53 protein-coding genes and 1 other RNA gene (1 of these 54 running past the window's edge) are annotated in these 57005 nt (G+C 63.7%); 21 read left to right on the top strand and 33 right to left on the bottom strand.

All coding sequences use genetic code 11. From position 1 onward, the window contains the following. Positions 1 to 87: 87 nt before the first annotated feature. From XB14_RS05040 to XB14_RS05020, 5 genes are all read right to left on the bottom strand, one after another. Positions 88 to 351, bottom strand: coding sequence for a hypothetical protein (locus tag XB14_RS05040; protein WP_234803962.1), 264 nt, complete (start codon positions 349 to 351; stop codon positions 88 to 90). A gap of 126 nt (positions 352 to 477) precedes the next feature. Beyond that, entirely contained in the window at positions 478 to 867 is a 390-nt protein-coding gene (locus tag XB14_RS05035; RefSeq protein ID WP_143348231.1) for a nitrile hydratase accessory protein, read from the bottom strand. Then, positions 836 to 1495, bottom strand: a complete 660-nt coding sequence (gene nthB, locus XB14_RS05030) for a nitrile hydratase subunit beta (RefSeq protein ID WP_077960572.1) — start codon at positions 1493 to 1495, stop codon at positions 836 to 838. Before nthB ends, XB14_RS05035 begins: the two co-directional genes overlap by 32 nt. Then, complete coding sequence (nthA, locus tag XB14_RS05025; protein WP_077960571.1) at positions 1492 to 2145, bottom strand: nitrile hydratase subunit alpha; 654 nt, start codon at positions 2143 to 2145, stop codon at positions 1492 to 1494. The genes nthB and nthA overlap by 4 nt, the downstream gene beginning before the upstream one ends. Positions 2146 to 2233: 88 nt before the next feature. Continuing rightward, on the bottom strand, positions 2234 to 2827 hold the full coding sequence (locus XB14_RS05020; RefSeq protein ID WP_077960570.1) for a LysE family translocator: 594 nt from the start codon (positions 2825 to 2827) through the stop codon (positions 2234 to 2236). 210 nt (positions 2828 to 3037) lie between these two features. On the opposite strand from XB14_RS05020, the gene XB14_RS05015 reads away from it, so the two are divergent. Beyond that, positions 3038 to 3883: an aldo/keto reductase gene (locus XB14_RS05015; RefSeq protein ID WP_077960569.1), complete on the top strand. Its 846-nt coding sequence runs from the start codon at positions 3038 to 3040 to the stop codon at positions 3881 to 3883. Positions 3884 to 4279: 396 nt separating this feature from the next. On the opposite strand, the gene XB14_RS05005 is transcribed toward XB14_RS05015, so the two are convergent. From XB14_RS05005 to XB14_RS04990, 3 genes are all read right to left on the bottom strand, one after another. Further along, positions 4280 to 5299, bottom strand: a complete 1020-nt coding sequence (locus tag XB14_RS05005; RefSeq protein ID WP_234803961.1) for an NADP-dependent oxidoreductase — start codon at positions 5297 to 5299, stop codon at positions 4280 to 4282. Between the two features lie 681 nt (positions 5300 to 5980). Beyond that, the gene (gene ilvN / locus XB14_RS04995) at positions 5981 to 6553 is read right to left on the bottom strand and encodes an acetolactate synthase small subunit (RefSeq protein WP_077960566.1); all 573 of its coding nucleotides are present in this window, start codon (positions 6551 to 6553) and stop codon (positions 5981 to 5983) included. Between the two features lie 23 nt (positions 6554 to 6576). Further along, complete coding sequence (locus XB14_RS04990; protein WP_077960565.1) at positions 6577 to 8355, bottom strand: acetolactate synthase 3 large subunit; 1779 nt, start codon at positions 8353 to 8355, stop codon at positions 6577 to 6579. Between the two features lie 545 nt (positions 8356 to 8900). Between XB14_RS04990 and XB14_RS04985 the strand changes: the two genes are divergently transcribed. Then, positions 8901 to 10274 (top strand): MATE family efflux transporter, encoded by a 1374-nt coding sequence (locus XB14_RS04985; protein ID WP_077960564.1) that lies wholly within the window; start codon positions 8901 to 8903, stop codon positions 10272 to 10274. 85 nt (positions 10275 to 10359) lie between these two features. Here the strand turns inward: XB14_RS04985 and XB14_RS04980 are convergent, their stop codons facing one another. After that, complete coding sequence (locus tag XB14_RS04980; protein WP_077960563.1) at positions 10360 to 11427, bottom strand: alkene reductase; 1068 nt, start codon at positions 11425 to 11427, stop codon at positions 10360 to 10362. 108 nt (positions 11428 to 11535) lie between these two features. Between XB14_RS04980 and XB14_RS04975 the strand changes: the two genes are divergently transcribed. Next, the gene (locus tag XB14_RS04975; RefSeq protein WP_143348230.1) at positions 11536 to 12408 is read left to right on the top strand and encodes a LysR family transcriptional regulator; all 873 of its coding nucleotides are present in this window, start codon (positions 11536 to 11538) and stop codon (positions 12406 to 12408) included. Between the two features lie 49 nt (positions 12409 to 12457). Here XB14_RS04975 and XB14_RS04970 read toward each other — a convergent pair whose 3' ends face one another. From XB14_RS04970 to XB14_RS04960, 3 genes are all read right to left on the bottom strand, one after another. Further along, positions 12458 to 12826 (bottom strand): hypothetical protein, encoded by a 369-nt coding sequence (locus XB14_RS04970; protein ID WP_077960562.1) that lies wholly within the window; start codon positions 12824 to 12826, stop codon positions 12458 to 12460. Positions 12827 to 13262: 436 nt separating this feature from the next. Beyond that, the gene (gene cax / locus XB14_RS04965) at positions 13263 to 14363 is read right to left on the bottom strand and encodes a calcium/proton exchanger (protein WP_077960561.1); all 1101 of its coding nucleotides are present in this window, start codon (positions 14361 to 14363) and stop codon (positions 13263 to 13265) included. Positions 14364 to 14527: 164 nt separating this feature from the next. Continuing rightward, on the bottom strand, positions 14528 to 14995 hold the full coding sequence (locus XB14_RS04960; protein ID WP_077960560.1) for an Lrp/AsnC family transcriptional regulator: 468 nt from the start codon (positions 14993 to 14995) through the stop codon (positions 14528 to 14530). Positions 14996 to 15103: 108 nt separating this feature from the next. Between XB14_RS04960 and XB14_RS04955 the strand changes: the two genes are divergently transcribed. The 3 genes from XB14_RS04955 to XB14_RS04945 all read left to right on the top strand — a co-directional run bounded on the left by XB14_RS04955 (position 15104) and on the right by XB14_RS04945 (position 18629). Further along, positions 15104 to 15670 carry an RBBP9/YdeN family alpha/beta hydrolase gene (locus tag XB14_RS04955; protein WP_077960559.1) on the top strand — a complete coding sequence of 189 codons (567 nt, stop codon included), beginning with the start codon at positions 15104 to 15106 and terminating at the stop codon, positions 15668 to 15670. A gap of 122 nt (positions 15671 to 15792) precedes the next feature. Then, complete coding sequence (locus XB14_RS04950) at positions 15793 to 17817, top strand: ATP-binding protein (protein ID WP_077960558.1); 2025 nt, start codon at positions 15793 to 15795, stop codon at positions 17815 to 17817. Positions 17818 to 17933: 116 nt separating this feature from the next. Beyond that, complete coding sequence (locus tag XB14_RS04945) at positions 17934 to 18629, top strand: class I SAM-dependent methyltransferase (protein WP_077960557.1); 696 nt, start codon at positions 17934 to 17936, stop codon at positions 18627 to 18629. 50 nt (positions 18630 to 18679) lie between these two features. Here XB14_RS04945 and XB14_RS04940 read toward each other — a convergent pair whose 3' ends face one another. Then, a complete protein-coding gene (locus XB14_RS04940) occupies positions 18680 to 19093 on the bottom strand; it encodes a winged helix-turn-helix transcriptional regulator (protein ID WP_234803959.1) in 414 nt (137 codons plus the stop codon). 159 nt (positions 19094 to 19252) lie between these two features. On the opposite strand from XB14_RS04940, the gene XB14_RS33075 reads away from it, so the two are divergent. Further along, positions 19253 to 19645, top strand: coding sequence for an MAPEG family protein (locus XB14_RS33075; RefSeq protein WP_179119529.1), 393 nt, complete (start codon positions 19253 to 19255; stop codon positions 19643 to 19645). 121 nt (positions 19646 to 19766) lie between these two features. Further along, complete coding sequence (locus XB14_RS04930; RefSeq protein WP_077960556.1) at positions 19767 to 20168, top strand: VOC family protein; 402 nt, start codon at positions 19767 to 19769, stop codon at positions 20166 to 20168. A 25-nt stretch (positions 20169 to 20193) separates the two neighbouring features. Here the strand turns inward: XB14_RS04930 and miaA are convergent, their stop codons facing one another. Continuing rightward, a complete protein-coding gene (miaA, locus tag XB14_RS04925; protein WP_077960555.1) occupies positions 20194 to 21105 on the bottom strand; it encodes a tRNA (adenosine(37)-N6)-dimethylallyltransferase MiaA in 912 nt (303 codons plus the stop codon). On the opposite strand from miaA, the gene serB reads away from it, so the two are divergent. After that, positions 21104 to 21991, top strand: a complete 888-nt coding sequence (serB, locus tag XB14_RS04920; protein ID WP_077960554.1) for a phosphoserine phosphatase SerB — start codon at positions 21104 to 21106, stop codon at positions 21989 to 21991. The two genes, miaA and serB, sit on opposite strands and share 2 nt — an antisense overlap. Then, on the top strand, positions 21988 to 22554 hold the full coding sequence (locus tag XB14_RS04915) for a GNAT family N-acetyltransferase (RefSeq protein ID WP_077960553.1): 567 nt from the start codon (positions 21988 to 21990) through the stop codon (positions 22552 to 22554). Before serB ends, XB14_RS04915 begins: the two co-directional genes overlap by 4 nt. A 30-nt stretch (positions 22555 to 22584) precedes the next feature. Here XB14_RS04915 and XB14_RS04910 read toward each other — a convergent pair whose 3' ends face one another. The 11 genes from XB14_RS04910 to XB14_RS04860 form a co-directional block, all read right to left on the bottom strand. Then, positions 22585 to 23481, bottom strand: a complete 897-nt coding sequence (locus XB14_RS04910; RefSeq protein WP_077960552.1) for a LysR substrate-binding domain-containing protein — start codon at positions 23479 to 23481, stop codon at positions 22585 to 22587. A 606-nt stretch (positions 23482 to 24087) separates the two neighbouring features. Beyond that, positions 24088 to 25605 carry a DegQ family serine endoprotease gene (locus tag XB14_RS04905; protein ID WP_179119528.1) on the bottom strand — a complete coding sequence of 506 codons (1518 nt, stop codon included), beginning with the start codon at positions 25603 to 25605 and terminating at the stop codon, positions 24088 to 24090. A gap of 295 nt (positions 25606 to 25900) precedes the next feature. Continuing rightward, positions 25901 to 26287 carry an ACT domain-containing protein gene (locus XB14_RS04900; RefSeq protein WP_077960551.1) on the bottom strand — a complete coding sequence of 129 codons (387 nt, stop codon included), beginning with the start codon at positions 26285 to 26287 and terminating at the stop codon, positions 25901 to 25903. Positions 26288 to 26293: 6 nt separating this feature from the next. After that, the gene (locus XB14_RS04895) at positions 26294 to 26479 is read right to left on the bottom strand and encodes a DUF2065 domain-containing protein (RefSeq protein ID WP_077960550.1); all 186 of its coding nucleotides are present in this window, start codon (positions 26477 to 26479) and stop codon (positions 26294 to 26296) included. An 8-nt stretch (positions 26480 to 26487) separates the two neighbouring features. Then, positions 26488 to 27408 (bottom strand): protease modulator HflC, encoded by a 921-nt coding sequence (hflC, locus tag XB14_RS04890; protein WP_077960549.1) that lies wholly within the window; start codon positions 27406 to 27408, stop codon positions 26488 to 26490. Then, a complete protein-coding gene (gene hflK, locus XB14_RS04885; protein ID WP_077960548.1) occupies positions 27405 to 28520 on the bottom strand; it encodes an FtsH protease activity modulator HflK in 1116 nt (371 codons plus the stop codon). The genes hflC and hflK overlap by 4 nt, the downstream gene beginning before the upstream one ends. A 156-nt stretch (positions 28521 to 28676) precedes the next feature. Beyond that, positions 28677 to 29213: a dihydrofolate reductase gene (locus tag XB14_RS04880; RefSeq protein WP_077960547.1), complete on the bottom strand. Its 537-nt coding sequence runs from the start codon at positions 29211 to 29213 to the stop codon at positions 28677 to 28679. An 11-nt stretch (positions 29214 to 29224) separates the two neighbouring features. Beyond that, the gene (locus XB14_RS04875) at positions 29225 to 29830 is read right to left on the bottom strand and encodes a glutathione S-transferase family protein (protein WP_077960546.1); all 606 of its coding nucleotides are present in this window, start codon (positions 29828 to 29830) and stop codon (positions 29225 to 29227) included. Positions 29831 to 30166: 336 nt separating this feature from the next. Next, complete coding sequence (locus XB14_RS04870) at positions 30167 to 31492, bottom strand: HlyD family type I secretion periplasmic adaptor subunit (protein WP_077960545.1); 1326 nt, start codon at positions 31490 to 31492, stop codon at positions 30167 to 30169. Continuing rightward, positions 31489 to 33093 carry a peptidase domain-containing ABC transporter gene (locus XB14_RS04865; RefSeq protein WP_234804025.1) on the bottom strand — a complete coding sequence of 535 codons (1605 nt, stop codon included), beginning with the start codon at positions 33091 to 33093 and terminating at the stop codon, positions 31489 to 31491. Before XB14_RS04865 ends, XB14_RS04870 begins: the two co-directional genes overlap by 4 nt. A gap of 114 nt (positions 33094 to 33207) precedes the next feature. Beyond that, positions 33208 to 33675: a hypothetical protein gene (locus XB14_RS04860; RefSeq protein WP_143348229.1), complete on the bottom strand. Its 468-nt coding sequence runs from the start codon at positions 33673 to 33675 to the stop codon at positions 33208 to 33210. A 558-nt stretch (positions 33676 to 34233) separates the two neighbouring features. Between XB14_RS04860 and XB14_RS04850 the strand changes: the two genes are divergently transcribed. Next, positions 34234 to 34683 (top strand): toxin-activating lysine-acyltransferase, encoded by a 450-nt coding sequence (locus XB14_RS04850; protein WP_234803957.1) that lies wholly within the window; start codon positions 34234 to 34236, stop codon positions 34681 to 34683. Between the two features lie 121 nt (positions 34684 to 34804). Here XB14_RS04850 and XB14_RS04845 read toward each other — a convergent pair whose 3' ends face one another. Further along, the gene (locus XB14_RS04845; RefSeq protein ID WP_077960541.1) at positions 34805 to 35599 is read right to left on the bottom strand and encodes a thymidylate synthase; all 795 of its coding nucleotides are present in this window, start codon (positions 35597 to 35599) and stop codon (positions 34805 to 34807) included. 99 nt (positions 35600 to 35698) lie between these two features. Then, on the bottom strand, positions 35699 to 36007 hold the full coding sequence (locus tag XB14_RS04840) for a DUF2853 family protein (RefSeq protein WP_077960540.1): 309 nt from the start codon (positions 36005 to 36007) through the stop codon (positions 35699 to 35701). 146 nt (positions 36008 to 36153) lie between these two features. On the opposite strand from XB14_RS04840, the gene ssrA reads away from it, so the two are divergent. The 5 genes from ssrA (at position 36154) to XB14_RS04815 (ending at position 38768) form a co-directional block, all read left to right on the top strand. After that, positions 36154 to 36512, top strand: a transfer-messenger RNA (tmRNA) gene (gene ssrA / locus XB14_RS04835). Positions 36513 to 36649: 137 nt separating this feature from the next. Further along, positions 36650 to 37162 (top strand): SspB family protein, encoded by a 513-nt coding sequence (locus XB14_RS04830; protein WP_077960539.1) that lies wholly within the window; start codon positions 36650 to 36652, stop codon positions 37160 to 37162. A gap of 18 nt (positions 37163 to 37180) precedes the next feature. Continuing rightward, positions 37181 to 37393, top strand: coding sequence for a DUF4169 family protein (locus XB14_RS04825; protein ID WP_077960538.1), 213 nt, complete (start codon positions 37181 to 37183; stop codon positions 37391 to 37393). 89 nt (positions 37394 to 37482) lie between these two features. After that, positions 37483 to 37719, top strand: a complete 237-nt coding sequence (locus tag XB14_RS04820; RefSeq protein ID WP_077960537.1) for a ribbon-helix-helix domain-containing protein — start codon at positions 37483 to 37485, stop codon at positions 37717 to 37719. A 347-nt stretch (positions 37720 to 38066) separates the two neighbouring features. Further along, entirely contained in the window at positions 38067 to 38768 is a 702-nt protein-coding gene (locus XB14_RS04815) for a hypothetical protein (RefSeq protein WP_234804024.1), read from the top strand. Between the two features lie 70 nt (positions 38769 to 38838). Here the strand turns inward: XB14_RS04815 and XB14_RS04810 are convergent, their stop codons facing one another. From XB14_RS04810 to tet, 4 genes are all read right to left on the bottom strand, one after another. Next, positions 38839 to 40173: a TadE/TadG family type IV pilus assembly protein gene (locus XB14_RS04810; RefSeq protein WP_077960536.1), complete on the bottom strand. Its 1335-nt coding sequence runs from the start codon at positions 40171 to 40173 to the stop codon at positions 38839 to 38841. Positions 40174 to 40609: 436 nt separating this feature from the next. Continuing rightward, complete coding sequence (locus XB14_RS04805; RefSeq protein WP_419178577.1) at positions 40610 to 44296, bottom strand: AsmA family protein; 3687 nt, start codon at positions 44294 to 44296, stop codon at positions 40610 to 40612. Between the two features lie 253 nt (positions 44297 to 44549). Next, positions 44550 to 45956, bottom strand: coding sequence for an FAD-binding oxidoreductase (locus XB14_RS04800; protein ID WP_077960534.1), 1407 nt, complete (start codon positions 45954 to 45956; stop codon positions 44550 to 44552). Positions 45957 to 46158: 202 nt separating this feature from the next. After that, on the bottom strand, positions 46159 to 47283 hold the full coding sequence (tet, locus tag XB14_RS04795; protein WP_419178576.1) for a Tet(A)/Tet(B)/Tet(C) family tetracycline efflux MFS transporter: 1125 nt from the start codon (positions 47281 to 47283) through the stop codon (positions 46159 to 46161). Positions 47284 to 47534: 251 nt separating this feature from the next. Here tet and tetR point away from each other — a divergent pair, with 251 nt between their 5' ends. Beyond that, entirely contained in the window at positions 47535 to 48149 is a 615-nt protein-coding gene (tetR, locus tag XB14_RS04790) for a tetracycline resistance transcriptional repressor TetR (RefSeq protein ID WP_077960532.1), read from the top strand. Positions 48150 to 48431: 282 nt separating this feature from the next. After that, positions 48432 to 48866 carry a DUF1772 domain-containing protein gene (locus XB14_RS04785; protein WP_077960531.1) on the top strand — a complete coding sequence of 145 codons (435 nt, stop codon included), beginning with the start codon at positions 48432 to 48434 and terminating at the stop codon, positions 48864 to 48866. A 21-nt stretch (positions 48867 to 48887) separates the two neighbouring features. Here XB14_RS04785 and XB14_RS04780 read toward each other — a convergent pair whose 3' ends face one another. Beyond that, complete coding sequence (locus tag XB14_RS04780) at positions 48888 to 51998, bottom strand: efflux RND transporter permease subunit (RefSeq protein WP_077960530.1); 3111 nt, start codon at positions 51996 to 51998, stop codon at positions 48888 to 48890. 59 nt (positions 51999 to 52057) lie between these two features. Then, positions 52058 to 53242, bottom strand: coding sequence for an efflux RND transporter periplasmic adaptor subunit (locus XB14_RS04775; protein ID WP_077960529.1), 1185 nt, complete (start codon positions 53240 to 53242; stop codon positions 52058 to 52060). 315 nt (positions 53243 to 53557) lie between these two features. On the opposite strand from XB14_RS04775, the gene XB14_RS04770 reads away from it, so the two are divergent. From XB14_RS04770 to XB14_RS04760, 3 genes are all read left to right on the top strand, one after another. Beyond that, entirely contained in the window at positions 53558 to 54379 is an 822-nt protein-coding gene (locus XB14_RS04770) for a cyclase family protein (RefSeq protein ID WP_077960528.1), read from the top strand. Between the two features lie 84 nt (positions 54380 to 54463). After that, the gene (locus tag XB14_RS04765; RefSeq protein WP_077960527.1) at positions 54464 to 54871 is read left to right on the top strand and encodes a carboxymuconolactone decarboxylase family protein; all 408 of its coding nucleotides are present in this window, start codon (positions 54464 to 54466) and stop codon (positions 54869 to 54871) included. A 186-nt stretch (positions 54872 to 55057) separates the two neighbouring features. Further along, a protein-coding gene (locus XB14_RS04760; protein ID WP_143348339.1) for an ATP-dependent helicase crosses the window boundary here: on the top strand, positions 55058 to 57005 show its 5' portion. The gene runs 518 nt beyond the window's last position; 1948 of the gene's 2466 nt are visible here — the first part of the coding sequence; it begins with the start codon at positions 55058 to 55060; its stop codon lies beyond the right edge, outside the window.

Here is a 57005-nt window from a genome sequence, read left to right as displayed (position 1 = left end):
TGACAGTAAGCCGGTTCACGAGCCAGACAGAAGAAACAGGCCGCAGAGGCCTCGCTTTGCGCGGTCTGCCGTCGGAGGCCTCTGCGATCAATCATCGTCATCATCATCGTCGTCGTCGTCACGACGGCCGGGCCACGCGTCGGTGTCGCGACGCCGCCAATCATCGCGGTACACCCGGTGGCGGACATAGCGCTCGCAATAGCCATCTTCACAATAGGTCTCAACGATCCGCTCGCGGACCACACCATTGTTCGACGAACTGTTCGAACTGCTGTTTGACGATTGGCTGCCGGCCTGAGCCTCACTGGCCGTCATCGCCGCAACAGCAAACAGGACGAGCTTCATGCGCATCGTTCTCTCCTTCCGTTGCCTACCGTCCGCCATCCAGCCTGAACTGTCTATGAACGAGGCGGCAACCGGAAGTCCGCTGTCAGCGAGGTGACTTCGTTTCGCGACGCCGCTCGAGGCTCACGCCGGCTACCTCAACGGATCGTTTTCGATCACGATCGGTTGCCCATGCGGCGTCGCCTCCGCCGCGCGCTGCCAGCTCCGTGTCAGATCTTCGAGCTCGCCGCCGGAGGCGATCGAAAGTTCGGTGACGAGGCGCGAGAGCGCGGCCACCCAGCAGTCGTAATAGTCGCTGGCATCAGCCTTGCGGCCGGGCTTGTAGAGTTCGGCCGAAAGTGCCTCGGCCCATTCGGGCCAGGAGAACACGCCCCTTTCGTGCAGCCGCACGGTCATGGCGAAGGCGTTCGCCTGCCAGGGCTCGGCAAAAACCGGATCGCCCTCCGGCGACTTCGGCAGCTCCGCCGAAGCAATCAGCGGTGACGTCACCTTACACGTATTCAAGATAGCTCTCCCAGGCATCGATCGAGACTGTCAGCGTCGGATCGGCGCCTTCGCCCCAGATCTCGGGCCCGTCGAAGACGACGGTATAGAGCCATTGCGGATTCTCGCCGCGGCCATGGGCGTTGTCGTCAGGAAAGACGAAGGAGCCCTGCACCGCTTCCACCCGCCCGAGCTTGGCGCGGGCATAGCGCGGCAGGCGCGTATGGGTCTCGGGATTGAAGTTCTTCGTCTTCACTCGGTCGCCTGCGGCAAAGCGTGGGGCTGCCTCCACCGGTCGGTCGCAGGGGCCGCCCTTGGCAAGCACGCCCGCCACCATGTCGGCCTTCAGCACCCGCTTCGGCGCCGCACCCTGCTCCAGCCTATGGCCGCCATCGAGTTCGGCCTGGGTCACGAAGCCGTGGCGCTTCAGGAGTGTTTCCAGCGCCCGCGTCCAGATCTCGTAATAGCTGGCCGAGAGATAGGTCGCCGGCGGCAGGCTTTCGCGCGCGTGCCGACTTTCGTCGATCGTCCAGGCGCCGAAGGCGCCGCAGGAGAGCGTGACGCCGAGCGCCCGCTTTTCCCATTCCGCATGGAAATAGGGCTCGTCCTTTTCCGGCGCCACCGGGCCGAGGCCATGGGCACCGCCGAGATCGTGCGGACCGTTCATCGAAGCGCCTCCGCGGAGAGTGCAATCCCGGTGCCGATCATGGAGTCGCGCGTCACCAGTTCGGCAAGCTCTTCCTCGCTGAACCCTTCCGTCGCGGCCGGGCGCTCGGGGATCACCAGGTAGCGCAGTTCCGCGGTCGAATCCCAGACCCGGATGCGCGTCGTCTCCGGCAAGGTCAGGCCGAACTCCTTGAGCACGCCGCGCGGATCGATGACGGCGCGCGAGCGATAGGGCGGCGCCTTGTACCAGACCGGCGGCAACCCGAGCACCGACCAAGGATAGCAGGAACAGAGCGTGCAGACGACGAGGTTATGGGTGTCGGGCGTGTTGAACACGGCGCGCATATGCTCGCCCTGCCGTCCGGTATAGCCCAGCGAGGCGATCGCCTCCGTCGCATCGCGCTTCAGCCATTCGGCGAATTCGGGGTCCGCCCAGGCCTTTGCCACCACGCGCGCGCCGTTGCGCGGACCGATCTTCGTCTCATAGGTCTCGACGATGGCATCGATCGCCGCCGGATCGATCAGCCCCTTCTCCGTCAGCACCGTCTCCAGCGCCTTCACCCGCGCTTCCATGTCGGTGAAATGGTTGTCGTGGTGATGGTCGTGATCGTGATGATCGTGATGGTGGTGATCGTGATGGTGTTCGGACATTGCCTGGCTCCTCCGCCGGGAAATCGATGTCATTTCTACTGCAGATTCGCTCTGGCAGGAACGGGGCCGTCGCCGCGCTTCGGCTTCGCTATTTTAGCATCGGCCAGAGGCTCACGACGAGCAGAACCGCCATCGTGATGTTGAACCATTTGAGCCGCGACGGTTCCGACAGCCATTGCCTGAGCGCCGAGCCGAAACCCGCCCAGGTGGAAACGCTCGGCACATTGACGAGCGCGAAGACGAGGCCGACGACGAAAACGCTCATCAGGTAGCTGTCGCTGCTGGTATAGGTCGCCATGGCCGAAACCGCCATGACCCACGCCTTGGGATTGACCCATTGGAAGGCGGCAGCCCCGATGAAGGTCATCGGCTGTGCGCTGGCCTTGCCTTCGGACAGCGAACGCGAGGTGCCGATCTTCCAGGCGATCCAGATGAGATAGGCACCGCCTGCGAACTTCAGCGCCGTGTAGACGACCGGCACGGAATGCAGCAGCGCACCGAGGCCGAAACCGACGGCGATGAGCAGCAGGAAGAAGCCGGCGCCGATGCCCAGCATATGCGGAATGGTGCGCACGAAACCGAAGTTCACGCCCGACGCGAACAGCATCATGTTGTTCGGCCCCGGCGTGATCGAGGTGGTGAATGCGAACAAAAACAGCGCCAGCAGCGTATCGGCCTGCATGGTTTCCTCCCGGTCAATTGGGTCAGCATAATTGACCTATTCGCGAGTTCCAGCCGCGAAGTTGTCATGGTGACAACTTCCTGTAGCGCTCTCAAGAAATAGCATTCCAATTGCTGAGACAGTTTGCGCTGACATGGCTGTCGAAAGTGCCGGTGCATGCACTAGATTGGCATGGAGCAAAGCGAGAAATCCTAGGGCACGAGGAATGCCATGCATGATCCGATACCGACGACCACCCTGCCTGACGGCCGCTTGATCCCCGTTCTCGGCCAGGGCACCTGGCGCATGGGCGACAGTGGAACCCAGAAGGCCGATGAAGTGAAGAGCCTGCAGCTCGGCCTCGATCTCGGCATGACCCTGATCGACACCGCCGAGATGTACGGCAACGGCGCGTCGGAGCGGGTGGTCGGCGATGCGGTGCGCGGGCGGCGGGACGAGGCCTTCATCGTCAGCAAGGTGCTGCCCTCGAACGCCAGCCGGCTCGGCACCGAGGCCGCCTGCGAACGCAGCCTGAAACATCTCGGCGTCGATCATATCGATCTCTACCTTCTGCACTGGCGCGGCGGCTATCCGCTGGCGGAAACAGTCGCCGCCTTCGAGGCGCTGAAGAAATCAGGCAAGATCGGCGCCTGGGGCGTGTCCAACTTCGACGTCGACGACATGGAGGAACTGCTTGGCGTGCCGGACGGAAAGAACGTTGCCGTCAATCAGGTGCTCTACAACCTCTCGCGCCGCGGCATCGAGTTCGACCTTTTGCCCTGGTGCCAGAGCCAAGGCATCGCCATCATGGCCTATTCGCCGCTCGACGAGGGCCGGCTGCTGCGCCACCCGGATCTCATCCACATCGCCAAGGCGCACCAGGCAACGCCATCGCAGATCGCTCTCGCCTTTCTCAAAACTCAGCCCGGCGTCATCTCGATCCCGAAGACCGGCTCGGCAGACCGCCTGCGCGAAAACCGCGACGCGATGGATATCCACCTGACGGCGGCAGATGTCGCCGATCTCGACCGCGCCTTCCCGCCACCGAACCGCAAGCGCTCGCTGGAGATGATTTGAGGGTTCGCGCTTCTCTCCAAACCGGCCCCTCATCCGCCCGGTGAGGGAGGCCCCTCATCCGCCCCGTGACGGAAGCCCCTCATCCGGTCGGTAGGGAAGCCCCTCATCCGGCCTGCCGGCCACCTTCTCCCCGCTCGCGGGGAGAAGGAAATCTGTCGCGCCCACCCGCTCCAACATACGCCGTTGACGGCCGGCTACCTGAAGGCCGGCTACTGCTGGAACTATGGAGGCGATATCAGCGGCAACCTCGTCCCCTCTCCCCGCCTGCGGGGAGAGGGTTAGGGTGAGGGGCAGGTAAACACGATTCGTGAGGGGGCACGCCCGGTCCGCGGGAACCAACACGCGGGACCACAAGCGCTTTCGCGCTCGTCACGGTGGAAACGGAGCAAGCTTCGATCAGCCGGAGGCGCCCGCAATCTCCACCACCACCTTGCCCTTGGCACGGCCGGATTCCAGATAGGCGAAGGCTTCGGCGACATCCTTGAGCGGAAAAACCCGGTCGATCACCGGCCGGATCGTCCCGGCATCGATGAGGCCGGCAAGTTCGGCAAGCTCGGCACCATCAGGATGCATGAAGAGGTAGCGGTATTTGACGCCGTGCTTCCGGGCGACGGCGCGGATCCGGTAGGATGCCAGCCAGAAAAGCGTTATCAGGAACAGGCCACGGCCGAGATCCTTGCGCGCGGTTTCGGGCTCCGGCATGCCGGCGATCGAAACCACCTTGCCGCCGCGCTTGACGACACCGAAGGACTTCAGAAGCGTTTCGCCGCCGAGCAGATCGAAGGCGCCGTCCATGTTGCGCAGATGCTCTTCGAACCGCTCATTCGTGTAGTCGATGATCACGTCCGCTCCGAGCGCCTCGACAAGCGCGCGGCCGCGGGGCGATGCCGTGGTCGTGACCTCGGCGCCCAGCCATTTCGCGATCTGGATGGCGAAGGTGCCGACGCCGCCGGCACCGCCGGGTATGAAGACCCTGCTGCCTTGGCTCACATGGAGCTCGTCGCGCAGCGCCTGCAAGGCGGTGAGGCCGGCGAGCGGCACGCCGGCTGCGGTGTTGAAGTCGATCGATACGGGCATCTTCGCCAGGAATTGTTCGGGCACGACGGCATATTCAGCAAGACCGCCCATGGCACCCTTGGGCATGCGGGCGAACACCCGGTCTCCCGGCTTGAAGGAGGTGACGCCGTCGCCGAGCGCCTCGACGACGCCGGCCACTTCGTTGCCCATGACGGCCGGCAGCGGATAGCGCTGGACGACCTTCAGCATGCCTTCGCGTGTCTTGTAGTCGACGGGGTTGAGACCGGCGGCATGCACCCGGACGAGAACCTCGCCACGCGCCGGTCGCGGACGTGGCATGTCGCGCAGTTCGGCAGCGTCGGGGCCGCCGTATCGTGTCAGAACGAATGCCTGCATCATCGTCGCGCTCATTCGGCACCTGGTATCTTCGGAAATTCTGCCGCGATTAGTCGGCGAGAAATGCCGACCGAGTCAACCGAGTGCGTGGCGCCGGGTCGATTTCAATGGCGCTTCGCCCGCCCCTCATCCGGAGCGCCTGAAAGGTTTCTGTGGCGCGCCCAGGCTGCCCCTCATCCGGCCTGCCGGCCACCTTCTCCCCGCCTGCGGGGAGAAGGAAACACGCGGCGACCGCCGGGCACAGATCACCAGGGTGCCCTGCAGCACGTGTTCTTGGAGCCGAGAAGGGTGCGGCACCCGCGACACTGTCCCCTCTCCCCGCCTGCGGGGAGAGGGCCAGGGTGAGGGGCAGCTTCCCCGCGAGGTACAAGTGACAACTGCGCCTGCCCCTCATCCGGCCTGCCGGCCACCTTCTCCCCGCAGGCGGGGAGAAGGAAACACGTGGCGACCGCCGGGCACAAATCACCGGAGTGCCCCTGCAGCACGTGTTCTTGAAGTCGAGAAAGGTGCAGCACCCGCGACACTGTCCCCTCTCCCCGCCTGCGGGGAGAGGGTTAGGGTGAGGGGCATTCCCAGCCTGTGGTGTGAAGGGCAATCACGGTGAATCGCAGCCCCTCGCGACGTAAGCGCGAAAGCCGGCACAAAGCGTGAGGGGCGGCCCTGTGGGCCGCCCCTCTTGAAAATTCACATGCCCTGCGGGCCGCGGTTCATGGCCGCGATGCCGGTGCGGCAGACCTCGATGAGGCCGAGCGGCTTCATGATGGCGATGAACTGCTCGATCTTCGACGGCTTTCCGGTAATCTCGAAGACGAAGTGGTCGATGTTGGCGTCGATGACCGAGGCGCGGAAGGCATCGGCAAGGCGCAGCGCCTCGACCCGGTGGTCGCCCGAGCCGTGCACCTTGACGAGCGCCAGTTCGCGCTCGATCGGCCGGTCGTGGCCGAGCGTGCCGGCGCGCACCGTCAGGTCGACGACGCGGTGGACCGGAACCAGCCGCTCGAGCTGGTTCTTGATCTGGTCGAGCACGTGCGGCGTGCCGCGCGTGACGATGGTGATGCGCGACAGGTGCGCCTCGTGTTCCGTTTCCGAAACCGTGAGGCTTTCGATGTTGTAGCCGCGGCCGGAGAACAGGCCGATGACGCGGGCAAGGACGCCCGGCTCGTTGTCGACGAGGACCGAAAGCGTGTGGGTTTCGGCGAGCTCGGTCTCCTTGGCGATGAAGTAGGCGGAGCCGGTCGGTTGAAGGTGTGCGTTCATGTCGATTGGTTCCTCTACCTGTCTCAGACGAGCTGACGGCCCTTGGCGTCGATCGCATTGGCGACCGCTTCGTCCGTGGCTTCGTCGGGCAACAGCATCTCGTTGTGGGCCTTGCCCGACGGGATCATCGGGAAGCAATTGGCAAGGTTGGCAACGCGGCAGTCGAAGATGACAGGCGCCGGCGTGTCGATCATCTTGCGGATCGCGGCGTCGAGCTCGCTCGGCTTGTCGCAGCGGATACCGACACCGCCATAGGCTTCGGCCAGCTTGACGAAGTCAGGCATGGCTTCCGTGTAGGAGTGCGACAGGCGGTTGCCGTGGAGCAGCTGCTGCCATTGCCGCACCATGCCCATGTACTGGTTGTTGAGGATGAAGATCTTGACCGGCAGGCCGTACTGGACCGCGCAGGACATTTCCTGGATGCACATCTGGATCGAGGCGTCACCGGCGATGTCGATGACGAGGCTGTCCGGATGCGCGACCTGCGCGCCGATCGCCGCCGGGAAGCCGTAGCCCATCGTGCCGAGGCCGCCCGAGGTCATCCAGCGGTTCGGCTGCTCGAAGCCGAAGAACTGGGCTGCCCACATCTGGTGCTGGCCGACTTCTGTCGTGATGTAGGTGTCGCGGTCCTTGCTGAGCTCATAGAGCCGCTGGATCGCATATTGCGGCATGATGACGTCGTCGTTCGGCGTATAGGCGAGCGAATTGCGGGCGCGCCACTTGGTGATCATCTCCCACCAGTCGGCAAGCCGCGCCTTGTCGGCCGACTTCGAAGCCGCGCGCCACAGGCGGACCATGTCTTCGAGAACCGTGCCGACATCGCCGAGGATCGGCACGTCGACGCGAACGTTCTTGTTGATCGACGACGGGTCGATGTCGATGTGGATCTTCTTGGAATTCGGCGAAAACGCGTTGAGGCGGCCGGTGATGCGGTCGTCGAAGCGCGCGCCGATGCAGACCATGACGTCGCAGTCATGCATCGCCATGTTGGCCTCGTAGGTGCCGTGCATGCCGAGCATGCCGAGCCAGGCCTTGCCGGAGGCCGGATAGGCGCCGAGGCCCATCAGCGTCGAGGTGATCGGGAAACCCGTCAGTTCGACCAGCTCGCGCAGGAGGTGCGAGGCTTCCGGGCCGGAATTGATGACGCCGCCGCCGGAATAGATGATCGGCTGGCGCGCGTTGCGCATCAGTTCGACCGCTTCCTCGATCTTCTTCAGATCGCCCTGCTTCTTCGGCTGGTAGCTCTTCTGGGTCGGGACGGCCGAGGGCGGCGTGTAGGTGCCGGTCGCAAACTGGACGTCCTTCGGGATATCGACGACAACCGGGCCCGGGCGGCCGGACTGGGCGACGCGGAAGGCCTCATGGATGATGCGGGCGAGGTCGTTGACGTCCTTGACCAGCCAGTTGTGCTTGGTGCACGGCCGGGTGATGCCGACGGTGTCGCATTCCTGGAAGGCGTCGGAGCCGATCAGCGAGGTCGGAACCTGGCCGGAGATGCAGACGAGCGGGATGGAATCCATCAGCGCGTCCTGCAGCGGCGTCACCGCGTTGGTGGCGCCGGGGCCTGACGTGACCAGCATGACGCCGACCTTGCCGGTGGAGCGGGCATAACCTTCGGCCATGTGGCCGGCGCCCTGCTCATGGCGAACGAGGATGTGCTGGATGTCGTCCTGCTGGTGGATTTCGTCATAGATCGGAAGCACGGCGCCGCCCGGATAGCCGAAGATATGCTCGACGCCGTTGTCTCTCAGTGCCTGGAGAACGATCTCCGCGCCCGTCATCTGGTTTTCTGTACCGCTCATTGACCTGCTTCCGTCCCTTTTCCCAGTTGGGTGCTTAGCTTGTTTGAAGGCATAAAAAAAGGCCCCGTCAGGAGCCTCGTTCAGCGCATGGGTGGCTACCGCCGGATGGTTACACCATCCTGCCCATGCGCCGTCCCACCACAAGAATAACCGCAAAATTTTTCATGGGCCGAGTTGATAACCACAAATGTTCCAGGCGTCAACGGCTTTTAGTTACACGATCGGGCTTCCGCGCGGAACATTGTTGCGCAATCCGACGCACTCGCTCCTCTGACCGGCCGAGAAAGCCGCGCAACGATGACCGCGCGGCGCGGCGCGTCTACGGACGCGCAAAGGCCGTCGAAGCCTCGGGAGGCCCTGGCTTGACGGCGATGCGGCTTGGCGCTACGTCGATTGCGGGCTTCAGATCCCAGCCGCTCGCAGACGTTTTCGTCCCGGTGAAATCTGACTTCTGACGACACCCTCTCGCCCCGATCGCATTTCGTGTGGCAGGCAATGCGAGCCCCTCCTCTTCCCAATCGAAATGCGAAGACCAGGAGCGTTGGATGTCCAGGGACACTTCCAGGCAGAATAGCTTTTTGACCGCGCCGCTTGGCGCAGTCTTCGCCGGCACGGCGCTGCCGATCATCTTCGTGATGAGCATGAACGGGCTGCTGACAGTGGTCGACGCGGTCATGCTCGGCCTCTATGTCGGTGCCGATGCGGTCGGCGCCGTGACCACGGTGTTCCCGTTCTTCATCCTCACGGTGGCGCTTTCGACCCTCGTCGTCAGCGGCATGGCGAGCGTGCTTGCCCGCCATCTCGGCGCCGGCCGTTTTGCCGAAGCTCGCGGCGTCTTCGCCGGCGCCCATATGCTGGCGCTCATGATCGCCGCGGCGCTGATCGTCCTGTTCATGGCATTCGGCGAGCGACTGGTGCTGACGCTTGCCAACGGTCCGGGGCCGCTGGCCGGCATGGCCCATGGCTACATCGCGATCATCGTCTTCTGCGCGCCCATCCAGTTCCTGCTCGCCGTGCAATCGGATGCGCTTCGCTGCGAAGGGCGCGCCGGGCTGATGGCCGGCCTCAGCCTGCTGGTCTCGATCGCGAACCTCGCCCTCAACTATGTGCTGATCGCGCTCCTGGGCATGGGCGTTGCGGGCTCCGCCACGGCCACGGTCCTCGCCCAGGTTCTGGCGCTTGGCCTCATCGCCCTCTTCCGCCTGTTCGGACGCACGGAGCTCCGGCTTTCCGCCCTCCTCCGGCACAACCCGCTGACCGGATGGAGCCGCATGGTCGCGCTCGGCAGCCCGCAAAGCCTCGGCTTCATCGGCATGGCGCTGGTTTCGGTGACGATCATGGCAGCACTGCAGCAGACGGCCGCCGAAGGCTACGACACCACCGTCGCAGCCTATGGCATCGTCACCCGCATCATGACCTTCGCCCTGCTGCCCCTGCTCGGCTTGAGCCAGGCGATGCAGGCGATCGTCGGCAACAGCGTCGGCGCCGGCCTCACGGACCGGGCAGAAAGGATGCTGCGGCTCGGCGTCCTCGTCGCACTCCTCTATTGCCTCGTGGTCGAAGTGCTGCTCGTCGGATTTGCCCGGCCGATCGGCGCAGCCTTCGTCGACAGCCACGCGGTCATCGCTACCGTTGCGCGCATCATGCCGGTGATGGTCGCGCTGTATGTCTTCTCAGGACCGCTGATCATGCTCGGCAGCTACTTTCAGGCGATCGGCGATGGCGGCCGGGCGGCGATCCTGGGGCTTTCCAAGCCCTATCTCTTCACCATGCCGCTGGTCGCACTTTACGCGTCGACCTTCGGCGAACCGGGGATCTGGTTCGCCACGCCGACCGCCGAAGCGCTGCTGCTCGTCGTCGCGATGCTGGTACTGTGGCAGGCATCGCGGCAGCGGGCCATTTCCGGCAGGGTGCCTTGAAGAAAACAGGGATCGGCCCATAGCGGGGCCGATCGCCTCTGCCGTGTCTTTCCGCTTCAAGCTTTCTCCTTGAAGCGGAACCACTCTAGGCCGACACGGCAAGCGCCGGATAGTCGATATAGCCCTTCCCGGTGCCGCCGAAATAGGTCATGCGGTCGGCTTCGTTCATCGGCGCATCGGACTTCAGCCGATCGATAAAGTCCGGGTTGGCAAGCACCATCTGGCCATAGGCTTCCAGATCGGCGAGCCCCGATGCGAGATCGGAACCGATCTCGTCTCGACCGCGGCCGGGCCTGTTCAGGACCAGGGGCTGCGTCCAGAGCTTGCGGAGCGAGGCGAGCAAGGGCTCGCCGCCCGCATGCATGATGTGCAGATAGGCAAGGCCCAGTTTGTCGAGTTCGCCGACCAGATAACGATAGAGATCCGGCCCTTCGGCGCCCTCATCGATGCCCCACATCGCAAGGCCCGGAGAAAGGCGGACCGCCGTGCGGTCGGCGCCGATCTCCTCGGCGATGGCCGCCGCCACCTCGATCGCGAAACGCGCGCGGTTCTCGATCGAGCCGCCATATTCGTCGGTCCGGGTGTTGGCGCTCGGCGCCAGAAACTGGTGGACCAGATAGGCGTTCGCGCCATGGATCTCGACGCCATCGGCACCGGCCTCGATCGCGCGGCGGGCCGCATGGCGGAAGTCGGCGACGGTCCGGCGCACTTCGTCTGTCGTTAGCGCCCGCGGCGCCGGGATGTCCTGCATGCCCGTGGCCGTGAACATGCCGCCCCCCGGCGCGATCGCCGACGGCGCGACGCCCTGGCGATGGTGCGGCGTGTTGTCGGGATGCGACATGCGTCCGGCATGCATGAGCTGGATGAAGATGCGCCCGCCCCGCTCGTGCACGGCCGTGGTGATCTTCTTCCAGCCGGCGACATGCGCATCGGTGTAGATGCCGGGCGTGGTGAGATAGCCCTGGCCGTCATCCGAAGGCTGGGTGCCTTCGGTCACGATCAGGCCGACGCTGGCGCGCTGGGCATAATATTCGGCGGCGAGCGCGCCGGGTGTGCCATCGGGTTCCGCACGGCTGCGGGTCATGGGCGCCATGACCAGCCGGTTGGCAAGCGTATGGCGGCCAATCCGTACGGGGGTGAACTGCAGGCTCATCAGGCTCTCCTTTGAGGCTTGTCCTTCGTTTGAGCCCTTGTCCACTATTCCGTCTTCGGGATAAATATAGCCTCGTTGAATTTACTATTCCATTGATGGAGCAATGCAATGCATCTGAACGACATGGCGCTGTTCGTCGAAGTGGCAAAAGCCAAAAGCTTTCGCAAAGCCGCTGACATCGTCGGCATGCCCAACTCCACGCTTTCGCGGCGCATCAGCGAATTGGAGAAGGCGATCGGGCTGAGGCTGCTTCACCGCACCACGCGCAGGATCGAGCTGACCGAAGCGGGCCAACTCTATTTCGAGCGCAGCAAACGCATCGTCGACGAAGCACGCCTGGCGCACGAGCAGCTTGGCGCGATGCTGGAGCAGCCGAGCGGCCTTCTGCGCGTGTCGATGCCGGTCGATTTCGCGACCCTCTATTTGACGCCGCTGATCGCTGAATTCGCCCGGCTCTATCCGGGTATCACCTTCGATTTCGACCTGACGCCGCGCCGCGTCGACCTGGTGACGGAGCCCTTCGACGTCGTGATCCGCGCCGGGGAGCTACAGGATTCGCGCCTGATAGCGCGGCTGCTCGGGCGCCATGCGCGCTATCTCTACGCTTCCCCGGCGTACCTGGAAGCCTTCGGCGAGCCGCAAGACCCGGCCGATCTGGCGGCTCGTGATTGCATCTGCATGCCAAGGGCCACGGACTGGACGCTCGACAACGGCCAGGAGAAGATCGAGGTCTCCGTCGGCGGTCGCTTCACGGTCAACAATGTCGGGATGATGGGCGCGCTTGCCGTAAACGGTCAGGGCATCGCCCTGCTTGCCGAACGCATCGTCGCAAACGACGTCGCCGAGGGCCGGTTGAGACGCGTGCTGCCCGGCTGGCAGGGTCCGTCCGTCTCGGTTCACGCGATCACTGAAACCCGGCTGCTGCCAGCCAAGACCCAGCGCTTCATCGAGTTTCTGCAGGCGCATCTGGGGCGAACATAGCCGGCCGAGATCGACGCGTCGGACCTCCGGCGCGTCGACCGGTCTTTCATTAGAACCGCGAGAACCCGGTGAGCGGCGGCATGATGAAGCCGCGTCCATCCGCGATGAAAGGCGCGACGCCCGCAGCCACCGCCACGCTTGGCGCGCCGTAGACCTCCAGCCGTTCCACCGTGCAATGGGCCGAGACGTCGTTGATGTGCGCATCCGACATCTGCCAGTGACGGAGCACGTCCTCCGAGTTGCGATAGAGCTGGATGCTCACCGCCCGCATGTCCTTCTCGTCGATGAAAGTCTGCACCATCAGTTGCGGTGCATGCGCTTCGACGAAGGCAATCGCGCGCTTCACAGCCTCCCGGAATTCGTCGAGGTGGCCGGGAGTGATCTTCATCAGGTTTCGAAACAGCAATTGCTCGGTCATGTGTCCTCCATGTCGCTGGCTCCCGGGGTGGATTCGAGCCTCGGGCAATGAGACCCTGGCAGGTCATCATGGAGGGGTTTGTAGGACCTCAACTAATATTGAGGTCAAGTGGCATCGAAGCCAGAAGGATTTTAGAGGTCGACGACCTCTCGTGCACCGCGCATTAACACTTGCCGTGGAAGATTAGCATGGCTGCATGAAGCAGCTCCAAGAACAAAGGCAATGATATGCTTGACCTTCCGATGCTCACCCCCCTCCTCCTCAGTTTCGGCGCGATCTACCTGTTCTTCCGCTGGGTCGTGTTCGATATGAACGCCCCGAAATAGACCCGCCCTTCAGCTCCGCGACGAGACGGATGAGAGACATCAGCAAGGCCGCGCCCGAAGCCTGATCGCGGCCGGCGGCGCTGACATCGCCGGTCAGCTTCGGCCGTGCCTCAGGGCTGCACCTGCGGCGGCAGCAGAAACAGCGTCATGGCGAAGATCACATAGACGGTCAGCGCCAGAACGCCCATGTACCAGGCGGAGCGGCCGCCGTTGGAAAGCAGCGTCGCGGCCATGGTCGCGACCAGCATCATCACGATCGCCCCCGGCCAGAACTGCAGGTCCATCGGCTGCGGCCCGAGCACGTAGCTCAAAAGCACCAGGAGCGGCGCGACGAAAAGCGCGATCTGCACGGCGCTGCCGAGCGCAATGCCGACGCTCAGGTCCAGCCGATCCTTGCGTGCGGCGGAAAAGGCTGTCGCCATCTCGGCGGCAGCGCCCACGAGCGCGACGACGACGAAGCCGACGAAGGCCGGCGTCATGCCCAGCTCTTCGGCCGCCACCTGCACCGAGCCGACGAAAACTTCGCTGACGAGCGCCACCAGAACGGTCACCACCAGCAGCACGACGATGCCCGTCGCCAGCGGCCAGTGCGGTTCATCGCCGCCATGCTCGGACGTTGCCGAGACGAACAGCTCGCGATGGGTCTTCAGCGAAAACAGCATCCAGAGCCCATAGGTGATGATGAGAAGGACGGAGAGGCCGGCGCTCAATTGTTGGGTGAAAGCCGTCTGCGGCTGGCCGTCGGCAGCACCGATCAGCGAAGGCACGAGCACGGCGATCGTCGCCATGAACAGGAGGCTCGCCAGAAAGCGCGCATTCACCCGGTTGAACTCCTGCAGGTGAAACTTGAGCCCCCCGAGCAGAAACGAACCCCCGAGCATGAACAGCGTGTTGGTGACGATCGCGCCGGCGATCGATGCCTTGACCAGCAGATATTGGCCGGCGGCGAGCGCCATCAGGGCGATAACCAACTCGGTCAGGTTGCCAAGCGTCGCGTTGAGCAGCGCGCCCACCGTATCGCCGGTGCGCGCCGCAACCGCCTCCGTCGCCTGGCTCAAAAGTGCCGCCAAGGGCACGATCGCCGCCACCGACAGCAGGAAGAGCAGCGTATGGGCGTCCGGCCAGATGTGCTCGCCGGCGATCGCAATGGGCACGAAGATCAACAGCCAGAGAATGGGCGTGCGGATGATAGTGGCAATGGCATTGCTCATGGTTTCCCCTCGCCCGCTTCCCGCTCGCCCTTCGAGCGTCCGTGGCCGGCAACGCCCCTGACGGTCACCCGAACGGACGTGCCTGGCCTATGGTTGAATTATCCCGCGTCCTCTCGCGTTCTGCATTGACTTTAATCAAGTCGGAGCGTGCCCGGCGCCCAGTCTCAGACCCGCTGGATCAGCGCCCGCCCGATCGGCTTTTCCGGCTCGCCGCTCAAGACAAGCGACGTCGTCACGGCGCCATAGCGCGCGATCGTGTCGACGATCGTTTCAAGCTCGCCCGGCGTCGGCACCAGCACCTTGAGAAGGAAACAGTCCTCGCCGGTCAGCCGCAGCACCTCGATCACCTGCGGCATCTCGGAAAACTGCTTGAGGCAGGCACGGATATGTTCGTGCGTCGTCTTCAGGCGGATCACCGCCATCATGCCAAGCCCGAGGCGCGCCGCATCGATGCGTGCGCCATAACCGGAAATGATGCCGCGCTCCTCCAGCCGCTTGACCCGCTCCGAGGTCGCCGGCTGCGACAGACCGATACGCCGCCCGAGCTCCGAGATCGCGATGCGTCCGTCTTCCTGCAATACCTCGATGATCGCGATATCGGTCGGGTCGAGGACAGAACGGTCAAGCCCCATGTTTCACCTTTAATCCATCGGCAAACGGCCGCACTTTCCGATAATTGCGCATTCAGATGGCCAAGGGAAGGTGGCAGTCTTTCCGTATGTTGAAGATGAGAGGGCGACATGAACGATATCATCATCCTGCCGGGCATCGGCGGCTCCGGCGAGACACATTGGCAGACCCATTGGGAGCGCCTGGACCCAGGCATCCGCCGCTTCCAACCCAGCGACTGGGATCGGCCGAACCTTCAAGACTGGGTCGTAGCGCTCGACAGCGCCATTGCCTCAGCCGGCGAACCGCCGCTCCTTGTCGCCCACAGCCTTGCCTGCCTGCTCGTCGCCCATTGGCAGAAGGCGTCCGTGCTGCCCGTCGCCGGCGCCTTCCTCGTTGCGGTTCCCGACCCCGCATCCCCGGCCTTCCCGGCCGAGGCTGCCGGGTTTGCCGCGGTTCCGGCGGAACGCTTCCGTTTCCCCTCGCTTGTCGTGGCAAGCTCCAACGACCCCTTTGGCAGTGTCGGCTACGCTCAGATGCGGGCCGCACAATGGGGAAGCAGCTTGGTCGAGGTCGGTGCCCTTGGTCATATCAACGGCAGGAGTGGATTGGGCGACTGGCCGGAAGGGCACGCGCTGTTCCGGTCGTTTGTCGCGGGCGCCGCCCATGAAAGCGCAAGCCTCGCGGTCAACGGCTGACGATGACGTGCAGAGTGGAGCGCCGGCTCGGTTGCCGTTGCTTCGCTGCGGCAACGACGCGAAACCACTTATTAAATCTCGCGGGGCTAAGATAAGGGGCCGTATTGCCGGGGTTTCTCGCGTTGCTGAACAATGAACTTCATTCCTCGATCCGTGCCGGAGAGCAGGATCGCCGTGACGGCCTGAAGCCTGGCAACCGCTTCCTCGGGCGCGTGGTCGCCTGCAACGGCGCGCGTGCCACCATTGCCGCCATCGCCGAGAGCGGCGAGACGTCGCTCACCGAACTCTGGTCCGTCGGCCGGCTGATCTCCATCTCCGTCGGCAGGAACCGCGTGGTTGCGCTGGTCTATTCGATGCAGACCGCCTCCAGCGAATGGGGCGAAGAGGCCAACAACATCTTCCGCATCGAGGTCGAACTGATGGGCGAGGTCCACATGGGACCGGAGGGGCGCGAAGAGTTTTCTGCCGGCATCAGCCAGTACCCCTATCTCGGCGCCATCGCCCACCGCATCCGCACCGCCGACCTTGCGCGCATCTACGATTCCGGCCGTAGCGACAGCTGCATCATCGGCAAGCTGACCCAGGACGAGAGCCTGGATGCGACCATCCACGTGCCGTCGATGCTCGCCAAGCATTTCGCCATCGTCGGCACGACCGGCGTCGGCAAGTCGACCGCCGTGACGCTGCTGCTCAACAAGGCGATATCAGCCGATCCCAAGCTGCGCGTGCTGATCCTCGATCCCCACAACGAATTCGCCGCCGCCTTTCCCGACCTTGCCGTCGTCATCGACACCGACACGCTCGACCTGCCCTTCTGGTTCTTCCGGCTGGAAGAATTCGCCGAGGTGATCTTCCGCGGCCGCCCGGCCCCGCCGGACGAACTCGACATGCTGCGCGACATCATCCCCGAGGCGAAGAAGGCCTTTCGCGGCGGCGGCGGCGACGGCGTCGTCCGGCGCCAGACGGAAAAGAGCTCGATCACGGCCGACACGCCGGTGCCCTACCGCATCGCCGACCTCCTGGCGCTGATCGACGAGCGCATCGGCCGGCTCGAGGGCCGCAACGACAAGCCGCATCTGCGTTCGCTCAAGGTCAAGATCGCCTCGGCGATCAACGATCCGCGCTATCATTTCATGTTCTCCTCGAACACGATCACCGACACCATCCAGGATACGATCGCCCGGGTGTTCCGTATCCCCGGCGATGGCCGGCCGATCGCCACCTTCCAGCTCGCCGGCATCCCCTCGGAAGTCGTCAACTCCGTCGCCTCGGTGCTCTGCCGCATGGCCTTCGAAATCGGGCTGTGGAGCAATGGCGGCATCCATATGCTCGTCGTCTGCGAGGAGGCGCACCGCTATGTGCCCGCCGATCCTTCGCTCGGCTTCCTGCCGACGCGCCAGGCGATCGCCCGCATCGCCAAGGAAGGCCGCAAATACGGCGTCTCGCTCGGCATCATCACCCAGCGCCCCGGCGAACTCGACCCGACGATCCTGTCGCAGTGCTCGACGGTCTTTGCCATGCGGCTTGCCAACGACCGCGACCAGGACATCATTCGCTCGGCTATTCCGAACTCCTCGACATCGACCACCAGCTTCATTTCCTCGATCGGCAACGGCGAGGCGATCGCCTTCGGCGAAGCCGTCTCCGTACCGATGCGCATGCGTTTTTCCCGCATCGCCGAGGAGCGCCTGCCGCGCGCCCACGGGATCATCGACCGGATCGACGAGGACCACCCGCCGACCGTCGATCTGCGCGCGATCGTCAGCCGCATGCGCGCCATCAACGGGCCGGATATCTCGAGCTTCCAGCAGAGCTACATGGCAGCGCAGAGCACCGAGGCGCAGCGCTGGGAGACGGAACTTGGCGCCGCGGCAGAAAGCGAGCCGGAACAGGGCTTCAGCGAGCCGCAGCCCGAGATCGAGCCCTATCGGCCGGACATGCTCCCGCGCGCCGCTGCCCCGGTCAATCCGGAACTGGAACGCTTCAACCAGATCCGCCAGCAGCTTTTGAACGAGCCGTCGGCGACCGATCAGGCCCAACGCCGCCCGCCGCCGGCTGACCCGGCGCCCGGCGAGCGGCCGCGCCAAGGGTCGTTGCGCGAAAGCCTGTTGAAGCGGCCGCTCGGCAGCATCATCCGCAAGCCCTGACGCCCGCCACGCCGGCAGCGGCACGGTCACTGTTGCGCCACGGCGCCGCGGATCGATAAGAGAGATATTTCAAGCATTTCGAGCGCACGCCTTCGGGTGGCCGCGGAGAAAAGACCTTGCCTGAGAACGACTACGACGCCTTTGCGGCAGCCTATGACGCCGACAACGAAAACAACGCCTGGAACGCCTTCTACGAGCGGCCGGCCGCGCTTGCCCTCGTCGGCGACGTCGCCGGGCTTCGGGTGCTGGACGCCGGTTGCGGCGGTGGCGCGCACGCGGCGGCCCTGATCGAGCGCGGCGCCACGCTGACCGGTATCGACAAGAGCGCCGGCCTTCTCGAAATCGCCCGGCAGCGCCTTAAAGGGCGTGCGCGATTGCTGGTAGCCGACCTCGACGCGCCACTGCCGTTCGACGATGGCGCCTTCGACCTGATCCTGGCATCGCTGGTCATGCACTATCTGGAGGACTGGTCGCCGGCGCTTTGCGAGTTCAACCGTATATTGCCCAGCGGCGGCCGACTGGTGCTTTCCACCCATCACCCGTTCATGGATCACCAGCTCTCCGGTCACGACAACTACTTCGAGACCTACAGCTTTGACGATACCTGGGAGCGCGGCGGCAAGACCATCGAGATGCGCTTCTGGCATCGCCCGCTGCACGCCATGTTCGATGCGCTCAAATCGGCGGGATTTGCGATCGAGACGGTAAGCGAGCCCGAGCCCGATCCGCGTGCCCGCACGCTCTTTCCGGAGGCGCATAAAAGCCTGACGACCAAGCCGAGGTTCCTCTTCTTCTCGGCCGTGAAGCTGTGAGCGCGACGATCTCGGAAGCGAAGCATCGTTTCAGCCCGGTCGACTAAAGGTCAGATCCCCAGGATCTCCTCGTGCGCCCCGGTTGCGCCCCAGCGGACGATCTCGGCAAGGATCGGCATCAGCGCCCGCCCCTTCTCGGTCAGGCTGTACTCCACCTTGCGCGGCACCACCGGATAGTCCCGGCGACTGATCAGGCCCCGTTCCTCCAACTCCCGCAGTTCACGGCTCAGAATGCGCGGGGTGATCGGCTTTCCAAGCCCGCCGCGAAGCAGCGAGCGTCCAATTTCGCCATAGCGGTGGGTGCCGCCTTCCAGCACGCAGAGGATATGAAGCTTGTAGCGCCCGCCGACGATCCGGGTGAAGGCGATGGCGGGGCAAAGCCGGATATGGCTCATGTCGAGACCGGTCAGGCTGGACACTTTCGGGCCGACGCCGCGCCCGGTTTCCACGGCTTGCTCCGTCATGTCGGCGGCCCTCCGTACTATCCTATTTGTCCGTATTTACGATATCATACCAAAGAGTTAGCGTCCCACCAGCGAAACATTGCGGGAGGAAGCCACGATGGCTGCAACGGCACAGGCATCCGGAGAAGTCAGCTGCGACACGGCCTTCGGAGCGCAGCCATGAGCGTGGAGATGACCGTTCTTTCGCTCGGCTGCATCTTTGGCATCGTCCAGGTTTTCGTCGCGGCGCAGCTCCAGACCCGCCAGAACGGACTGGCCTGGTCACTCTCTTCGCGCGAAGCGGCCGTGCCGCCGCCAACGCCCCTGGTCGGACGGCTGAAACGCGCGCAGGCAAATTTTCTCGAGACGTTTCCCTTCGCCGCGTCCGCGCTGCTTGCGGTCGAAATCACCGGCAGAGGCGACGCGACGACGGAGATCGGCGCCATTCTGTGGCTTTCGGCGCGGTTTGCCTTCTGGCTCGCCTATGCGATCGGCATCCCGGTGCTGCGCTCGGTTCTCTTCGCGGCCAGCATCATCGGCATCGCCCTGATGCTGTGGCCGCTCCTCACCTGACTGCGGCGGATGGGGGCGCGGGAAAGGGAACAATCGGGCAAGCCGCCCGTTGTCGTCGCGACATCCCGGGGGTGTATCGCTCCAAAGGCTGTCAAACGACCGACGAAGACGGGAGCACGCCATGGTCGCAAGCATCACCCCCTTCCTGATGTTCCAGAACGGTGTTGCCGACGACGCCATGGCGTTCTACGTCTCGCTCTTCCCCAATGCCGAAGTGCTCGACGTCGAGCGCTATGGCCCGGACGAGCAAGGCCCCGAAGGCAGCGTCAAGGTGGCGCTTTTCCGGCTCGGCGCTCAGCGCGTCAAGTGCATCGACAGCCCGGTCCGGCACGCCTTCGACTTCACTCCGTCCTTTTCCTTCTTCGTCGAATGCCAGAGCGAGGACGAGATCATCACGCTCTCGGGCATGCTCGCCGAAGGCGGGGCGGTGCTGATGCCGCTCGATAATTACGGCTTCAGCCAGCGCTTCAGCTGGGTCAACGACCGCTTCGGCGTGTCCTGGCAACTGAATTTGGCGGACTGATCGACCGCTGGCGTCACTCTGTGTTTCAGAGCACTTCGCCCGCGTTCTCGATGCGTCGCCAGCTTTCATCAAGCTGGTTGCGGAACCAGGTCATCTGGCGCTTGGCATATTGCCGCGTGGCGGCCGCGCCCATCTCGACCACTTCGGCCTCGTCGAGCTCACCCCTCAATAGTGCTGCGATCTGGCTGACGCCGATCGCCTTCATCACGGGCATTTCCGACGAAAGGTCGAGCGCAAGCAGCGCCTTGACCTCGTCGATCGCGCCGCGTGAGAGCATCAGCTCGAAGCGGCGATTGATGCGGTCGTGCAGGAGCTTGCGCTCCGGCAGCACCACATACTTCGCCGCCCGGTCCGGGTTGACGATGATCGGCCCCGTCTGCTTCTGGAAGAAGCGGATCGGCTTGCCGGTCGCCTCCGTCACTTCGAGCGCGCGCACGATCCGCTGGCCGTCGCCCGGCTTCAGCGTCGCCGCCGTTTCCGGATCTTTGGCCAAAAGGTCCCGGTGAAGGCCTTCCGGCCCCTCCGTCTTCAACCGCTCGCGCAGCCTTTCGCGGATCGCGGCCGGAATCTCGGGCATATCGGAGAGACCGCCGGTCAACGCCTTGAAATAGAGCCCCGTGCCGCCGACAAAAACCGGCAAGCGTCCCTCGTCCTTGAGCCGCACGACCAGCGCCTGCGCTTCACGCGCCCAGGCACCGGTGGAATAGGCGGATGCCGCCGGCACATGGCCGTAAAGACAGTGCTCGATGCCGCCCATGTCGGCCTCGTCCGGCCGTGCCGTCAGCAGCCGCAACGTGTCGTAGACCTGCATGCTGTCGGCATTGACGACCACGCCGCCATGCCGGCGCGCCAGTTCGACGGCAAGCGCAGACTTGCCGCTGGCGGTCGGCCCGGTTATCAGGATCGCGTCGCTCTCGGTATCAAGGTTGTTGTCCATGGCTCTCGTTGCCACGCTTATCGCCAATCCGTCAAATCCTGTTCTGACGCCAGCACTGGCAGAAGCCGCCGCTGATGCCGTCAAGGCATCCGGCCTCTACTGGCTCGCCGACGGCATCGCCTGCGACATCGCGCTCGCCGATGGCACCGATCCGGATGCGGCCGAAGCGCTGCTGCGCGGCGTCATCGCAAACGCGCCCGTCGACGTCGCCGTGCAGGACGCCGAGAGCCGCCGCAAGAGGCTGCTCATCGCCGACATGGACTCGACCATGATCGGCCAGGAATGCATCGACGAACTCGCCGCCGAAGTCGGCCTGAAAGACAAGGTGGCTGATATCACCGCGCGCGCCATGAACGGCGAAATCGCCTTCGAGCCGGCGCTGACCGAACGCGTCGCGCTGCTGAAAGGCCTGCCGCTCAGCGTCGTCGACGAGGTAATTTCCAAGCGCATCACGCTGACGCCGGGCGGCAAGCAGCTGATCGCGACGATGAAGAGCAAGGGGCACTATGCCGCGCTCGTCTCCGGCGGCTTCACCGTCTTTACCGGCCCGATTGCCGACATGCTCGGCTTTGACGAGAACCGCGCCAACACGCTGATCGCCGACGCAGGCATCCTCACCGGCGAGGTCGCCAGCCCGATCCTCGGCAAGCAGGCCAAGGTCGATGCGCTCATCGATATCGCCGGCCGCCTCGGCATCTCGACGGACGAGGCCCTTGCCGTCGGCGATGGCGCCAACGATCTCGGCATGATCCAACTTGCCGGCACCGGCGTGGCGCTGCATGCCAAGCCCGTGGTTGCCGAACAGGCGAAGGTCCGCATCGACCACGGCGACCTGACCGCCCTTCTCTATCTGCAGGGCTATCGCAAGACGGATTTCGCCGGATGATCATCTCCGAGACCGAGCGGCTGCGCATCCGCGCCTGGAAGGAGAGCGACCGCGACCTCTTCTTTACGATCAACAGCGATCCCAAGGTGATGGAATTCTTTCCCTTCCGCCGCAGCCGCGCGGAATCAGACGCGCTGTTCGATCGCGTCGGCAAGGGCATCGCCGAGACCGGCTTCGGCTTCTTCGCCGTGGCACTCAAGGCCGACGACCGGCCGATCGGTTTTTGCGGCCTCGCGCTCACCGATCTGGAGCCACACCTGCCAAACGGCACCGTCGAAATCGGCTGGCGGCTTTCGACGCCCTATTGGGGAAAAGGCTACGTGACCGAAGCGGCCTCCGACCTCCTGCGCTACGGCTTTGAGGAAAAGGGCCTGAGCGAGGTCGTCTCCTTCGCCGTCGCGGCCAATGCCCGCTCGACCGCGGTGATGAAGCGGATCGGCATGCGCCGTGACGCCAGCCGCGACTTCGACCATCCCCGCGTTCCCGCCGATCACCCGGCGCTGATGCGGCATGTGCTTTACGCCATCACAGCCGAGGAATGGCGGGCGCGGCGGGCGAAGTAGACGGGATTGCCCCTCACTGTCCTGCCGGACCTATCGCGCGCAGCCCGGATAGCTCCGCTCGATCCAGGCGACGAACGCCTGCGCCGCATCGGAAAGCGTCTCGAAACGTCGAGCCACGAGAAAGAACGCCCCATAGGGCACCGAAACGTCGAAGGGCCGGATCAGCCTTCCGGCTGCGAGATCGTCGAGCGCATGATCACGGTCGAGCAGGCCGACACCATTGCCTCGAAGCGTCGCCTGCAGCACCATCGCGCCATCGGCGAAGATGGCGCCGCGTTCAAGCTTGACCGGCGCAGCACCCGCAGCCGCGAACCATTGCTCCCAGAGCGCGCGGTTGTCCTCGTGCAGAAGCGCGTGCTGCAACAGGTCCTCCGGCCGATCAAGCGGCCGGCCGGCCCTGGCAAGAGCTGGCGCGATTACCGGGATCATTTCCACCCGCGCCAAAGGGCGCGCTTCGACCCGCGGCCAGCGTTCGGCCGTCAGGCTGTGGCGAATGGCGATGTCGGCTTCGCCGCTGCGAAACTCGGAAAGCCGCGGATCGGCGTCGATCACCAGGTCGATTTCCGGATGCGCCTCCTGAAATTCCTGCAGATGCGGCACCAGCCAGCAGCCGGCGAACGAGGGTTCGGCGCTGACCTTCAGCGTCTGCGAAAACCGCCGCCCCGAGAGCGCATCAAGGCTTTCGCCGACCATGTCGAAGGCCGCGGTCAGCGTGCCGAGCAGCGCCTCGCCATCGGCCGTCAGCCGCACGCCGCGGTGGAGCCGTTCAAACAGCGGCCGACCGATCAGTTCCTCGAGTTCGCGCACTTGCCGGCTGATGGCGGCCTGCGAGACGAAAAGCTCCGATGCAGCCAGCGTGAAGCTCTCCAGCCGTCCCGCCGCCTCGAAACTCCGCAACGCTGTCAGGGGCAACCGGCCGCGCTTCATGCATAACCTCAAGTTATTCGAAGGCGACTGTAAACTCGTTTGAGCGATGCCCGCAAGTGCGATGAAATGGTGGTCAGAAAGGAGGTGCGACCATGCTTGCGATCATCGAAATCCTGTTCGAAGCGCTGCGGTTGGCGACCTTCCAGCGGGCGCACGGGACGCACCCGCGCGCGGCGGCCTGCCCGAGCCATGAGAGTTGATGCCAATTCCGGTGCGTGCGGCCCCTAAGTGTCTCCCAGGATTTGCCCCTCACCCTAACCTTCTGCCCGCAGGCGGGGAGAGGGAACGCGCGCCACGGCTCAACTTTCGTCCTGAAATCCGCTCGGCGAAAAAGGTGATAGGCGGCGGCAGTATCGCGAGCGGCAGCGGCAACGCCCCTTCTCCCCGCTTGGCGGGGAGAAGGTCGCGGCAGGGGGATGAGGGGCTGGTCCCTGTCGGACACCGAGGGACTAGGGTCTTGAATCAAAAACTGAAGAAGCGGACTCAGCGCGTCAGCCCGGCAGGCGATCTCCTTGAAAAGACTCAGGCAATAGCCTTCAGGCGAAGGCAACGTCGCGGCACAGATCCGAGGCCGCGACGCAAGGTCGGGGAAAGGCGCAATTTACCCTAGTCCACCCTGACCGTGACGAAGCGCAGTTCGCCGGTCTTGTTGGCCAGCAACAGTTGCGCGTTGTGCCGGCCGCTGGATTTCAGCTCCTCGACCCGGTCGGCCACGTCGTCGGGCGTGCCCATCGCCTCCTGACTGACCTCGACGATGACGTCACCGGGCTCCACCCGCCGTTCCGCCGCCACCGAGTTCGGTGCGACCTCGGTGATCACGACGCCATCCACGCCTTCGGCGATGCCGTACTTCTTGCGCGCCTCCTCGTTCAGCGACGAAAGCTTCATGCCGAGCACGACGTCGGTCGCAGGCAGCGGTGCTGCCTCCGGCTTGTCTGCCTTCGGCTGGTCTTCGCCGGTCGCTGCCGGCGCGCTTGCAAGCTGGCCATCCTCGAGACGCCCGAGCGTCACCTTGACCGTCTGTTCCTTGCCGTCGCGGAAAACGACGACGTCGACCGCCTTGCCCACGGCGGTTTCGGCGACGACGCGTTGCAGGTCGCGCATCTCGCTGACATCGCGACCGTCGAATTTAACGATGACGTCGCCGGCCTTGATCTCGCCGTTCGTGATCGGCCCGCCCTCGATGATGCCGGAGACGAGCGCGCCGCGCGGCGCGTCCATCTTCAGGCTTTCGGCGATATCGTCAGTCACCGGCTGGACCCGCACGCCGAGCCAGCCGCGCCGGGTCTCGCCGAAGTCCTTGAGCTGCAGCACGACATTGGCGGCAAGCTCCGTCGGCACCGAGAAACCGATGCCGATCGAGCCGCCCGTCGGCGAGATGATCGCCGTGTTGATGCCGATGACTTCGCCAGCCATGTTGAACAGCGGCCCGCCCGAATTGCCGCGGTTGATCGCCGCGTCCGTCTGGATGAAGTTGTCATAGGGGCCGGCGTTGATGTTTCGGCCACGCGCCGAGATGATGCCGACGGAGACCGAGCCACCAAGGCCGAACGGGTTGCCGATCGCCATCACCCAGTCACCGATGCGCATCTTGCGGGAATCGCCGAAAGGCACGGCCTTCAGCGGCGCCTTCGGCTCGACCTTCAACAGCGCGAGATCGGTCTTCGTATCCTTGCCGACGAGTTTGGCCTTCAGCTTGCTGCCGTTGGCGAAGTTGATCTCGATGTCGTCGGCGCCCTCGATCACGTGGTTGTTGGTGACGATGAATCCGGTCGGGTCGATGACGAAGCCGGAGCCAAGCGATTCGACCGTGCGCTGACGGTTGCCCTGGTCGCGCTGGCCCTTGAAGAACTCGTCGAAATAGGGCTGGTAGGGCGAGCCCTCCGGCACCTGCGGCGCCGGCGCGTCGTCGTCGTTCTTGACCTTCTGCGAGGTCGCGATGTTGACGACGGCGTCAAGCAGGCCTGCGGCAAGATCGGCAACGGAGGCCGGGCCATTGGACGGCGGAAGGATCGCCGTGTTCTGGGCAAGCGCCGTGCCGCTGAAGGAGAGCGCGCCTGCGAGCGCCAGGACGCTCAGGGTGGTGCCAAGCGAGAGAGCTCGGGATTTCGTTCGCGTGGACAATTCGCTTAAGCTCCTCTGGCTGTTCAGCGGGCAACCGCTTCTGGGCCACCTCTCCTGCCTATGACCACCTGCGCCATAGCACTTTGATTTCGCACACTTTCGCCTCGGCCGAAACCGTGGCAGCGCGTGAGCGGCGCGACCCTCGACACTATTCGCCGGTCCCGCGACACCTGATCTTGTCTGCAGGATAAGGCGGAATTCGGAAGCGTCCAAACACGATTTCCTGATCCTTGCACGGACGTCCGCGAAAGGTCGGAAGTTGCGGGGCTGTACATGCGTCGGAGGACGCGACGTGTCAGGTCGTCAGTTCGTGGCCATGGTCTTTCAACGCGCGCACCGCCTTGTCGAGGTCGGAGCCGGCGACGAAGACGTAGTCGGTGCTGAAGGTCGAATTGGCAAAGATACCGACGCCGGCGTCCGAAAGCGGCTGAAGCACCGAGGCAAGCACGCCGGGCACGTCAAAGGCAAAGTGCTGCTCGATGCGGAAGCAGCGCCAGCCGAGCGAGCTCTGGACGCTGGAAGGTACGCGGGCGGCGCGGCAGACGAGCGTCATTTCTTCGCGCGAGCTCGACACGGTCCAGAAACCCGGCCCCGGCAACCATTCCGGTATGCTGGAGCCGATATTGAGGCGGGTGATGGCGTATTCGGCATCGACCAGGCGGATCAGCAGTTTACGTGGCATTTCGCATTATCCTCGAAGCAACCATACAAGTCCGACTCCGGCAGCCACTGAAACGAGCCCCGCCAGTCGAAGCTGATGTTCGGGGACATACGGCAAACGCTTCGCCATTTCCACCAAAACCAAAGGGGCCAGTGCGTACACCAGCCCCTCGATGATCAGGAAGAAAGCAAATCCTGTCAGAAAGTCTGACATCGCCCGCCCTAGTTTCCGGTCGCTGCTTGAGGTGCTGCGGCCGGCGCGGTGCCTTCCGAGTTATTGAAGTAACGGAAGAATTCCGAATGCGGCGACAGCACGAGCGTCGTGTCCGGGCTACCGATCGACTGGGTATAGGCCGTCATCGAACGATAGAATTCGAAGAACTTCGGATCGCGCGCAAAGGCGTCGGCAAAGGTCTTCGTCCGCTCGGCTTCGCCTTCACCGCGCAGGATTTCCGAATCGCGCTGGGCGTCGGCGACGATCTCGACGACCTGACGGTCGGCAATCGCACGGCGGCGCTGGCCCTCTTCGTTACCGCGGGCGCGGATCAGTTCCGCTTCCGCCAGACGCTCGGCCTTCATGCGATCGTAGGTCTGCTGCGAGACTTCCTGCGTCAGGTCGGTACGGCGGATGCGGACGTCCTCGATGTTGAGACCAAGCGACTCGGCATCGGTTTTGAGGTCGGCGCGCACTTCGCGCATCATCGACGCACGCTCGTCGGAGAGCGCTGCCTCGAAGCCACGAAGACCGTAGACGCGACGCAGCGACGCGTCGAGACGGGTCCTGAGGCGCGATTCCGCGGAGTCGCGGTCGCCCGATACCGTTTCACGGAAGCGGCGGGGATCGGAGATCTTGTAGACGACGAAGGCATCGACTTCATAGAACTTGCCGCCCGAGACCTGGACGCGGATGTTGTCGAGGTCGAAGCGCAGCGCCTGATCTTCGACGTACTGGACGCGGTCGGCATCCATGAAGGCGAAGGGCAGCTTGAAGTAGAGGCCCGGCTGGGTCTTGACGTCCTTGATCTGACCGAAGCGCACGACGATGGCCTGCTGGCGCTCGTTGACGACGAAGACCGAGGAATAGATGCCGACGAAGACGACGGCGAGCAGGATCAGGATAACGGAAGTACGATTGTTGATCACTGGCCTGCTCCCGAAACTGCTGCGGCACCCGACGTCGTCGGACGGCCGATTTCATTCAGCGGCAGATATGGCAGAACGCCCTGCCCGTTCTTCTCGTCGATGATGACCTTCTTCGACTTGCCGAGAACGCCTTGCATGGTTTCGAGATAGAGACGCTTGCGGGTGACGTCAGGCGCCTTGGAGTATTCGTCATAGACGGAGACGAAGCGCTGTGCCTCACCCTGCGCTTCCTTGACGACGCGGTCCTTGTAGGCGGCCGCCTCTTCGCGGATCTGCGCGCCCTGACCGCGTGCCTTGCCGAGCACCTGGTTGGCATACTGGTTGGCTTCTTCGACGAAGCGGTCCTCGTCCTGTTCGGCGCGCTGCACTTCGTCGAACGCATCGGCCACTTCGCGCGGCGGTGCGGCGTCCTCGATCGCGACGGTGTTGACGGAAACGCCGGTACCGTAGGTGTCCATCGTTGCCTGGATCGTGCTCTTCACGTCGGCAGCGATCGCCTGACGATTGTCACGGAAGATGTCCTGCGCGGGACGGCGACCGACGACTTCGCGCATCGCGCTTTCGGCAACCTGCTGCAGCGTGTCGGACGGGTTCTCGACGTTGAAGAGATAAGCCTTCGGGTCGGTGACCGAATAGAGAACCGAGAACTGGACGTTGACGATGTTCTGGTCGCCGGAGAGCATCAGGCCGGAATTCGACTGACCGCTGGAGCGGCCGCCGATATTCTGCTGCTGCTCCGTCACCTTGACGATCTCGACGGTTTCGAGCGGCCAGAAGTGATAGTGCAGGCCCGGCATCGAAATTTCATCCTTCGGCTTGCCGAAGCGCATTTCGACACCACGCTCGTCCGGCTGCACCGTGTAGATCGAGTTGATCAGCACGAAGCCAACGATCAGCAGGCCGACGATAGCGACGACGCCGCCGTTGAAACCGCCGGGAACGACGTTCTTAAGCTGGTCCTGGCCACGGCGAATGATCTCTTCCAGATCCGGTGGGCCGCCCTTGCCGCCGCCGCGCGGCCGGTTCGGCCCCTGGCCCCAGGGCCCCCCCTGATTGCCACCGCCGCCGCCGCCCCATGGGCCGCCGCCGCCATTCTGATTGCTCCAGGGCATCAAAACCTCTCTGTTGAATGCTTCCCACGCAGAACTGCCGCGCCACCGCACGGTCGTTCATCATGTGAAACCGTTATAGGTATCCCCCGCACCGCTTTCAACGCGATAGGCCCGAGTTCACCGTAAATGGTTCAAAATAGTTGACGATCCGCCGCGTCAGGCTGTCGCACGCCGCTTGTAGGTGACGAAATGCATGGCGTGGCTGTCCTTCTCGCCCTGTGGCAGGTCTTCCTCGAACACCTTCTCGAAGCGCTCGGGATCGATATCGGGGAAGCGCGTATCGCCATCCACCGTCGCCTGCACCTCGGTCACATGCAGGATATCGGCGAGCGCGATCGACTGGCGATAGATCTCGCCGCCGCCGATCACGCAGATCTCGTCCGCGCCCGCCGCCTCGGCCCCAGCGGTCGCAAGCGCGATCGCTGCAGCGAGCGACGGCACGACGCTTGCACCTTCGGCTGCAAAATCCGCGTTGCGGGTGATGACGATGTTCAAGCGGCCGGGCAGCGGCCGCCCGAGCGAGGCCCAGGTCTTGCGCCCCATGATCACGGGCTTGCCGATCGTCAGCGCCTTGAAGCGCTTGAGGTCGGTCGAAAGCCGCCAGGGCAGATCGCCGTCACGGCCGATGACGCCGTTGACGGCAACGGCAACGACGATCGATATCTTCGGATGGTTGGTCTTCGTCTCAGTCATGGAACCCTTTTTCAGTCATGGAAACCTTGCGGTTTGCTGTCGATTTCGCGCGCCCGGTCATAGGCCGCCCGGTCGGTCACCACGCGAATGTAACGATCGACCACCGTGCTCTCCGGCAGGATCTTGCGCATCCACTGCAGCGCGCTTGCAAGCAGCAGGTCGGCCGCATTCATCGTTTCGCCGAGCAGATAGGTCCGGCGGGTGAGCACGTCGATCACATGGGCGCACATCTCGCTGTAGAGCCGCGCCTGCGCCGGATTGTTGATCGTGGCGCCCGAGATGTGGGCGAGTGCCGTCGGCTCGATCACCCCAGCATAATAGGCAAGCCAGGAAAGATAGGCGCCGCGCTCCTTGTGCCCCGGCGGCCGCCCGAGGCTGCAGTCGGGATAGAGGTCGGTGAGATACTGCACGACCGCAGCCGACTCCCAGATCACCGCGCCGTTGTGCACGAGCGCCGGCACCTGCTTGTGCGGATGCGGATTGTTGTCGTCAGGCTCACCCGAGCCATCCCAGCGGCGGATCGAGACGTAGCGGATCTCGTACTCGGCGCCCAGTTCCTCGAGCAGCCAGACGATGCGCGACGAGCGGGAAAGCGGCGCGTGGATCAATGTGAGCATCAACACCTCCTCGAAGGCCGCCCTCCCCGGCTCGCCCCTTTCGTTGAACGTCGGCTCATGACTGGAGCGACGGAAGCAGCTGCCGCGTCCGGCCTTTGAGCCAACGCGGTACCGCGTCAGGATACGAAGGTCAGAAATGCGGACCGGCCGCCCGCAACAACAGGATATGTCAGACTGCGATCGGCGTCTGATGGTTGAATCAGCTTCGTAGCCAACGATGCTAAAGTCTTCGAAGCGGAAAGAAAACATGTCGTCCGGACATCCGCAGCATTTTGTGGCGGCACACGTGCACGATAAGGGCACACGTGATGGGCGGCAAAGCAAAAGGATGACGCCTCACCTTTCTCCGAAGCTGTCTTGAATGGCCTTGACCACCGGTTCGAAGAAGTAGCTGATAAGCCGTCGCTCACCAGTTATCACGTCGATTGTCGCAGTCATGCCCGGAGAGAAATTCATGACGCGCCCGGGGACACGGATGCCCTCTTGCTCGAGCTTCAGCCGCACTGCATAGACCCATTTTCCTGAGGCCTCGCGTGCGTCAGCACCAACACTGATGACATGGCCGCGTACGATGCCGAAGCGCTCCGCCGGAAAGGCGTCAAACTTGACGAAGGCCCTCTGGCTCGCCTCCAGGAAGCCGACATCTCGGTTGTCGAAAAAGGCCTCGATCTCGATGTCTTTCCCAGCGGGAACCACCGACATGAGAGTTGATCCCGCTTCGACGAAGCCACCCACCGTGAACACTGACAGTTGCTCGATACGGCCGCTCGCAGGCGCTTCGAGCGACAGGCTTTGCAGGTAGTTGAGCGCAGCCCTGTGCTCCGCCGCCAAGCTTTGAAGCGCAATCTCAGCTTCACTCTTTTGTTTTCTGTAGGTTGAATGCGTCGATGATATCAGGCTCGCGCGTTGCCTGGACAGAACGGTGCCTTCCGCCTCGAGTTCATCAAGCACACGCTGGGCAACCAAGGCTTCGCCCTCCAGCGCCTTTAACTCGCGCAAGCGACTGAGATAGTCGAACTCGCTGATCGTGCCCCGTTGACGGAGAACGTCGGCAGCGGAAAACCTCGAGGCTACGATCTCTTTGTCCGAACGGACTTTGTCTAACCGAGCTGATTGTGCCTCTCGCCCTCGCCTCACGCGGACTATCTGCGCGTCGACCTGCAACACCTGATCACGCAGCGCGGAGAGGATGGATCTCACCAAAGCTTCAGCATCGGCGCTTCGCTGCCCGTTACCTATTGCTGTCTGCAGGAACACTTTCTGTCCGGCTTCCACGAAATCGGCGTTCGCCGGATCGGTTTCGGTGAGCGGTGCAACGATCGCCGTCGCGACGGCCACGTCCTGTTGTCGACGTTCGATGCTGGCCTCAATTCGTTTGATGTCGCTCTCGGCTACGGCTGTATCCATCTTTACCAAAGGGTCGCCCGCTTTGACCGCCCGCCCCTCGGACACCAGGATTTCAGCGATCTTCCCGTCCGCCAAAGGTTGAACCACTTGAACGCGGCCGGACGGGATTACCTTCCCCTGTCCGCGCGCAACGATTTCCACCTTTGCCGCATAGCTGCCGATCGCAATCGCGGTGAACATGAGCACCATCAGCCACGTCGTGATGCGGATCGTCGGCGAGAGGGAATGTCCAGGATCTTTGGAGCGGTCGTTCATGCCGACAGCACCTGCGAGTACCTTTCGTCGCGCCAGGTACCGTTAAGGTCGATGACATTGACGTCTTCGCCGAGGAGGTCCGGTTTGTGGGTGATAACCACGAGTGTCAGCTCTCGCGCAATCCCTCTCAGCGTCTCGGCGACACGTGCAGCAGCTACCGCATCGAGGGCACTCGTCGGCTCGTCCAGAATAAGTGCACGCGGGGCCGCCAGAAGCGCCCGCGCCAGCGCAATCCGCTGTCTCTGGCCTCCTGACAGATGGCTACCATGCTCACCGACCTGCGCGTCAATACCCAAGGGTAGCTGCTTGATCACTTGATCGGCCGCGCTGTCCGCAAGAGCCATAGCGATCTCCGCCTCGGTCGCATCTGGTTTAGCGAGGAGCAGATTATCGATGATTGATCCCGAGAAGAGCACCGGTTCTTGCGGAAGATATGCGATTGCGCGGCGCACGCTTTGGGGATCGTGATCGGCCAGTTTGAAACCGTTTGCCTCGACGTGGCCCTTGTCTGGGGAGTAGAGCCCACACATGAGCTTCGCAAGCGTTGACTTGCCACAACCTGAATCGCCGATGATCACCGTGGGGATGTCCGGGCGGATTTGAACAGTCATATTGTGAATAATCGGCTGCTCGGGGACATAGCCGAACGATACGTTCCGCAGTTCCAAAGTAGGGCGAATTACGGTCGGCAGCTCTGGTCTCTGCACGTCCGTTTCGGTGCTGGCATTCAGAAAATCTCCAAGGCGCAGGCGCGCGATCTTCAGACCCTGCCACTTCTCCCAGATCGATGCCAATGACATGATAGGTCCGAAAACGTGCCCGGCTAGCAAGTGGAACGCCACCAGTTCGCCCAAGGTAATTTCATTACGAAACACCAGTTGCGCCCCAAGAAAGAGTATCAAGGTTCCCGGGACACTGCCCAAAATCTGACCGATGAAACCGTTGACGATATCCAGCTTGGTAACGCGAAATCCGGCTGAGATACTCTCTCCGAGGGTTTCGTGAAATCGTCCGACATACCGTTCTTCGCAAGCGAGCGCCTTCACCGTTGCCATGCTTCCGAAAGCTTCCACGAGACGGGATTGATGGCGTGACTCTGCGAGGAATGCCTCGTGCATTCGGCGACGCAAGAAGGGGCCGATCAAACCGAACGCCAGCAATTGCAAGGGCAAGGCGATGAAAACGATCGCTGTTAGAAACGGGCTGATCGCGAGGAGTGCACTGACGTAAATCGTGGCGAAAAGCACATCGAGAATGGCGCTTGATATCGTTCCCGTCAGGAATCCCCGCACCGTATCTGTCTCACCGATGCGCGCGAGCGTCTCACCCGCTGGCCACCTTTGCAGAACTTGAAGTGGAAGATTTAGAACGTGACGGAAAACCCGTCGTGCCAACTCTGAAATCAGCCGATTTGCCATATGATTGCCAAGGTAGGCCGCAAGTGCGCCCAAGATGGCAGAGAAAAACGTGGTCGACACCAGAACAACCACGATCAAGGTGAGCGTTGCCTCGCGTTGGAAGGGCAAGACCCGGTCGATTATCGTCTGAAATACAAACGGCTCAACCAATCCCAACAGGCGCAAGACAATGGCGACCACCATCAACTCCCCTATCAAGGGGGTGTACTTGGCAGTCGATTGCGTGAACCAGGAGAGCGGAACGGGTCTTGACGAGAGGTCAAACAACGCAGCCTCCACTCGTTTCAAGGGCATGACTCAAGCTGGCAGAAACTTCCGCTCAACCTTAAGCGCGATTACAATAACTACGCCGAAGACAGTCGACATGATCCAGGCTGTAGCAAGGGCTTGGTTATATGATGGATCCACCAGGACGCTCTTGATCCCGTGTGCCGCGTAGAAGTTGAACGCGGTGTGCAGCAGCGTACAAACGCCCAATGCATATCCAACACTATTCGTGAGCTTGTAGAAGATGCTGGTGTAGAGATGTATTATGCTCGACGCGACCGACAGAAAAGCCGCCCCGGAATAAACTGTCAGGGCCTGCTCGCTGGAAAACTCGAAGCCTTCCGTGAGCCAAAACGTCTTTATTGCTGCTTCGGCGACGAAAAACCATACCAGTGACGCGGCACTGAACTTCGTTCCTTCGGCAAGACGCACGCCCGTCAGTTTCACGATTTCTTCGAGCACGGCCCACAAGAGGATGACCAAGAAGCTGCCAAGCATTTTCAGGACGCCCGTCTTTGAGGGGAGCCACCGGCGGAGGCGCACTTGAGCCCCCGCCAGCGAACTGAACTACCGGCGACCGTGGTCAAATTCACGGTCTTGTCGTGTCCCAGTATAGAAGCCACCTCGGAACGGATAGTCGGCCTCGCCCCTCGTTAGCGTGCGATCATTGGAGCCCTTCCGCGCAAAGGCCTGCATGCGGCCGAACAAGGTTTGCTCCCAAGGCACGTGGTAATTGTTCTTCATCATCTTATCGAGAATATCGACTTCGCCGGCGCCCTTACCGACGCCCCTGCCGAAGGAACTGCTTCCGCTTCCACCACCTCTGCTACCCATAAGAAGTCTCCTTATGAACGTGGTTGCCTTATGGAGATGCCGCCGACACAATCTTTGAGGGTGCCTGCATTGACGATCTCAACCATTTTATTGCAAGCGCTATAGTGTTATGTCAAGGATGCAATGCTCGCTTTACGAGTGCGCAACAGAGACGAAGACTGCGCTTCGCGCATAGACCGTCAGGCCGCGTGAAACGTACGACCGATAAGGTGCGAGGGACATATGGCGACCATGCCGCAAGAGGAGCGGCCAGTATCCACGTTTGAAGTTCTGGGTATGATGGTGGCGATAGGCATGTCGTCTGACTATCGCAACTGGAGCTTATCCGAGGTCGGGGATAATTTGGTCCCAGCTTTGCTTGCCGAGCAATACAAGATCTACTTCGACGAGAACGGCAAGCCTCTTGCGTTCCTAACCTGGGCACTGGTGGATAACGAATGCCACGAGGCACTCCTTTGTCACGGACGAAATCCGCCTCCGGATCGATGGACCTCTGGCGAGAACCTGTGGTTCATCGACATTGTGGCGCCCTTCGGAGGAACGCTGCACATCATCCGAGACATTCAGCGCAACCATTTTCCACATGTGCATGCTCACTCCATCAAGCGAAACCAAGATGGGAGCATCAAACGTGTGAAAGTGTGGCGGAACGGCTTGGTTCGCAGAAGTTAAAGAAGCCGCCGCACCGCTCGCCTCGACCGACAAGTGGCGGTGAGCGCGACGCTGGCTGCAGCACCGCCAACGATGCCGCCAAGGGTCCGCCGCCCAATTTGGCGCCTGCTCTGGCATCGACCTAGACGGCGATCGGCGCCTTGATGGTTGAATCGGCTTCGTAGCCGACGAGCGTAAAGTCTTCGAAGCTGAAGGAAAACAGATCCTTCACCTCAGGATTGATTTCCATCTTCGGCAGCGCCTTCGGCGTGCGGGTGAGCTGCAGCCGGGCCTGCTCGAAGTGGTTGTGGTAGATATGCGCGTCGCCGAGCGTGTGGACGAAATCGCCGGGCTTCAATCCCGTCACCTGCGCCACCATCATCGTCAGCAGCGCGTAGGAGGCGATATTGAAGGGTACGCCGAGGAAAATGTCCGCCGAGCGCTGGTAAAGCTGGCAGGAGAGCTTGCCGTCGGAGACGTAGAACTGGAACAGGCAATGGCAGGGCGGCAGGGCCATCTCGTCGACCAGCGCCGGGTTCCAGGCCGAAACGATGTGACGGCGCGAATTCGGGTTGGTCTTCAGGCTCTCGACGAGGCCGGCGATCTGGTCGATGTGCCGTCCGTCGGGTGCCGGCCAGGAGCGCCACTGGTAGCCGTAGACCGGGCCGAGGTCGCCGTTCTCGTCAGCCCATTCGTCCCAGATCGTGACGCCGTTTTCCTTGAGGTAGCGGATATTGGTGTCGCCCTTCAGGAACCAGAGCAGTTCATGGATGATCGAGCGCAGGTGCAGCTTCTTGGTCGTCAGCACCGGAAAGCCTTCGGAGAGGTCGAAGCGCATCTGGTGGCCGAAGACCGAGCGCGTGCCCGTACCCGTCCGGTCGCCCCGGTCGGTTCCGTTGGTCATCACATGGTCGAGAAGGTCGAGATATTGCTGCATGGTCTGGCGCCGCCGATTCGTACTTTCCTCGAATTTAGGACGAAGCCGGCGGCGAACCAATGACCAAGGGCGGATTATCCCGGGTAATTCGGCGGGAACTTACAAGGTCTGCAGCTTGCCGAGGTTCTTCGCCACCAGATAGTAGAAGGTAACGCGCGATTTCGACCGGTCGGCCGACATCGCCTTGACGGTGGCGTCGATCGCCTTGTCCGCGTCCGCGCCGCTGATGCCGAGCTTCTTCTCGCACCATTTTTCCTTGACCCGCTCGAGCTCCTTCGGATCCGACGCCGAAACGAGCGAGGAATCCTTGTTGCGTAGCGCAATGCCGAGGTGGCGCACGATCTTGTTCACGATCGCTTCGTCGGCGCCGCTGTCGTATTTCTGCACGTCTGCGAGGTAGTCCGTCATGAGGCCTCCAGCTTGCTTTGCTTTTCGAAACTGCGGCCGGAGAATGCCGGCCGCGTGGCAGCAGCGGGAGTTTTTCATGGATGCCGGGCAAGTCAAGGCAGTTCGGCGCCGGGCAGCCCGGGAGAAAGTCATATATCCGACACATCCCCCTTTTCTTGAGGCCCGGAAAGACCTATATGAAACCTGCCGTCTTCGGGCGGCTATGGCAATAAACGGGCGATGAAATAAACCCATTGGACCCGGGGGCGGTACCCGGCGCCTCCACCAAAAACCGATCTGCTCAGATCGGCTTTTGATGGGGGCGAAATAGGATCGACAAGGGCGTAAAGATCGACTTTTTGCTCGGCATTGTACCACCGTTATCGGGCTAAACTTATAGTTGCAAACGACAACTATGCTGAAGCACGTCTCGCTGCTTAATCGCGGTGCGACACTTCAAATCAAGTCCTTCCGGGTAGCACCGTAAGGCGGGGTCCGAAGGCACCTGGCAACAGAAGCCTTCACCTTCTCCCCCGCTTCGAAATGGTCTATAGATGCTTGAATAATTGACTCGTCTGCTTCAGACGGGCAATGAAAAGCCGACGGCAAGACGTCGTGCCGGCAGCAGACAGTAGATTGAGTTCGAGGAAAGACGGGACGCTCATGGGCCAGGACCATATCCGCTACGACATTCTGGCACAGGACGCGCTACGCAGCGTCATCCGCAAGGTTCTGACGGAAGTCGCAACGACGGGTCACCTGCCGGGCGAGCACCATTTCTTCATCACCTTTCTGACCGGCGCGCCCGGCGTGCGCATTTCGCAGCACCTGAAGGCGAAGTATCCCGAACAGATGACGATCGTCGTCCAGCACCAGTTCTGGGAACTGAAGGTCACCGAAATCGGCTTCGAAATCGGCCTCTCCTTCTCCGACACGCCCGAGCGCCTGGTGATTCCGTTCAACGCCATTCGCGGCTTCTACGACCCGTCGGTCAATTTCGAACTGGAGTTCGACGTGGCGGCCGGCGAGGAGGAAGAACAGGAATCGGCGGAGATCACCGCCTATCCCGTTCCGGAAGAAAATGCCGAGACCTCGGCCAAGGACGACAAGCCCGCCGAGCCGAAGAATGGCGGCGGCTCCGTCGTCTCGCTCGATTCCTTCCGCAAGAAGAACTGATCCGAGGAGCTTCGGCTGATGACCGGCGACGTCGTCAATCTGCGCCAGTTCCGCAAGCGCCGCGAGCGCACGGAAAAGGATAAGCAGGCCGAGCAGAACCGCATTTCCTTCGGCCGCACCAAGGCCGAGAAGTCCCTGACGAAAGCGCTGAACGACAAGGCGGAAGGCCGCCTCGACCAGGGGCGCATCGAGCGCCCTGCCGCAGACGAAGGCGACGCCGGCAACGACTGAGCCGGCCAAAAGCGATTCCGGAGCAAGGACTTGCGGCAGCTTCCGGAATCGAAACGCCAATTGCTTGAATCATTCTGTAAGGCCGGGCGATGATCCGTAAGCACTCCGCGACGCTCCACGGCCACCGCACCAGCTTCTCGCTCGAAGACGCCTTCTGGCAGGAGCTGAAGGCGATCGCCGAGGCGCGGGCGATGCCTCTCGCGCAGCTTATCGCCGAGATCGACGACCGGCGCACGCCCGACAGCAACCTCTCCTCGGCGCTGCGCGTCCACGTGCTCGAATGGCTCAAATCGAAGATATCTGCCCCCGCTTCCGAGCCGCGCTGATCCCGCCGCGGCACCTGCGATCGCGGCCAGATGCAGCCTAAAGAACGCGTGACTGTGTGGCGCGTGCAACAGCAGCAGCCGTTTCGGCTGCCGCGGATCCCGCTAACCGTCGAAATCGGTTGTTTTCGACATTCCTTATATAAAGATCTGTGTTGGAGGCGACGGCTTCTGCCGTCCACACGCACAGCTCTGAGAGTAAGCAGGACCGAACGGAAACGCGCGCATCGCGTTCCTGGGACCTGCACAAGCGGGAGGCGTTAATGAGTATCTCTACGCGACTGGGCCTTGCGGCCTGCCTGAGCCTGGTTCCCTTGCTGCCTGTTCATGCGGCCGATATCACGCCGCTGATGGCCCCCGCGGCGCCCGTAGAAGAAACCGAGAGCGGCTGGCAATTTTCCTTCGCGCCCTATTTCTGGATGGCGGGTCTGTCCGGAGACACCGCGCAGCTCGGGCTTCCGACCGTCCACATCGACTCCAGCTTCAGCGACATCTGGAGCAACCTCGACTTCGCCGCCATGGCAACCCTGGAGGCGCGAAAGGACCGCTTCAGCATCTTTGGCGACCTCATCTACACGAAGCTCTCCGGCGATGGAGAGGCGCGTGGCATCTTCACCGATACGGTCGACATCGAATCCGAGACCTTCGCTGGCCTCATCGGCGTCGGCTACACGGTGTTCGAGGACCAGCAATCGCATCTCGATGTCGTCGCCGGCGCCAAGATCTGGTCGGTCGATACCACCATATCCTTTCAGGGCGGCCCGCTCGACGGTGTCAGCCGCGATGACAGCAAGACCTGGGTCGATGGCATGGTGGGTGTGCGCGGCAACTACTTCTTCACGCCGGAAATCTACCTGACCGGCTGGGGCCTCGTCGGCGGCGGCGGCGCCGACATCGACTGGGACGTCGGCCTTGGCCTCGGCTACCGTTTCAACGACGCGATCTCGGCGATTGCCGGCTATCGTGCCCTTGGCGTCGACTACGACAATGACGGCTTCATCTTCGACGTGGTGCAGCAGGGCCCGATCCTCGGTCTTTCCATCCGCTTCTGAAGGCAAGCCGCAGAATTGGGCAAGCCGGCCATCGCGCCGCCGCCGACCCTCCTGATGGCAAGACACTTGCTTATCGAACCAGACGGATTGCGCCGGGATTGTTGATGGTGGTGTTGGCCAGCACCGCCTTGCAATCCAGCTTGAAGCTGCTGTTACCGATCATGGTGATCTCCTGGGCGACGATCCGCACGCACTCGCCGCCGGTCGATCCGTTGCCGGCATACTGGATCTCGCGTGACGCCGGCATGTAGATGATGCCGGTAAGAGACGAAACGCTGTTGCCGTTGATGGTGGCCGTCGCCGTGTTGTTGCGGCCGGCGACGATCGAGAAGCCCGCCCAGTCGCCTGTTGTCGGCGCGCTGACGTGAAAGGTCGCCCCACCGTGAATGTCGAGCTGGGCGCCGTTCATGAGGAAGAAGGTGACCCCTTCCGCCGTTACCACCGACTGGCTGGTGAACTTCAGATTACCGCCGTCGATGATATAGCTGCCGGGCCTCAAAAGTACCTTGCCCTTGATTTCGAGGGCGCCATAGGTGCCGGGCTTCAGCTCGACACGGTAGTTGTCGGGCGCGTTGCTCGGCGTCTTGCCGGTGCCGTTGCAATCGCCGTTGCCGCCACCGCCGCCGACGAAATTCTGTCCGCATCCGGCAAGGCTCACCCAGCCTGCCGTGGTCGGCATCTTCTTGAACCGGAATGGGTCGGCAATCGGCGCCACCTCCTCCACAGCCCTGCCGCAGGCAAGCTGGAGATTGGCGAGCGTCGCCGACACCTTGCCGGCGGCATAGAGACACTCTGCCTTGAGCGTGGCCGAGCCGCTGAGATAGATCGATTGCGCGTCGGTCGAATTGGATGTGATCGTGCAGCCTGATGTGTCGACACTCGCCGCACCGCTGACCTCGAAGGCACGGCTGGCCGTGGGATGCAGGGCGAGGATGCAGGCCTCCCGCCCGGGCATGCGCGCGGCGACGCTTTCCCGATCGATCGTATAGGGCTGCAGCCCGAAGAAGAGCGGATTGTATGTCAGCGCGTAGGCCGCGGTCGCCGTGGTCTCGACGCCGGCTTCGCCAAAGGCGATGTGGATCGGCGCGGCCGCCACCGATGCGCCGCTCTCCGGGTCGATCTGATCGACGCTCTCCGGCTGACCGAAATTCGCAAGGAAGACGGTGTTGGCCAGATCCTTGGCGCCGGCTTCGGTCTCACCCTCGCCGTAGGATTTGACCGCGGAAAAGGCAGCGGCATCGAGCGCCGCCTGCATCTTGGCGGCCTCCAGGTTCATACGCGCCAGGTTGATGGCGATCGAAGCGGCGCCCAGCAGCGGCACCGCCATCAGCGCGGTCAGGACGGTAAAGTTGCCGTTCTCGTCCCCAAGGATGCGAGCGGCCGTCTCCTTCATATGGTAGCGCATCTCTGATCATTGCCCCCTCAGCAGACGGCGACGCCGCCGCTCGGGACGTTCCGGAGCGATCAACGTCATCGTACCCATGCGCCGAATGACGACGCGGCCCGCAAGCCGCACCCCCTGCCCCATGCAACGCAAATTGCTAATTTAGCCATCAATGGTGGAAGATGTGCTTCAGAATTCGTTAAAACTCTGCCGATCCCGCTTGTTCGCCACGATCCCGAGGCGTCGGACTGACGCCCGCCCGCTGCGGGCATCGTCGCAGATTGAAGGCGTCGCCATCGAGGAAGAGGGCATGGCTAGCGCATCGCGCTTCCAAGTGAAATCGCTGAGGCGGAAAGATGGCCTAGAAGCAAAGTGCTAGTGCGCTCGCATGGGCAAGGGGCAGCGCTATCCGGATACCGGAAGGCCGGAGCTGCCGTGGTGCAGGGTGATCGCCCGGCTATTGCACCGTGACGTCGGGCAGAACGTCGAAGTTGAGCCTCTGTCCGGGGACACCGCCGGTGCCCCCGCCGGTCGTGCCATCCGGCCCGACCGGCGGGATCGACGGGCCCTGGCCGCGCGCTGCCTCGGCCGCCCGGCGCGCAGCTTCCGCCTGTCGCTCCGCCTCGGCCCGTGCGTCTGCTTCCGCCTTGACGCGGGCGGCCTCGGCCGCGCCGGCTGCGCGCCGGCGTTCCTCGGCAACGGCCCGTTTGCGCTCCAGTTCCCGTGCCTCCGCTCGCGCCTTGTAGAGCGCAAGTTCGCGCCGCAGCCGCTGCTTCTCCAGCACGTTCGCCTGCAGGATCTCGACGCGCCGGCGCTCACGCTCGAATGCGCGTAGCGACAGGAAATTCGCCAGATCGGCAACGTCGAGATCGACGCCCGGCGCGTCCAGCAGGCCGGCATAACCGATGCGCACGCGCGGCTCGGCGCCCGCAAGCGCCTGGTCGCCCGGCCGGAAGGTCAGGTCGATGCCGGCGTCGATACGGCCCGCCGCAAGATCGAGCGAAGCCTCGCCAGTCATCGCGGCGCTACCGTCGCCGGCCGTCACGTTCTGCGCTCTAAGCACCCCGCCGGCGATGCTGAAGGGCGCCTTGACGACGCCGACCAGCGATTGGCCGGAGAATACGGTCGCCTCTGCGGCACTTCTGATCGCGTCCGCCGAGATCTGCGTCTTCAGCGCGTCGGCCGCTGCGATCAATTGCGGCAGGGCCGCGCTGTTGATGCCCGCAAGCGTCATGCCGTTGAACGTCGCCGTGCCCGAACCGCTTGCCGAATGCGCCATCGCCTCGGGCGTCGCGCCCGATGCCTCAAGCGCAACCGAAAGGTCGAAGGTCCCGGTCGCCACGGGCGTGCCTGCATGGGTCCATCCCGCCTGCGCAATGTCGCCGGCCTTGACGTCCAGGCGCGAACGCAAGAAGCCGGATCCGTTGGCGTTGCCGACCTGCACTCGCCCGGCGAGCTTGCCGCCCAGCCAGTCGCCGGTCGCGTCGCTCAACGAAATCTCGTCGCCCTTCCATTCCATCTTGCCGGCAAAGCTCGTGACCGCGCCGTAGACGCCCGGCCAGAATTTTCCCGCCTGCACGTCGAGCGCCACATTGAGGCCGGTCCAGGCCGGCTGCGCCAAGGGGCCCTTCGAAAAGGCGCCATTCGTATCCTCGATCGGGCCGAGGATGCCCTCGCCGAGCCATGCCAGGTCAAGCGTATCGAGCGTGAGCTGACCGCTCGCCGCCCCCGGCGCCTTGCGGTCGATCGTCAGATTGCCGGTAAAGCCGTTGTGGTCGGCCTTGCCTTCGACGGCCGTCAGCGCGATCGTTTCCGGCGTTGCGGCGACGTCGGCCGAGATCGTCAGCGGCAGGCCGCTGCCCATTTGCGGCAGCGCCACGCCCTGAAGCAGGAGGTAGGGCTCGAGGTCCTGGGTCTGCAGCGTCAGCTTCGCCTGACCTTCGAGGAAATGATCGCGGGAAAGATCGACGCTGCCCTTGGCGGCAAGCGACGTCTTCTCGGTGGTAAAGGTCACCGTGCCGTTCGCCGTCGGGCCGTCGGTGCTTTGCAGCTTGATCGAGAGAATGCCGTTGGCATCCGCATCGAAAGGCAGGGGATCGAAGCCCGCCTGGCCAAGAAGCAGGCGCGTCTCGGGATTTTCGAGCGTCGCTTCGAGCAGCATCGCCTTGCCGGTCAGCGCCTGTACCATGTCGGGCGCCTGGTAGCTGGCGGCGATCTTCGTGCCGTTGGCGGTACCGAAGATGCCGAAGGTCGCCGGCGCATTGCCTTCCTTGTTGCCCGCAGTCAGCGTCACGTCAAAGGCGGTGTCGCTGTAATAGGGACCGGCCTTGATCAGCTGCCTAAGCGCCGGATGATTGACCGCGTGGCGGCCGATCATTTCCAGGAACGGCGTCAGGTTCTTGGCGGCAAGCTTCATCTTGGCCGAGACGACGGGCTTTTCCAGATCGCCGCTGGCCCGGCCGGAAAAGGCGAGCTGGGCGCCGGCAAGCGCGCCGATCGCCACGCGCTCGGCCTGAAGCTGCCCGTTCTTCAGGGTCAGAACCGCCTGCACGTCCTGCGCCTGCTCGCCGAAGGCGGAAAACTCGTCGGCCGAAAGATCGGCGGCAATGGCATGCTGCAGCAGCGTTTCGGTGGAAGCGTCGCCTGCCACCAGTCCGGTCAGCGCCTGCAACGCCTCGAAGTCGATGCGGTTGCCCTTGAGCTGCAGCGAGAGGTTCGGTTGCTGGTCGGCGAAGGATTGCCGCTCGAGCCGCCCCTTGAGGCTCGCCTCGTCGGCGGCCACTTCCAGGTTCTCGAACTGCTGCAGCGTGTCGGTGAGGTTCACCCTGGCCGAAAAGCCGGCCGTCTTCAGCTTGCGGATCGCCGGATCGACCGAGCCGGCCAGCCAGTTGGCAAGGCCGGAAGGCTGGTTGGAGGCGAGCAAAAGGTCGCCGCGGAAGCTGCGCTGCCCTTTCAGGTTCAGCCGCCCCTTGGCTTCGAGCTGCGTGCGCCCCGGCAGAAGCGCCACGACATTGTCGATCACCCAGCCGGCGCCATCAGGCTGCACGTCGATGCGCACGTCGCGCACGGTCGTGTCGCCGACGACGATCGCCGGCAGCTTCAGGCTGGCGCGGCCGGGCACCTGCGGGATGGGAATGTCGGCGACGATCGTCAGCATCGCCTCGAGCCGCTGGCGCATCGAGATCGCCGGGTCGCGGCCGGTCTTGTTGTTGCGGCTCGGGCCGATGCGGCTGACGTCGATCTGCTGGCCGTCGGCGATCAGCAGGAACTTCTGGTCCTTGCCGGTATCGAGCGTCGCCTCGCCGGTGACGACATAGGGATCGTCCGAAGGGCCGATTTCGAACCGATATTCCGGAACACGGATGCTCTCGTTAGTCAACTGGAAGTCGCCGTTGATACGCAGCGGCGCTTTCTGGTCTGCGTCCTTCGCTTCGCCCTGCGGCCGGTTTTCCGTCAGCGTGAAGCGGCCGCTATAGACCGGCCTGAAATCGACGATACGCAGCGAACCGTCGGTCTCGACGCCGAAGGGGCGCTTGTCCGGCGTCACCCGCGCCTTGAGGCTGAGCGCGCCCGCCTGATCGACCTCGTTGCTGGTGAAAGAGAAGCTGCCGGCCTCGCCATCGAGTGCCGCGCGCCCTTCGACCTTCCAGGGCCCGGCAAGCGAACGGGCCGAAACATCAGCGGCAAGGTCGCTGACGCGCCGGGTGCGGCCGGTCTGCTCGTCGACGAACTCGATCTGGCCATTGGTGATCTCGACGTTTTCAAGCACGACGGTCTTGGCCGGGATCGACGCCCGGCGGCCCCTCGCCCAATCGAGCGTACCGTCGGGCAACAGGCGCACCTTGGCCCGCGGACGGTCGAGCTTCATGTCGAAGATCAGCGCTTCGCCGCTCAGGAACGGCGCAAGCTCGGCACTCATCGAGAATTGCGCCACCTGGATCAGCGGTTCGCCGTCCTCGGCCGCACCGACGCGCACGTCGTTGAGCGTCACCGTCGGAAACGGGATCAACCGCGCATCGACGCTGCCATGCACGACGACGGGCTTGCCCATGATGCGGCTTGCCTCGCGTTCGAATTCCTTGCGGAAATCCGTCCAGTCAATGAACCACGGGGCGATCAGCGCAGCAAAGAGCGCAACGACCACAAGTCCACCGAAGCCAAGCAGAATTCGCGAAAGCACCGTGCCTATATTCCCATTCCGTTCATCGGCACATCCTCGTGCCGCAGGTCGATTTGAGCGCCAGGACCTGGCACCCGCCGGCGCCTTCCAAGGCGCCGTAGCGTTTGATCTGCCGCATAATTCGCTTGGTGTCGATTCCGACTTTAGGAACTATGCAGTATCACACTTTGCCGCCGGCGCATCGCCTCAATAATGCGGTCGCGGCCGGCCATTCGCCTCAGGCGAAGATCTTGCCGGGGTTGAAGATGTTGTCCGGATCGAGCGAGCGCTTCACCTGGCGCATCAGGTCCAGCGCGTCGCCGAGTTCCGCCTCGAGAAACGGCATCTTGCCCTGGCCGATGCCGTGTTCACCGGTGCAGGTGCCATCCATCGCAAGCGCCCGCGCATTGAGACGATCGACGAAGGCTTCCGCGCGCGCCACGTCGGCCGGGTCCTTGTCGTCAAACAGCAGACCGACGTGGAAGTTGCCGTCCCCCGCGTGGCCGACGATCGGTGCCGTCAGCCCGTGGGCGGCGCTGTCCTCCTGGGTCGCAACCACGCATTCGGCGAGCCGCGAGATCGGCACGCAGACGTCGGTCGACAGGATAGCAGCCCCAGGGATCAGGCTCTTTTGCGCCCAATAGGCATTGTGGCGCGCCTTCCAGAGCCGTGCTCGCTCCTCCGGATTGGTGGTCCAGAGGAAATCACTGGCGCCGAGCTCCGCGGCGATCTCGCCGAACTGGCGTGCCTGCAGCTCGACGCTCTCGGGGTTGCCGTGAAACTCGACGAAGAGCGTCGGCGTCTCGGCATAGGTGAGGCCCGAATAGGCGTTGCAGGCCTTCATCTGCAGCGCATCGAGAAGCTCGATGCGCGCAACCGGAATGCCCGACTGGATGGTGAGGATCACCGCGTTGCAGGCGTCTTCGATCGTCGGGAACGGGCAGACGCCGCCGGAAATGACCTCGGGAATGCCCTGCAGCCGGAGCGTGATCGAGGTGATGATGCCGAGCGTGCCTTCGGCGCCGACGAAGAGCCGCGTCAGATCGTAGCCGGCCGACGACTTGCGCGCCCGGTGCGCCGTGCGGATCTCGCGCCCGTCTGCTGTCACCACCGTCAGCGCCAGCACGTTGTCCTTCATCGTGCCGTAGCGCACCGCATTGGTTCCCGAGGCCCTTGTCGAGGCCATGCCGCCGATCGAGGCGTTGGCGCCGGGGTCGATCGGAAAGAACAGGCCGGTATCGCGCAGATAGGTGTTGAGCTCTTCGCGGGTAATGCCCGGCTCGACGCGGCAGTCGAGGTCCTCGGCATTGACCTCGAGCACCTTGTTCATGCGGGCGAGATCGACCGAGATGCCGCCATTGGGGGCGTTGATATGGCCCTCGAGCGAGGAACCGGTACCGAAGGGAATGAGTGGCACCTTGTGGCGGGCGGCAATCGCGACGATCTCGCGAACCTCTTCGGCACTTTCGGCAAACACCACGCCATCGGGAAGCTGCGCCGGGATATAGGTGGTGGTGTGGGCATGCTGGGCGCGGATCGCCTCGCCAGTCTGGAACCGGTCGCCGAAGCGGGCGGAAAGGTCCGCCTTCGCCGTCGTTATGCCAGCCTCATTTTTCACGCCAGCCCTGATTGCCTTCAACGCCACGGAGAACGCCCTTCCTCTCGCATCTGCGACCTACCCCGAGGAAATGCCCGGGAAGCGCAGTCATTTCAAGGCGCTACTGTGCAAATCGGAATCACTTTGTCCAGACGATTGCGCGCTTTGGAACCACCCTAGCGCAGGAAAACGCCTGACGTGAGACCGGAGTGTCACAAGACTGTAGGACAGCGTGGAAAACAGCCGGCTTTCACCCCGGCAGGCGCCTCAACACGGGCACGCAGAGGAGATAGAGCGCGATGCCGGCAATCCACACCCAGCCGTCCCAGGAGACGAGCGTCCACGAATAGAGGCCGACGAAAAGCAGCGGGCCGATGATCGATGCCAGGCTGGCAAGGCTGGCAAGCGCGCCCTGCAGCCGGCCCTGGCCCGCCTCGTCTACGGCGCGCGACAAAAGCGCCTGCAAAGCGGGCGTGCCGATGCCGCCGCCGGCAAGCAGCAGCATGATCGGCAATACCATCCAGCTCTCCGTGGCAAGCGCCAGCAGCCCGTAGCCGAGACTGTCGAGCACGATGCCGAGCTGCAGCGCCCGCTTTTCGCCAAGGCGGCTCGCGGCCGGCCCGGCGACCACCCCTTGCGCCAGCGCATGCAGCAGGCCGAAAGCGGCAAGCGAAAACCCGGTCGCCGTCGCATCCCAGCCGAAACGGCGCTCGCCGAAGATGACCCAGAGCACCGCCGGCACCTGACCGACGAGCTGCACGATGAAGAATACGGCCAGAAGCGGCTTCAGGAGTGGAACACCGAAGGTCCGGCGCAGCCCTGCCAGCGGCCCTGCGAATGATCCGACAAGCGGATCAAGCGTACTTGCCGCTTCGCCCGCCACGATCGGCCGCCGGCTTTCCGGCAGGAACAGCAAGGCCATGAGAAATCCGAGACCGTTCAGAACAGCCGCAGCCGCGAAGGGCACATGCGGCCCGAAAGAACCGAGCGCTCCACCGACGACCGGCCCGGCGATCATGCCGATACCGAAGCAGGCGCCGAGCGTGCCGAAGTGCCGCGCCCGCGCCTCCCCCTCGGTCGTGTCGGCAATGGCCGCACCGGCGACCGCGCCGGTCGCCCCGGTAATGCCGGCGATCATGCGGCCGAGATAGAGGATCGTCAGCGTCGGCGCGCTCGCCATCACCGCATAGTCGATCGCCGCACCGGCGAGCGAAACGAGCAGCACCGGCCGTCGGCCATAACTATCGGAAAGGAGGCCGAGCACGGGAGCGAAGGCGAACTGCATCACCGCGTAGAGCGAGACCAGGACGCCGTAGTGCCCGGCGACATCGTCGGCATGGGCAAGGTTGCGCAGGAGGCCGGGCAGAACCGGCATGACGAGGCCGATGCCGAACGCATCGAGCGCCACCGCCGCAAACAGCGCCGCGAGCGCCTTGCGCCCTGCCCTTGCCCGTCCTCCTTCGCCTGCCCGTACCTCTGCGTCTGCATCGGCCCCTGGGCCGGCATCGCCCCGGGTCGCAGCGCTCGCTTCCTGATGCGTCATGTCTTTCCATTCCTTATCATTGATAAATTAATGCACAGGAAACTTATCGATGATAAATTGTCAAGCGACGGATGGAGCGAGAGATGACGAAGCTGCAAAGAGACACGGTGGTGCGCACCGCCCTGACATTGCTCAACGAGGTGGGACTGGATGGGCTGACGACCCGGCGGCTGGCAGAGCGGCTCGGCGTGCAGCAGCCGGCGCTCTACTGGCATTTCAGGAACAAGCAGGCGCTGATCGCCGCCCTCGCCGAAGCGATGATGGCGGAAAACCACGATCGCGCCGTGCCGCAACCGGGCGAGGACTGGCGCGTTTTCCTTGCCGAAAACGCCCACAGCTTCCGCAGAAGCCTGCTTGCCTATCGCGACGGCGCCCGCATCCACGCCGGCACAAGGCCGAGCGCATCACAGATGACCGCGGTGGAAGCGCAGATGACGCTCTTGCACGGAGCCGGGTTTGCGGCGGGCGACGCTGCCTCGGCGCTTCTCCTGGTCAGCCACTTCGTCGTCGGCTCGGTGCTGGAGCAGCAGACGGCCGAAGAAGCGGCGGACGACGGGACCGGGACCAAACCGGCAGTCATGCACGACGCGCCGCTGCTTGCCGCGGCAATGGCGGAGCTTGACCGGGCCGGCCCGGACGCCACGTTCGAACAGGGGCTCGCAACGATCGTCGCGGGCCTGGCGCAACGCCGGCACTGACACCGTCAGGATCGAAAAACCATTCCATTTCAAGGCACTGACGCATAAATCGGAATCAGTTTCACTGACGCGGGAAGCCCACTCCATGCGTCGAACGCCGCCAAGATCCGGCCTCGTGCTGGCCCCGGCAATCTTTCGCCCTTCGCATCCGGGCGCTCGCCAGCCCCGCCCTTCGGCCCTGCGGACCGGAAGCACTGCTACGTATGAGAGCGAGGCACCAGAAAACACCTGCCGTTTCGCCGGCCTTGGACTATGATGGTGGCGTGAAGGAAGGAGAGGCAAATGATCGGTCTCGCTGCTTTGCTCACCGCGTCGATCTTCTTCGGCGCCGCCATCTACATCACCTGGGCCGAGCAGCCGGCAAGGCTGCACCTTGATGATCGTGCAGCTCTCGTACAGTGGCTTCCATCCTATCGTCGCGGCTTCGAGATGCAGGCGACGCTTGCGCTCGTCTCGGGCCTGCTCGGCGCCGGCGCCTGGGGACAGACCGGCCATGTACTGTGGGGACTGGGCGCCGCGATCATTATCCTGAACTGGCCCTACACGCTGCTCTTCGTCATGCCGGTCAATCGCCAGCTCGAGGCGGTCCGGCCGGAGGAAGCCGGCGACGCCAGCCGCGACCTGCTCAAATATTGGGGCAGGCTTCATGCCGGGCGCAGCGCACTCGGCGGATTGGCGGCAACGATTTATCTCATTGCCGCCGCGCTCGAAACATAGAAGGGGATAGCCCGCTCCGGCTCAGCGAGTCTCCAGCGCCGCCGCTGCATCCATTTCCTCGTGCAGCTTGCGCTCCTCGTCCGCATGCGGCTTGGTGAAGCGCGCGATCACCAGATAGGCGACCGGTGTCAGGTACAGCGTGACGATCACCGCGAGGCCAAGACCGCCGACCAGCACCCAGCCGAGCGCGATGCGCGCCTCCGCACCCGCGCCGCTTGCAAGCACCAGCGGCACGGCGCCGACGATGGTGGCGATCATCGTCATCATGACCGGACGCAGGCGGATGTTGGCGGCGTTTTCGATTGCCGAGCGCACGTCCTGGCCGCGATCGCGCAGCTGGTTGGCGAATTCGACGATCAGGATGCCGTTCTTCGCCATGATGCCGACGAGCATCACGAGGCCGATCTGGCTGTAGATGTTGAGCGTATTGCCGGTCATGATCATCGCAAAGACCGCGCAGGCAAGCCCCAGCGGCACCGTCGACATGATGATGAAGCCGCTGACGAAGCTCTCGAACTGCGCCGCCAGCACCAGGAAGATGATGACGAGGGCAAAGCCGAAGGTGACGAACAGGCCGTTGGCGTTTTCGTTGAGGGTTGCTGCCTCGGCAAGCGGCATGATGCGCGAGCCGGGCGGCAACAGCGGCTCGGCCATCTGCTCGACCATGGTCAACGCCTCGCCGAGCGCGAGGTCAGACTTGAGGCCGGCCGACAGCGACACGGCGCGAAGCTGCGATTCCCGCGAGAGCTGCGGCGCCACCGCCATCTCCTCGACGCTGGCGATCGTCGACATCGGCACGATCTTGCCGTCGCCGGCCTTGAGGAAGATGTTCTGCAGGTCGGTCGGGTCGTTGACCGGGTTGGTCGAGGACAACAGCTTCACCGGATAGGATTCGCCGTCGACATAGACGTCGACGACGCTGTTGCCATCGAGCATCGCCTGCAGCGCCCAGGCCAGGCCGCCGATATCGACGCCCATGTCGGAGGCACGCTCGCGGTCGATGGTGATCGAAAGCTGCGCCTGGTTGGCCTCATAGTTGAGGCGGACGTTCTCGAAGCGGCCGGTGTCTTCCATCTGGCGCACCAGCTTTGCCGCCGCATCGCCGAGCTTGTTGTAGTCGTTGCCGACGAGCGCCACCTGCAGGCCGCTGCCGGCGCCGCGAATGCCCAAGCTGTTCGGCTGTATCGCGAAGACCCGGACCGACGGAATCCGCCCCGTCATCCTGTTGATGTCTGCGACGATCTCCTGCTGGCTGCGGTCACGTTTTTCCCAGGAGGCCAACGTCAGCACCATGAAGCCGCTGTTGACCGAGCCGCCCTGCCCCGAGATCGAGAAGATATTGTCGATCTCGCCGGATTTGACCAGCGGCTGCAAGCCGTCCTCGATGCGGCGCATCTGGGCCTGGGCGTATTCGAGCGACACGCCTTGCGGCGCGTTGATGCGCATCATCACCTGCGACCGGTCCTCGCTCGGCGTCAGCTCCGATTTCAGCGTCAGGAAGCCGGCAGCCCCCATGGCGGTGACGAAGCCCGCGACGACGAAGACGATCAGCGGCGAGTTGAGGCAGGCTCTGAGCGTCACCCGGTAGAAACCGGCCGCCCGCGCGCCAAAGCGCGCCATCGGCCCCGGCACCGTATGCGTCTCCTTCGTTAGCATGCGCGAGGCGAGCATCGGGCAGAGCGTCAGCGACACGAAGGACGAAAGCAGGATCGAGAAGGCAAGCACGAAGCCAAATTCGCGGAAGAGACCGCCGGTCTGGCCCGGAAGAAACGAGAGCGGCACGAAGACGGCGGCAAGCGTGGCGGTCGTCGCCAGCACCGCGAAGAACACTTCGAGCGTGCCGTGCACGGCCGCTGCCCGCGGACCCAGCCCCTCGGCGCGCCGGCGCACGATGTTTTCGAGCACCACGATTGCGTCGTCGACCACCAGCCCGGTCGCAAGCACGATCGCCAGCAGCGTCAGGATGTTGATCGAAAAGCCGGCGAGATAGATCGCCGCCACCGTGCCGATCAGCGCGATCGGCATCGAGATCGTCGGGATCAGCGTCGCCCGCCAGTCGAGCAGGAACAGGTAGATGACCAGCGTCACGATGAAGACGGCAACGATCAGCGCGATTTCCACCTCGTGGATGGCGCCGTTGATGAAGACGGCATCGTCGCTGGTGATCCGAAGCTGCGTGCCCTCGGGCAGGATCTGCGTCTGGATCGTATCGACGACCTTGCGCACGCCCTCGGAGATATCGACCGTGTTGGACTGCGCCTGGCGGACGATGCCAAGCCCGATGCCCTGGCGGCCGTTGGAGCGCAGCGCCGTCGTGCCGGTATCCGGGCCGAGCGTCACGGTCGCCACGTCGCGCAGGCGCACATTATTGACGAGGATCAGGTTTTCGAACTGCTCCGGCGTCTGCAGGTCGGCCGTGGCGCGCACCGAGATGTCCTGGCTGGCGCTCGTCAGCTTACCGGCGGGAACGTCATAGGAGGCATTGGCGAGCGCCGTGCGGAGGTTCGCCACCGTCACCCCGCGTCCGGCGAGCTTCGCCTGGTCGAGGTCGATGCGGAAGATCTTTTCCTGGTCGCCATAGACGGCAACGTCGGCAACCCCTTCCACCGCCGCCAGCCGGTCGCTGATCTCGTTTTCGACGAGCAGCGTCATGTCTTCCATCGACATGGTGTCGGAGGTGAGCGCCAGCCGCATGATCGGCTGGCTGTCGGCGTCGGCCTTGACGATGCTCGGCTCGTCGACATCTTCGGGCAGTTGGTTGCGCACCCGGCCGAGTGCGTCGCGGATATCGTTGGCGGCCTGGCCGATATCGGTGGTGTCGGAAAACTGCAGCGTCACCCGGCTGCGGCCGAAGTTGGACGTGGACGAGATGTCGCGAATACCCTGCACGCGCGAGACGGCACCTTCGACCACCGAGGTCACCTCGCGGTCCATGGTCTCGGGCGCAGCCCCGTCGAGCGTCGTCGTCACCGAAATGACCGGCTGGTCGACCTGCGGCAACTCGCGGATCTCGATGCCGTTCCAGGCGGCAAGGCCGGCAACGACGATCAGCGTGTTGACGACCAGCGCGAAGATCGGCCGGCGGATGAAGAGTGCGGTAAAGCCGGTCTTGCCGCGCTCGCGGGCCGACATGTGGCCGCCACCGCTCCCGTGGTCAGGTCCGTGGCCGCTACCGTGACTGTCGCCGCCGCTCACTTGGTTTCCTCCGCGACCTTCTGGGCGGTGTCCTGCTTGCGCTCGCGGCCGGCAATGCGCACGTCGCCGCCGTCGCGCAGGCGCTGCACGCCTTCGGTGACGATCTCGTCGCCTTCCGAAAGTCCTGCATCGACCAGCACCTTGTCCGGATTGCGCTGGATGATCTTCACCGGCACCTTCTCGCTCTTGTCGCCCGAGACGCGCCAGATATAGGAGCCCTCGGAGCTCCACTGGATCGCCAGCGGATCGACCGTCGGATAGGTGTCGCCGTCAAACGCCACGGTGACGGAGAAGGACATGCCTGCCCTCAACAGGTCCTCGGGATTCTCCAGCCGTGCGCGCACGCGCAGCGTCCGGCTCGCCTGGTCGAGACGGTTGTCGATCGCGTGGATCGCGCCGTCGAGCTGGCTGCCCGGCTGGGCGATCGCGAAGGCCGTGACCGGCTGGCCGACGGTGATCTTGTTGGCGAAGCGCTCCGGCACCCAGAAGTCGACGAGGATCTCCGAGCGGTCGTCGACGACGGCAATCGGCGTCGTCGTCGTGACGTAATCGCCGACATTGACGGTGATGATGCCGACGACGCCCTTCGAAGGCGCGACGATGTCGCGGCGCTTGAGATCGAGCTCGGCCGTCTTCAGCGCCAGTTCCGCCGTCTGCATCGCGATTTCCGCATCGCGCACTTCGACGGCCGTTACCGCCCGCGCCGTGCTGAGGTTGCGGTAGCGCTCCACCTTCTCCCGCGCGCTGTCGCGGTTGAGCCGCGCCTGGTCGGCGGCGATCTTCTGGTCGTCGCTGTCGAGCTTGGCGATCACCTGGCCCTGAGCCACCTTCTCGCCGGAGCGGACGAGAATTTCGGTGAGATTGCCGGTTGCCGCCGGCGTGACGGTGACGGAGTGGATCGCCTCGCCGTTGCCGATGGCGTTCAGCCGGTCGTTGACAACAGACGTGCCCGAAGGCCGGACCATGACGAGAATGGCATTGTTGCCGCCCTGGCCGCGGCCATTGCCGCGTTCACCGCCCTCGCCGCCGCCGGCGCCGGGCTTCGACAAGGCATCGATCAGCGGGTGCGATACGCCGATGGCGGCAAGCGTTTCACCGGCGCCGGGCACGAACCGCACCCAGACGGTTGCGCCCACGAGAAGCACAGCGGCGCTCACCGCAAGCTGTTTCCAAACCCGCATTCAAGTCTCCAGATAAAGCATAAACACGCCCCAGCGCGGCGCGGCCGGCGGTTCGTTCCGTTAGCGCGAAGTATCCCTGTTCGCGCGCGTCGGGGCAATGACCGAATGCCATCATTACGCAATTGTAATAAAAGCGAAATTGTTGGCGGGATGATGACGCACCGGCACTTCGCGCGATGCATCGCGGCTTTGTCCAGAAATTCACTAGACAATTTCCATTTACAGCCGCCGGCACTCCGCTATCCTGCAACCGCCGGCAGCGTGTTTCGGCCGGCTTTGCGCCTGACCTTCAGGCCTCTTGGGGGAGAAAAATCGATGTGCGATGCCTGCGTCATGCAAACGGTGAAAGAGCGCATGCTCTCGCGCCGAAGCTTCTTCAAGGCGGCAGCGGTTGGAACCGCGGGTCTGGCCGCGGCAAGCGTCGGTGCTGCCCCACCCGCTCTCGCCCAAGGACATAACAGCGTCACCGACCTGACGCACGAGCTGCATGAGGACTTTCCGACCTTCTTCGGCCAGCAGCAGTTCTTCCGCGAGGAGAAGTTCAACTACGCCAAGGACAAGTTCAACATGTTCGAGCTCCGGGTGAACGAACACACCGGCACCCATGTCGATGCGCCCCTGCACTTCTCGGCCGACGGTCTCTCGGTTGCCGAACTGCCGGTGGAAAAGCTCGTCGTGCCGCTCGTGATCGTCGACATCCGCGCGAAAGCCGAGAACGATGCCGATGCGCAGGTGACGCCCGACGATCTCAAGGCCTGGGTCGCGGCCAATGGCGCGATCCCGGAAAACGCCTGCGTCGCCATGCTTTCCGGCTGGGGAGCCCATATGGGCACGGACAAGTTCCGCAATGCCGATGGCGGCGGCAAGCTGCATTTCCCCGGCTTCCACGTCGAGGCAGCGAAATATCTCATCGAAGAGAGCAAGGCGGCCGGCATCGCCGTCGATACGCTGTCGCTCGACCATGGCCCCTCGCCCGATTTCGCCACGCATTATGCCTGGCTGCCCGAGGGTCGCTGGGGGCTGGAGGCCGCCGCCAATCTCGACAAGCTGCCGGTCAAAGGCGCGACGCTCATTCTTGGTGCGCCGAAGCACCGCGGCGGCACCGGCGGCCCGGCGCGTGTCTTCGCGCTTGCCTGATCCCGCCCAGCGCCCCGGCGGCGCCAAGGCCGCCGGCCCCTTCATGCCGCGACGTCACGTTTAAACCCCCACGCCAGGAAACCCATGAGCACAGTTACCCCACCCAAGGACCCGGAAGCCGATCCGCGCGTCAAAGCCGTGTTCGACGACATCCGCGCCACCCGCAAATCCGATTTCATCAACAATATGTGGCTCTGGCTCGCCTTCGACCCCGAGCTCCTGGAACAGACCTGGCGCGACGTGAAAGCGGTGATGGCGACACCATCGGCGCTCGATCCGCTGGTCAAGGAAATGCTCTACATCGCCGTCTCGGTCACCAATGGCTGCGGCTACTGCGCCCATTCCCATACGGCGGCGGCAAAGGCGAAGGGCATGACGGATGCCGAGCACGCCGACCTCATGCGCGTGATCTCGCTTGCCGCCCGCACCAACCAGCTTGCGACCGCGTTGCAGGTGCCTGTCGATCCCGTTTTCGACAAGACATCCGGATAAAGCATGTCGCCCAAAACTGTGCAGCGGTTTTGCGACGACGACATGCGACAAACCAAACAGCCCCAAGAATAAGCGGTCTCGAAATCGCCTGTCTTTCCACAGGCTTGGTGTCGGTGGCGCAGAAAACGGAATAAAAGAAGAACATCCTTTCTGGCCTTTCCACACCGAATCACTACATTGAGCCGCATGATGAGTGGTTTCGACGATATTCCCTTCTTCGACGAGGAGCCGGCGCCGCGCAAGCAGCAGCCCGCCCCCGGCGGTGTTCCAGCAGCCGGCGGCATCGCCGCACGCGCCATGGCCGCGCGCGATCGCGCCCAGCCGCGCCCGGACTATCTCTCCGGCCTCAACCCCGAACAGTCGGAAGCGGTCGAAACCCTCGATGGCCCCGTGCTCGTTCTTGCCGGCGCCGGCACCGGCAAGACCCGGGTGTTGACTACCCGCATCGCCCATATCCTTTCGACCAATCGCGCCTTCCCCTCGCAGATCCTGGCGGTGACCTTCACCAACAAGGCGGCGCGCGAGATGAAGGAACGCATCGGCGTGCTCGTCGGCCATGCGGTCGAAGGCATGCCCTGGCTCGGCACCTTCCACTCGATCGGCGTCAAGCTGCTTCGCCGCCATGCCGAACTCGTGGGCCTGCGTTCCGATTTCACCATTCTCGACACCGACGACGTGGTGCGGCTGATCAAGCAGCTGATCCAGGCCGAAGGCATCGACGACAAGCGCTGGCCGGCCAAGCAGTTTGCCGGCATGATCGACGGCTGGAAGAACAAGGGCCTCGACCCCGCGCAGATCCCCGAGGGGGACGCCCGCGCCTTTGCCAACGGCAAGGGCCGCGAACTCTACGCCGCCTACCAGAACCGGCTCCTGACGCTCAACGCCTGCGACTTCGGCGACCTGTTGCTGCACCCGATCCGCATCTTCCGCATGCATGCGGACGTGCTGAAGGACTATCACGACAAGTTCCGCTACATCCTCGTCGATGAGTACCAGGACACCAACACGGCGCAGTATATGTGGCTGCGGCTGCTCGCCCAGCGGCCGAAGGGCGTGCCGCAGAACGTCTGCTGCGTGGGCGACGACGACCAGTCGATCTATGGCTGGCGCGGCGCCGAAGTCGACAACATCCTGCGCTTCGAGAAGGATTTCCCGGGCGCCAAGGTGATCAAGCTTGAGCGCAACTACCGCTCGACCGAGCATATCCTCGGGGCTGCCGGGCACCTGATCGCCCACAACGAAGGCCGCCTCGGCAAGACGCTCTTTACCGACCGCACCGATCCGGATGACGAGAAGGTGCAGGTGCATGCCGCCTGGGATTCCGAGGAGGAAGCCCGCGCCGTCGGCGAGGAGATCGAGCAACTCCAGCGCCAGAAACACAATCTGAACGACATGGCGATCCTGGTGCGCGCCTCGTTCCAGATGCGCGAGTTCGAAGACCGCTTTGTCACGCTTGGCCTCAACTACCGCGTCATCGGCGGCCCGCGCTTCTACGAGCGCCTCGAAATCCGCGATGCCATGGCCTATTTCCGCCTGGTCTGCCAGCCGGCCGACGATCTCGCCTTCGAGCGCATCGTCAACACGCCGAAGCGCGGCCTTGGCGATACCACCGTGCGCACGCTGCACGACTATGCCCGCGCCCGCGATATCCCGATGCTGGCTGCCGCCTCAGAAATCATCGAGACCGACGAGCTGAAGCCGAAGGCGCGCAAGGCGCTGTTCGACGTCGTCACCGATTTCCGTCGCTGGCAGACCCTGCTTGAGACCACGGTTCACACCGAACTTGCCGAGCAGATCCTTGAGGAAAGCGGCTACACCGACATGTGGAAGGCCGACAAGTCGGCCGAGGCCCCCGGACGGCTGGAAAACCTGAAGGAACTCATCCGCTCGATGGAAGCCTTCGAGAGCCTACGCGGCTTCCTCGAACACGTGGCGCTGGTCATGGATGTCGAGCAGAACGAGAACCTCGACGCCGTGTCGATCATGACGCTGCACTCGGCCAAGGGCCTGGAGTTCGACACCGTCTTCCTGCCCGGCTGGGAGGAAGGCCTGTTCCCGCACCAGCGCGCCCTCGACGAGGGCGGCCGCTCCGGTCTCGAGGAAGAGCGCCGCCTTGCCTATGTCGGCATCACCC

The organism is Ensifer adhaerens, from assembly GCF_002007205.1.
Classification (GTDB): domain Bacteria; phylum Pseudomonadota; class Alphaproteobacteria; order Rhizobiales; family Rhizobiaceae; genus Ensifer; species Ensifer adhaerens_D.
The sequence above is the reverse complement of the archived record's forward strand: the minus strand, read 5'-3'. Positions and strand labels throughout refer to the sequence as shown.

Coding starts and splice junctions, on each gene's coding strand:
- XB14_RS05040 (WP_234803962.1), bottom strand. CDS start 351: ATGCGCATGAAGCTCGTCCTGTTTGCTGTTGCGGCGATGACGGCCAGT.
- XB14_RS05035 (WP_143348231.1), bottom strand. CDS start 867: ATGCCTGGGAGAGCTATCTTGAATACGTGTAAGGTGACGTCACCGCTG.
- nthB (WP_077960572.1), bottom strand. CDS start 1,495: ATGAACGGTCCGCACGATCTCGGCGGTGCCCATGGCCTCGGCCCGGTG.
- nthA (WP_077960571.1), bottom strand. CDS start 2,145: ATGTCCGAACACCATCACGATCACCACCATCACGATCATCACGATCAC.
- XB14_RS05020 (WP_077960570.1), bottom strand. CDS start 2,827: ATGCAGGCCGATACGCTGCTGGCGCTGTTTTTGTTCGCATTCACCACC.
- XB14_RS05015 (WP_077960569.1), top strand. CDS start 3,038: ATGCATGATCCGATACCGACGACCACCCTGCCTGACGGCCGCTTGATC.
- XB14_RS05005 (WP_234803961.1), bottom strand. CDS start 5,299: ATGATGCAGGCATTCGTTCTGACACGATACGGCGGCCCCGACGCTGCC.
- ilvN (WP_077960566.1), bottom strand. CDS start 6,553: ATGAACGCACACCTTCAACCGACCGGCTCCGCCTACTTCATCGCCAAG.
- XB14_RS04990 (WP_077960565.1), bottom strand. CDS start 8,355: ATGAGCGGTACAGAAAACCAGATGACGGGCGCGGAGATCGTTCTCCAG.
- XB14_RS04985 (WP_077960564.1), top strand. CDS start 8,901: ATGTCCAGGGACACTTCCAGGCAGAATAGCTTTTTGACCGCGCCGCTT.
- XB14_RS04980 (WP_077960563.1), bottom strand. CDS start 11,427: ATGAGCCTGCAGTTCACCCCCGTACGGATTGGCCGCCATACGCTTGCC.
- XB14_RS04975 (WP_143348230.1), top strand. CDS start 11,536: ATGCATCTGAACGACATGGCGCTGTTCGTCGAAGTGGCAAAAGCCAAA.
- XB14_RS04970 (WP_077960562.1), bottom strand. CDS start 12,826: ATGACCGAGCAATTGCTGTTTCGAAACCTGATGAAGATCACTCCCGGC.
- cax (WP_077960561.1), bottom strand. CDS start 14,363: ATGAGCAATGCCATTGCCACTATCATCCGCACGCCCATTCTCTGGCTG.
- XB14_RS04960 (WP_077960560.1), bottom strand. CDS start 14,995: ATGGGGCTTGACCGTTCTGTCCTCGACCCGACCGATATCGCGATCATC.
- XB14_RS04955 (WP_077960559.1), top strand. CDS start 15,104: ATGAACGATATCATCATCCTGCCGGGCATCGGCGGCTCCGGCGAGACA.
- XB14_RS04940 (WP_234803959.1), bottom strand. CDS start 19,093: ATGACGGAGCAAGCCGTGGAAACCGGGCGCGGCGTCGGCCCGAAAGTG.
- XB14_RS33075 (WP_179119529.1), top strand. CDS start 19,253: ATGAGCGTGGAGATGACCGTTCTTTCGCTCGGCTGCATCTTTGGCATC.
- XB14_RS04930 (WP_077960556.1), top strand. CDS start 19,767: ATGGTCGCAAGCATCACCCCCTTCCTGATGTTCCAGAACGGTGTTGCC.
- serB (WP_077960554.1), top strand. CDS start 21,104: ATGGCTCTCGTTGCCACGCTTATCGCCAATCCGTCAAATCCTGTTCTG.
- miaA (WP_077960555.1), bottom strand. CDS start 21,105: ATGGACAACAACCTTGATACCGAGAGCGACGCGATCCTGATAACCGGG.
- XB14_RS04915 (WP_077960553.1), top strand. CDS start 21,988: ATGATCATCTCCGAGACCGAGCGGCTGCGCATCCGCGCCTGGAAGGAG.
- XB14_RS04910 (WP_077960552.1), bottom strand. CDS start 23,481: ATGAAGCGCGGCCGGTTGCCCCTGACAGCGTTGCGGAGTTTCGAGGCG.
- XB14_RS04900 (WP_077960551.1), bottom strand. CDS start 26,287: ATGCCACGTAAACTGCTGATCCGCCTGGTCGATGCCGAATACGCCATC.
- XB14_RS04895 (WP_077960550.1), bottom strand. CDS start 26,479: ATGTCAGACTTTCTGACAGGATTTGCTTTCTTCCTGATCATCGAGGGG.
- hflK (WP_077960548.1), bottom strand. CDS start 28,520: ATGCCCTGGAGCAATCAGAATGGCGGCGGCGGCCCATGGGGCGGCGGC.
- XB14_RS04880 (WP_077960547.1), bottom strand. CDS start 29,213: ATGACTGAGACGAAGACCAACCATCCGAAGATATCGATCGTCGTTGCC.
- XB14_RS04875 (WP_077960546.1), bottom strand. CDS start 29,830: ATGCTCACATTGATCCACGCGCCGCTTTCCCGCTCGTCGCGCATCGTC.
- XB14_RS04870 (WP_077960545.1), bottom strand. CDS start 31,492: ATGAACGACCGCTCCAAAGATCCTGGACATTCCCTCTCGCCGACGATC.
- XB14_RS04865 (WP_234804025.1), bottom strand. CDS start 33,093: ATGGTGGTCGCCATTGTCTTGCGCCTGTTGGGATTGGTTGAGCCGTTT.
- XB14_RS04860 (WP_143348229.1), bottom strand. CDS start 33,675: ATGCTTGGCAGCTTCTTGGTCATCCTCTTGTGGGCCGTGCTCGAAGAA.
- XB14_RS04850 (WP_234803957.1), top strand. CDS start 34,234: ATGGCGACCATGCCGCAAGAGGAGCGGCCAGTATCCACGTTTGAAGTT.
- XB14_RS04845 (WP_077960541.1), bottom strand. CDS start 35,599: ATGCAGCAATATCTCGACCTTCTCGACCATGTGATGACCAACGGAACC.
- XB14_RS04840 (WP_077960540.1), bottom strand. CDS start 36,007: ATGACGGACTACCTCGCAGACGTGCAGAAATACGACAGCGGCGCCGAC.
- XB14_RS04830 (WP_077960539.1), top strand. CDS start 36,650: ATGGGCCAGGACCATATCCGCTACGACATTCTGGCACAGGACGCGCTA.
- XB14_RS04825 (WP_077960538.1), top strand. CDS start 37,181: ATGACCGGCGACGTCGTCAATCTGCGCCAGTTCCGCAAGCGCCGCGAG.
- XB14_RS04820 (WP_077960537.1), top strand. CDS start 37,483: ATGATCCGTAAGCACTCCGCGACGCTCCACGGCCACCGCACCAGCTTC.
- XB14_RS04815 (WP_234804024.1), top strand. CDS start 38,067: ATGGCCCCCGCGGCGCCCGTAGAAGAAACCGAGAGCGGCTGGCAATTT.
- XB14_RS04810 (WP_077960536.1), bottom strand. CDS start 40,173: ATGCGCTACCATATGAAGGAGACGGCCGCTCGCATCCTTGGGGACGAG.
- tet (WP_419178576.1), bottom strand. CDS start 47,283: ATGCCGGTTCTGCCCGGCCTCCTGCGCAACCTTGCCCATGCCGACGAT.
- tetR (WP_077960532.1), top strand. CDS start 47,535: ATGACGAAGCTGCAAAGAGACACGGTGGTGCGCACCGCCCTGACATTG.
- XB14_RS04785 (WP_077960531.1), top strand. CDS start 48,432: ATGATCGGTCTCGCTGCTTTGCTCACCGCGTCGATCTTCTTCGGCGCC.
- XB14_RS04780 (WP_077960530.1), bottom strand. CDS start 51,998: ATGTCGGCCCGCGAGCGCGGCAAGACCGGCTTTACCGCACTCTTCATC.
- XB14_RS04775 (WP_077960529.1), bottom strand. CDS start 53,242: ATGCGGGTTTGGAAACAGCTTGCGGTGAGCGCCGCTGTGCTTCTCGTG.
- XB14_RS04770 (WP_077960528.1), top strand. CDS start 53,558: ATGTGCGATGCCTGCGTCATGCAAACGGTGAAAGAGCGCATGCTCTCG.
- XB14_RS04765 (WP_077960527.1), top strand. CDS start 54,464: ATGAGCACAGTTACCCCACCCAAGGACCCGGAAGCCGATCCGCGCGTC.